Here is a 54,026-nt window from a genome sequence, read left to right on the forward strand (position 1 = left end):
GAAAGTTGAGGGTTCTCTTGTGTTTTCAGAAATTATGAGTATGTCAGTTTTCTGGTTGTGGCAGCTGACGTGTATTCATCGGGAGTAGCTGCGCTCATCTGTTGATGTGTGAGAAAGTTTCTGAAATAAAGGCGGTATTTGATCAGCCTGTAACTTTCCAGCTGTCGTTTAAAACGAGTGACGGAAAATATCAGTCCATACGCCATACCCCGGATGCGTTTCGAGTTGCAGAACATGGAGTAAAGTTTATTGAGTGTAAACGAGTAGAAGAGTTGCTGGAACTCAGTAAGAAATACCCTGACCGTTATATCTATGACGAAAAGGAACAATGCTTTCGTTCACCAGTGATGGAGAGGAAGCTCGACGGGACTGGTATTGGTTACGTTTATTTCACAGATGCTGATTGTAACCCTCGGTTTCTGGCTAATATCCGTCATCTGATGGATTACTTGCGAAATAGTAAACAGAAAGATATTCCAACTGAAATGGAACAACAGTGTATAAATTTTATTACCAATTCACCGGTCATGGAAATCGGTGAACTTCTGCGTCATCACCCGCAATTAAAGGCAGATAATATTCTGCAAATGGTTGCTGGTCGAAGGATATTTGTTGATTTGGAAAATGACTTACTTTCTGATCTGGAAACCTGCAAGTTATTTACTTCTGAAGCCAGTTGTCAGGTTTATTCATTGACCAGGGATGCCAAGCCTTCAAACAATTCTCAATTTTTGTCATCGATTAATATTCCCATTTCAAAGGGAATGATTTGTCGTCATGGGGAGCAACAGTGGTTGCTCCAGTCTATTGAGCCAGTGAAGCAAACTGTGTTGGTTGAAATTACTGGGGGAAAAAAGACTCAATTGAAACCATTTAAGTTAGAGGATGTCAGAGGTCTCATTCAATCCAGAGAGTTATCGGTTGTTCATTATGAGCAGGAAGAAGATGTGCATACATCGCTTATGCTGTCTGCTAGCGAGGATAATCAAAAAAGAGCTTTGAAACGACATGCTGCTCTGAATCAGTTGATTGCAGGAGATATCAATCGCCATCAGGCTGCACAATATTTAGGGTGCAGTACTCGGACTATTCGACGATATTTGCAACGTCATGGTGAAGGTGTTACTCGCAGAGGCAATGGTTTACCTGAGTTAGTTGATAAAAATCAGGAAAAGGGTAATAGCGAAAGAGTCATCGGTGGTAGGTCTCTGGAGCTAGCCAATGATGTAATTGATTCAGAATATCTCTCAGCAAAAAATAAGAATGTTGCAGCTATTCATCGAGATTATGTTCGTCTTTGTAAGGATGAACATATTGAATCAGGCTCTTATAGCTGGTTGAGACGTTTGATTAAATTGGTTGATCTTGGTAAACGAGTTCGTGAACGGGAAGGTCATAAAAAATTCAAAGCAATGATGCCTATCACCACAAGTGATGGAGTAATTGAGAGCAGACGGGGCGCCCGTGCATATGAATATGTCCATATTGATCACACACAACTTGATCAAGCGTTAAAGTTTCCAAATATGAAGCCAGCAAAGCCATGGTTAACGGTTGCTTCAGATTCTTATTCCCGGGATGTACTCGCTGTTTATCTCACAATGAATAGTCCGTCAATTTATTCTGTACTGATGGTTGTTCGGGAATTAATCCAACGGCATGGTCGGTTTCCAGAATCTTTTTGTGTTGATGGTGGAGCAGAGTTTGAAAGCGTCGTATTTGAGCAGTTGTGTGCTTTTTTTTCAGTGACGATTCATAGCCGAAAAAGTAATCCTCGTGGTGGTTCAGCTGTTGAGAGTGTATTCAAGCAGCTCAATGAAGCAGTCATACACGGCTTGACCGGAAATACAAAGCTTATGAAAAATCCACGACAATTAACGTCAAAAGTCAATCCTTTTCAAAATGCACTTTGGGATTTTCAATCTTTGAAGCAGTTACTGGAGGATTATTTTTATGAGCATTACAACAAAACAGAACATCCTGCTCATATGTTGATACCGGATGATGTCCTTGCAGAAAGTTTGATTCTTCACGGTGATCGGGATAATCGGAAAATTGATATTAATGATGAGCATTTACAAATCATGATGCTTCCATACGATAAACATAAACGAACCCGTATTATTCAGCCGGTAAAAGGTGTTGAAAGAAAAGGAAAGTACTATGGGCATGATTTATTCAGTAGCCCTGAATGGTTGGGGCGTGAAGTTGAGATACGTATCGATCCTGAAGATGATTCTTATGTGTATTGCAACCTGAATGGCTGGAAGCGTTGTAAACGAGTGGCTGTTGAGGATCGCTATTATCCGGGGATTGATCGATCAGTAATTACTGAAGCCAGCAGCTTCACCCGGTCTTTTCATTCACAGAAGGCAAGGGCTGAACGCGCTGTACCTATCAACAGGAAAATTGCTGACAAAGAACGGGAGCTTAAAGAACAGCAGGAAGATGAAATGGCAAAGCCATCAAAATCCAAAACTGGCAAAAGGGTTCCTTCGCTGCGTATTGAACCGGGTGTCAATGATATCGATGATTTTTAGTGGTTTTACCGTTCCTTGCAGGTGTGCTTTATCAGAGTTGGGCTTGGTAGTAGCTAAGATCAATCCAGTTTTCATCAAGAAACTATTTCACCTGAAATAGTCGCTTATTTCAAGTTAACAATTACAAGGATTAAGGAAGGTCTGAAATGGCAAAAACTTTACACCCTAACCGAAAATTCGGCGATGACATTCTTCAATTACCCATCACGGACAGGGTTGAATTTTTTGCGGATAAGCAGATTAAACATCAGATCTTGAGTCAAGCCTACGATGAGCTTCTGATGAAGGCTAAAAAAATAGGGGGCGTTGAATTTATCGAGATGGTTGGGCCAACAGGTGCTGGAAAAAGCTGTGCTGCCAGAAAGTTTGTTGAGGATAAATTGGCAGAAAGCCAGGAGTCTATGAAAAATGATCCTCGTATGGTGCCAGTTATTAGTGTGCAATGTCCTGCATCGATTGGCGGTAAATTTGCCTGGGATCCGTTGTTAAAGAGTATTTTAAGGACTGGTGGTGATGCTTTGATTGATAGCGGGAGCTACGCTCTGGAATTTTCGGAGGGAGTCAGCCAGAAAGAAATTTCGAAGTTGTTGCTGAAAGATAACAAGGTCTCTGACTTGGTGGAAGTCATCCAAAACTTTCTATTTCAGCGGCAAGTGAGGTACCTGATTATTGATGAAGCTCAGCATATTATTGATGCCTGCAGAACACCCTTGGAAGCGCTTCAATGTATGGAGCTGCTGAAGTCCCTGGCAAGTTTGAGTGGCTGTATTATTGTCTTGGTCGGAACTTACCGACTGTTGCGCTTTGGTGAAACCAGTGCGCAGCTCGGAAGGCGGTCGGAGATTATCGAGTTGGGGCCTTATCATAGAGGCTCTCAGAAAGACCTTGATCATTTTGCTTATGCCCTTGATGGATTGCTTGCGCGCTATCCCATACGCTTTTCTGATGCTTTGTTTGACAAAGTCAGTGAAATTCATTTGGGCTGCTGTGGCTGTATCGGCATTCTGAAGGACTGGTTGACCAAGACATTGTACAGAACGCTTGAATCTGGTGGGGATTATGTCAGCGTTAAAAGTCTGATGGATAATAGAATGGATCCCCGGGAATTGAACCGGGTTGCCGCAGAAATCAAGATGGGTAAAGATTATTTTTCCAGGGTTACGATGTTCGATGTCGAAGACATGCTGTTGGGTGGGGGAACACAAATTCATAAAAAATCGGGGTCAAGGGGTGTGCAGCGCAAACCCAGTCATGACCCAGTGGGGCCGCAACTATGATGGCAACCTTTCAACAATTACCACGCACTGTTCTGTTTGGTTTGGAGCCAGCTGATGCCGGTGATGGATACATGTTTGAGTCCGTGGGGAGTTATCTGGTTCGGCTGGCCTATGCTCATCGAAAAGCACCGCATCATTTTCTGAGACATTTTCTGAACCCTGTTCTCGGGCAGGGGCAGGTATCCAATGATCTGTTTATAAGTTATGGCTTTTCTGCAATGAACGGCTATCGGCCTAAGGCAGAGGTGTATGTGAGTGCTTTGGCAGTATTTACCGGGCAGCGGGGCGTAGAGTTATTATCCATGTCTCCCTGGAAAACATTGCTGGATTCTATGGGCAAAGGGCTCTTTCACTCTTCAAAAAAATGGTGCCCGGAGTGTCTGTATCAATGGCGTAGTGCGGGGGAGGTTTTGTATGAGCCGTTAATCTGGAGTTTGCAAAGTCTGGAAGCTTGCCCCATTCATCAATGTACTCTGAAAAGTAGCTGTTCAGATTGCGGTGCGAGACAGTATATGGTTCAGCGCGTTTTGCCCGTGGGGTATTGTCCTGAGTGCGGTTCATTTCTGGGTGAACCGAGTGGTGAGGATGACAGGCAGGCACTTTCACAAAAGGAGCTATATCTCTTGGACCTGGTGGCTAGTCGACACCTGGTAATAGAGGGTGTATCACTTCAACAGTTATTGAGAGATGGCATTCGGGTTGTGATGTCAAGGCTGGGTGTGACTTCGACAAAAAAGCTTGAGCAATTACTTTCTTTTTCGAAAGCAACAATCAGTCAGTGGTTTTCTGATGGTAAGCGTGGAACCAGACCGACATTGAGTACCTTGCTGAATTTTTGTGTTGCTGTGCAGGTTAGTCCGGCAGACCTGCTGTTTCACCATAAGCGGATTGACCCGGATGCGAAAATTGCAGAACTGGATGGGCGACAATCATACGATAATGCTGACAAGCTCGATTGGGTTGAGTGTCAGTTAACGAAAATTGTAAATGATCACAGCGAGATCATTTCGGTGAATCAGGTGGCAGAACAGCTCAAAGTTGGGGTGAGTTACCTGCGTTATCACTTTCCGGAAAAAACTGCCGAACTGGTTGCGAAAAATAATGAGCTTCGGGCAAAGCAGCGGAAGGCTCGAAATAAAAGAAAAATTTCGTTGGTTGAGGAAGCCTGTCAGCATTTATTAGATGGCGGTGTTTTTCCTTCCCATAATTATGTGCGGGCAGCCTTGAAAAATGAGTTGAAAAATTTTGGCTTTGGGGAGTTTACTGAAATATGGCGAGAGGTAACTGAAAAGCTGTAAAAATATCCATTCAAAGATTTCCTTTCTGAAATTCCTTTCTGTTTCTCTGTAAGAAAAATCCTGGATATTAACGTGGCTATGGCTTGCACATATTGTGCGGTCATGGGCTATGTCGTTTGGTAAGTTTACAGAATTTTCGTATTTTTCAGGCAGTTATTGGGGAAATTTATTTTGCCGAAACTTGTCCGGGAATTTTTCTGAGGAAGTGTCCGCTTTCCTAAGTATTATGAGGGAATCTGAGCAAGAAAATGTCCGCTTTTCTGGAAAGCGTATGTGCAGATAAAAGGATTTGTCGGAGAAGTTGTCCAAACGGACAATATCCGTGATCACGGACAGGAAGGAATAAAACATTAATCATTGGTACCAGTGGTCGGACTCGAACCGACACGCCCGTGAAGGCAACGGATTTTGAATCCGTCATGTCTACCAATTCCATCACACTGGCATTTGATGTTGCTGAGCTTATGTTATCTGTTCGCTGATTTCAAAACTTTTTCTCATCGAGTGAAGAGTTGAGTCTGGCTGGCGAAGTGGCGGTTGCTCAAGTGCGGCGAAGTATATCAAAGAGATTATTGAGATCAAGCAGTTATTGAACAGTGAGAGCAAAAAAGTAAGTTAAGTCCGTAACATGGCATGGGATAGCCCTCCTGACACTTCCTTCGTTTTGCAGTATCCTTCGGTGCTTTTTTAATATGACTGGTTTTTCTGTGCTTTTTTCCCATAAGTGGCGTGGGCTGCTTTTGGGAATGAAGACATTAACCACCGGATTGTCCATGCAAGTCAGTGATTTTGATTTTGATCTGCCCGATGAGCAGATTGCCCGGTTTCCTGCAGAGGATCGTACCGGCAGCCACCTTCTGTGCCTTGATGGTAATAGTGGTGAGGTTAGGCATCAACAGTTTTCTGATATAGAAAGTCTGCTTGAGCCCGGTGACCTGTTGGTGCTGAATAATACCCGGGTGATTCCGGCCCGTTTGTATGGTCAGAAAGAGACGGGTGGCAAAATTGAGGTGCTGATTGAGCGAGTGGAGGAGGATAATCTGGCGCTGGCCCAGGTAAGGGCCAGCAAGTCGCCAAAGCCGGGCGCTGTGTTATTGCTGGCAGATGGCGCGGTGCGTGTTGTTGTGGAAGGGCGTCGGGATTTTCTGTTTATTCTCCGGTTTGAAACATCGGTTTTACCGCTGCTGCTGGAACACGGCCACATGCCATTGCCGCCTTATATTGACCGTGAAGATGGTGATAGTGATCGTCTGCGTTATCAAACGGTGTTTGCGGCAAAGGATGGCGCGGTGGCGGCACCAACGGCAGGGCTTCATTTTGATGAAGCATTGCTGGCGCGTCTTGAGGCCAAAGGCGTTAAGAAAGTATTTGTGACGCTTCATGTGGGTTCAGGAACGTATCAGCCGGTTCGGGTTGAAAAGATTGAAGACCATGTGATGCATGCGGAGTATATCGAAGTTTCTGAGGCCGTCTGTCAGGCGGTGCGGGAAACCCGTGCCAGGGGTAATCGTGTTGTTGCGGTGGGTACCACGTCGGTGCGCAGCCTTGAGTCGGCCTCGGCATCCGGTGAGATTGCCCCGTTCCAGGGGGATTCCAGCATCTTTATTTATCCGGGTTATGAGTTTCGCAGTGTGGATTTGATGGTGACCAATTTTCATCTGCCGCAATCCACCTTGTTAATGTTGGTCAGTGCTTTTGCCGGTCGGGAAAATGTGCTGGCTGCCTATAAAGAAGCCGTTGAGCAAAAGTACCGCTTCTTCAGTTACGGCGATGCCATGTTGCTGACCCGTAAGGTGGACTGATTCAATGAGTTTGACGGGTTGTCGTGCCTCCGCACTCCGTTCGTCCTGAGTGCTGAGCTTGTCGAAGTATCGAAGGACCCATAGGGCCTAAAGGCGGAAACTCCGGACTCTGATAGATCGTGCCAAGCACCCTTCGTCCGTGCATCCTGAGCGGAGCCGAAGGGCGCTCAGGGTGAACGGAGATCGTACACGTCAAACTCATTGAAACCATGTACTAGACACTGTCGAGTTTAATAGAAGGCGTGTCTTTGTAGTTTAAGAGAAAGAGCTATACAAAATTCATGACAAGAGAATGCTTTATGCAGTTTGAGCAGCTGGCTACCGATGGCAAAGCCCGTCGTGGTCGGCTGACTTTTCCCCGTGGCACGGTTGAAACACCATGCTTTATGCCCGTGGGGACCTATGGCACGGTAAAAGGCATGTTGCCAAGGGACATTAAAGAGATTGGTGCAGAAATTATTCTGGGTAATACCTTTCATTTGATGCTGCGTCCGGGCACCGAAATTATTCAGAAGCATGGCGACCTGCACGACTTTAACCAGTGGCACGGTCCGATTCTGACAGACTCCGGTGGCTTTCAGGTTTTCAGCCTGGGCAAGTTGCGCAAAATTACCGAAGAGGGCGTTTCTTTCCAGTCTCCGGTGGATGGTTCCAGGGTGTTCCTGAACCCGGAGATTTCCATGCAGGTTCAGCGTGAGCTGGGTTCGGACATCGTGATGATTTTTGATGAGTGTACGCCGGGTGATGCTAATGAAGAGCAGGCGCGTACCTCTATGGAGCTTTCTCTGCGTTGGGCGGCTCGTTCCAAGGCCGCTCACGGTGAAAGTCCTTCTGCCCTGTTTGGCATTATCCAGGGGGGCATGTTTGAAGAGTTGCGTGATGTGTCCCTGGCAGGTCTGACCGAGATTGGCTTTGATGGTTATGCCATTGGCGGTCTTTCCGTGGGTGAAAGCAAAGAGGATATGATGCGTATTCTCTCCCATATCACCCATAAAATTCCCGAGAGCCATCCCCGTTACCTGATGGGTGTTGGCAAGCCGGAGGATATTGTTGAGGCGGTTCGTCGTGGTGTTGATATGTTCGACTGTGTCATGCCAACCCGTAACGCCCGCAATGGTCACCTGTTTGTCGATGAAGGGGTGATCAAGATCCGCAACTCGGCCCACAAGATGGATGAGCGTCCACTGGAAGAGCACTGTGATTGCTATACTTGCCAGAATTTCAGTCGCTCATACCTGCACCATCTGGATAAGTGTGGTGAGATTCTCGGCTCCATGCTGAACACCATCCATAACCTGCGCTATTACCAGCGGGTGATGGCCGGTCTGAGAGGTGCTATCGAAGAAGGTAAGCTGGAAGCGTTTGTTGCCGAGTTCTATCGCAAGCGTGGTCAGGATGTTCCTGACTGGGGTTGATATTTTCTGGATAGTCCCAACTAACAGTCTGTTCGTGTAAATACGGATAAGGTCCTGGGCTTGATGCTTTTGGAATTGGGCTCCGCCACCGCTTTTGCCCGCTTTCGGCGAAGGGGTGGGTTCCGGACTGGTTGTTTTTCAGGTAAATTGCTGCGTCAACGGTAATAATACGATTAGGAGTATTGGAATGATTCCTTTCATCAGTCAGGCACACGCTGCGGCAGAAGGTGGTGCGGCTGCTGCGGCAGCTGGACCGGGTATGATCGGTCAGCTGGTCATGCTGGGTGGTTTTGTGCTGATCTTCTGGCTGCTGATCTGGCGCCCCCAGAGCAAGCGTGCCAAAGAGCACAAAAACCTGATTGCCGGTCTGGCCAAGGGTGATGAGGTGGTCACCACTGGCGGTATTCTTGGCAAAGTCAGCAATGTAACGGATGAGTTTGTGACCCTGCAGGTTGCCGACAATATGGAACTGAACTTCCAGAAAGGTTCTGTGGCCGCTACCCTGCCCAAAGGTACCATCAAGGCCATCAAGTAAGTTTTAGAAAAGCAGCCTTGTTTGGCTGCTTTCTTTTACCAAATGGACTGTGCCATAGGCCTGAAGCCCGGAAAAGACTTTCCCGGTAAAGGCCGTATAACAATGCCGCTATTGCGCATCACTATTAAATCAGGAACCGGTGAGCCATGCTCAATCGCTATCCATTGTGGAAGTACCTGCTGATTCTGGTCATCGTAGGTCTCGGGTTTATTTATGCCCTTCCCAATCTTTACCCCGCAGACCCGGCAGTACAGGTGACGGGTGCCAGTTCGTCCAGAGTGATGGATGAGCGTGTTCAGCAGCGTGCTGAAAAGGCTCTGGCAGCGGCCAATGTTGATATCAAGTCTGTTGAACTTGACGACAAGGCATTGCTGATTCGTCTGAACCGTGCTGATCAGCAGCAGTTGTCAAAATCGCTGATCAAAGAAGCGCTTGGGGATGACTATATTGTCGCCATCAATCTGGCCCAGACGACGCCGGAATGGTTAACTGCTATCGGGGCCTACCCCATGAAGCTCGGGCTTGACCTGTCAGGGGGTGTTCACTTCCTGCTGGAGGTCGATACGGCGAAAGCCCTGCAGCTGAAAATGGATATTGCCACCTCAGAAATTCGAACGTCCCTGCGTAAAGAAAAGCTCCGCTATCGCACCATGCCTGAACGTGCCGATGGTGCACGACAGCTGGCATTTAATGACGTGTCATCCCGTGACCAGGCTGCCCGCCTGATCAACACAGATTTTCCTGATTTGACGGTTGAGAACGCTGACGTTAATGGTCGCCCTGTACTTTCCTATCGCTACTCTGAAACGGCCATTAAAGAGATTGAAGATTATGCGGTGCGTCAGAACCTGACCACGGTCCGTAACCGTGTCAATGAGCTGGGTGTGTCCGAGCCATTGGTTCAGCGTCAGGGTCGTAACGGCATCGTTGTTGAGTTGCCCGGCGTTCAGGATACGGCAGAAGCCAAGCGTATTCTGGGTAAGACTGCTAACCTGCAGTTCCGTCTGGAAGCGCTGCCCAATGCTTCCAGGGCCAGCACTGAGTCGTTCAGTTTCCGGGATGCCCGTCGTCCTGCGGTGGATCTTGAACGGGATATCATCATTACCGGCGACCAGGTGTCCAGCGCCCAGTCCAACTTTGATGCCCAGACCGGTCAGCCGCAGGTTAATATCAATCTGGACAGTCATGGCGGTGCTGTCATGAACCGCGCTACCCGTAATAACGTGGGGCGGGCCATGGCGGTTATCTTTATTGAGCAGAAGCCTGTGACCAAAGTGGTCACCAAAACAGTCGACGGTCAGCAGGTTAAGGAAACAATCCCGGGTTTTCAGCAGGAAGAGAGTATTATCAGCCTGGCCACCATTCAGAGTGCGTTGGGTAATCAGTTCCGTATTACCGGCCTGAACTCCACTGCCGAAGCTTCTGAGCTGGCGTTGTTGTTGAGAGCGGGTTCCCTGGCTGCTCCGATGTATTTCGCTGAGGAAAGAACGGTGGGGCCAAGCCTGGGTGCGGAGAATATCCAGATGGGTATTCATTCCACCGTTATCGGTCTGTTTCTGCTGCTGATCTTTATGGTTGTGGTTTACCGGGTGTTTGGCGTGCTGGCGAACCTTGCCCTGGCCATGAACCTGGTGCTGCTGGTGGCGGTGATGAGTCTGTTTGGTGCCACACTGACCATGCCGGGTATTGCCGGTATTGTGTTGACGCTGGGTATGGCGGTGGATGCCAATGTGCTGATTTTTTCCCGTATTCGGGAAGAGATTCGCGGTGGTCGGCCGGTGCAGCGGGCGATCCATGACGGTTTTGACCGGGCGTTTGTGTCCATTTTCGACGGTAATATCACCACCCTGTTGGTGGGTATCATCCTGTTTGCCGTGGGAACCGGGCCAATCAAAGGTTTTGCGGTCACCCTGTGTATCGGTATTCTGACGTCTATGTTCACAGCCATTGTTCTGACCCGTGGCCTGGTCAACCTGACCCATGGCGGTCGTAACCTGAAGAAACTGTATATTTGAGGTGGCAGTGGTGAATGATTTGAAAGTCATCAATTTCATGCGGCTACGCTCCTACGCTTCGGTGTTGTCGCTGTTGTTAATGCTGGGCTCTGTTGGTGCTCTTGCGGTTAAGGGGATTAACTGGGGGCTGGATTTTACCGGCGGCACGCTGATTGAGCTGGTGTATGATCAACCGGTGAAAACGGCTGATATCCGTGATCAGCTGGCAACCGCCGGTTATGACAACGTTGTCGTTCAGGAGTTTGGTTCGGCCGAGGATATTCTGGTTCGTATTCCCGGCGATGATCCGAAAATGGGGGCGTCAGTTGCCGGTCTTCTGGGGCAGAACTATGACGGCAATGTTGAGGCTGTGCGCGTTGAGTTTGTCGGGCCCCAGGTGGGTGAGAGGCTGAGGGAGCAGGGCGGCCTTGGTATGCTGTTCGCCATGTTGCTGATTACGCTCTACATTGCTTTCCGTTTCCAGTTCAAATTTTCCGTTGGTGCGATTCTGTCCCTGGCTCACGATGTGATTTTTACCCTGGGTCTGTTTGCCCTGTTAGGGTTGCAGTTTGACCTGACGGTGATGGCGGCGCTGCTTGCAGTGATTGGTTACTCACTGAACGACACCATTATTGTTTATGATCGTATCCGTGAGAATTTCCGCAAGCTGAGAAAAGGGGATGCCGATGAGGTGATCAATGTCTCATTGACCCAGACCCTGGGGCGTACCTTGGCCACTTCCGGTACCACCTTGATGGTGTTGCTGGCCTTGTTCCTGTTCGGTGGCGAAATGATCCATAACTTTGCCCTGGCATTGATTGTGGGTGTGGGTGTGGGTACTTATTCCTCCATCTATATCGCATCCAATATGCTGATCTACATGAGAATCAGCAGGGAGGATCTGATTGTTCCGGTGAAGGAAAATGAAGACTCTGAGCAGATGCCATAACACATCGGGTTGAAGAGGTTAAAAACCGGCAATTTTGCCGGTTTTTTTTTTGGTCTATAGTAAATTTCTTGCAAGGCAGGGCACCATAAATACCAATTAAAGAGGTTGCTATGTTTACGGGAAATAATTTTCATCCATGTGGTCATGATGTAACCGTTAGCCATCGCAGAACAGATTCGGGTGCCCGTGGAGGGGCAGATGGTTCTTTTGATAGCCGCTCTGTGAGACCTTCACAAGACTCTGCTTCGCAATATTCACAATACATGAAAGATCGGGAAACACTGTTTGGACGACCGCAGGCGCATTGTTCTGAGCATTGTCCTGGCGAGGGTGGTGATCGTCTCAGGCATCGTGACAGCATCATACCGATATTGTCGGATAGGTTTGAGGCAAAACTGAATGGTGGCACTGAGGCAGCAACAAAAGAAACCGGTGGCAGCAGATTTAACACCGACAAGTACAGGGACGAATGGCTTGCCGGGCCAGAACCGAACAGTGTGGTTGTGGCAAATGGAACACCACTTGATTCTACCTATGCGTGTTTGAATGGCAAAAATGGTTCCACCCAGGTGGTAAAAGTATTGAAACGAAATGATGTTGCGCCTGAAACAGCCTGTTTAACGCAGGTGATGAGAAGTAATTGCCAACTTCCTTCCTCTGAGATGACGATTGATTTAACGCCGGTGGTGGTCACTGATGACTGCTGGGATTCAGTGGCGCTCCATATTCAGCTTCTCACGACTGCCAAAAGTGCTCCCCGGGCCTCCGGTGGGCGCGAGCCAGTGACCAAGACCTGGCAAACTATTTCAGGGGCATTTCTGCAAATGTGTCACCGTTCCGGTTGTCCACTGCAAGACTCCCGATCCTATTTATTCAAGGATGGTGATCATTTTTTGGTGGCCAGTGTAACGCTCAGATCCACTGGCGATGTCCGGGAGTCGACTGTTGGCCTGCTGGCCAGGGATGCCCGGGTTTCAAGCATTACCGCCAATGCCAGTTTAAGAAAAAAACTGAACATTACTGATATTCCCGCGGCTATCAATATCGGGAAGCTTGCCGAAAAGTTTGACTACAATGGTGAAGCTTACGGTATAGGTGGTGCGAATGAGGCCATTCGACAGTTTATAGATGCGTTTATCAGTCCACGACTAGTGCCGGATAAGCTGAAAAATACCATGAAATGTCAACTGACCAGGGGTGGGATTCTTTCGGGGCCTCCGGGTACGGGTAAAACGCTGTTTATTCGGGTTATTGAGTCCTTACTCAAGGAAAATGGCTTTACCGTATCGACCCGGATTATTTCCGGGCCAGAGGTTTTTAACAAATATGTTGGTGAGTCGGAGCAGCGGGTCAGAGCGATTTTTTCGGATGACGACCCGGAAAATAAACAGAGTATTCGTCTGGTGTTAATTGATGAAATTGATTCGATGCTACCGGCCAGGGGGAGGGCGGGCGATAATGGCACCGGGGATAAAGTTGTTAATCAGTTTCTGACCTGCCTGGATGGAATTGAGGAGCAAAGTGGCCTGATTGTTTTCGGCACAACCAATCGGCCAGACCTGATTGATCCGGCCGTGATGCGCCCCGGGCGCATGGATATGCAGATGAAGTTTAATTTGCCAGAAGGCGACCAGCGTCTTCAGATTTTAAAGATCCAGACCAGGAATCTGTCGGATGGCGGGATGTTGAATCCGGATGTCTCTCTTGAAGAGCTGGCGAAAAATACCGCCGGCTTCAGTGGTGCTGAACTGGGATCCCTGGTGGAGAAGGCGATGCAATCGGCTCTGCGCAGGGGGCAGGGGCTGGCAGAGAGCGACACTTTTTTCTGTCCTCAGGCGCTCAGTCAATTAGCGACATTGGATGTCTGCATGGCTGATTTCAAATGGGCTTTTACCCGGGTTCAGCCACAGTTTGGGAAAAGTAATTTCATGTCCCTGGCGGGGAAAACCTTCAAGTACGATGGCTATTTACCAGAAATGGTCAGTCAGCTTAAGACGACACTGGCTGATTTTAAGCGGGATGATTCCCGCTCTACCCTGCGTATTCTTATTACAGGTCCTCAGGGTAGTGGTAAATCAACACTGGCTGCCCTGGCGAACCATGAGTTTGGTTCTTTTTGCAGCTATGTGTCGGCCACCGATGTGGTCAAATCCAGGGATCGCACCAGACCGTTGAATGATGTATTTGCACAGCGGCGTAATCATCAGACCAATCCTGACTGTCATTATGTCGTGATTATTGACGATTTTGATACCATGATTAACTACGATGGTGCTTTCTATGACCGTGCCATGGTGTCTGTGCTGGATGCTCATACCAAGCAGTCTTTGCAGGGGCTGGAGGGAGGGAAATTACTCACGCTCGTTACCGCGACAGCACATGAAGAGGGTGGTGCTGATTTTCTTTCCCGCCTGTTTCCCGATGATCTGGTGTTCAAAACGATCGGTAAGGAGAAACTGCAAAATATATTGCCTGCTGATCATGGGCAGGGAAGGTCTGGCTGAGGTAAGGGATGAAGTGAGGCGGAAAATAGCCTCACTCTAAATGGGGTTAGTAGCGGAACATACCTTCGGTAACGAAAGGCCTGATGCGCTTCAGTACTTCTTTGAAGCAGCCGCTGTTACCGGCAACGATCTGGTTGTTCTTCATGTAGGTATGACCACCTTTGAAGTCACCAACCAGTCCGCCCGCTTCCTGAATCATCAGTACGCCTGCTGCCATATCGTAGTCCTGCAGGCCGATTTCCCAGAATGCATCCAGACGACCGGCAGCCACATAGGCCAGGTCGAGAGCGGCAGAGCCAGCGCGACGGATACCAGCAGTATCCCCCAGCAGGGTTCTCATCATATTCAGGTAGCTGTCCAGGTGGTTGATGCCCGGGTGCATGAATGGGATGCCGGTACCGATCAGTGCGCCGTCCAGATTTCTCCGGTTGCCAACGCGAATGCGTTTGCTGTTCAGGGTGGCACCGTGGCCACGGCTGGCGCAGTACTCTTCCTCTTTGAGCGGGTCGAGAATAACGGCGTGCTCAAGGCGTCCGCGGTATTGAACCGCAATGGAAACCGCAAAATGAGGGATGCCATTGATGAAGTTGGTGGTGCCGTCAAGCGGGTCGATGATCCAGAGGTAATCTTTGCCTTCACCCTTGCCTTCACGGTGTCCGCTTTCTTCACCGTAGAAGCCATGGTCAGGGTAGGTTTTGCTCAGAGAGGCGATAATGGCCTTCTCAGCAGCCTTGTCCACCTCAGTTACAAAGTCGTTACGGCTTTTGAATTCGATATTAACGTGGTCGAGATCTTTGTAGGCGCGGGCTATGATTTCGCCAGCCTGGCGTGCTGCACGCAGCGCCATATTAACCATCGGTTGCATAGGCTTAGTTACATCTGAAATGTGAAAGATCGTATGGGGATGGAATTGTACCGGATTCAACGATCCGATTGTATCCTGGACTGTGAAAATGACTGTCGTTCAGAGGGTAGCAACATTTTCACGAAAAAGTGGGGGCGCATTCTGACAGGATGCCCTTTAACTTGCAATGGAGTATGTGCGTCTGCCGGTCGGTAGTTTTACTATAAGCTTGGCATTGGCCGTAATTTGAGTACACTGACTGGCTGATACTACATGAAGCTAGAGATTCCTGCGGTGCTCGACAATTTTTCCGAGAACATTTCCATAGTACTGGTCAATCCTTCCCATCCCGGTAACATCGGGGCTGCTGCCCGTGCCATGAAAACCATGGGGTTAAGCCAGTTATGTCTGGTCGCGCCGGATGAGTTTCCATCCGGCACCGCAACAGCCCTGGCTTCTGGCGCTGACGATATCCTGAGAAATGCCAGGGTTTGTGCAACATTGGATGAGGCCCTGGCGGATTGTCAGTTTGTGGTGGGTACCAGCGCCCGGGTAAGAGGTGTTTCTCTCCCGCTGGTGGACCCCCGAGCATGTGCCCGGAGTATTATTGACGAAGCAGTGACCCATAAGGTCGCCCTGATTTTTGGCCGGGAAGATAAAGGCCTGACCAATGATCAGTTGCGACGCTGTCATCTGCAGGTTCATATCCCAACCAATGAAGAATTCAGCTCTCTCAATCTGGGGGCGGCGGTACAGGTACTCTGTTATGAGTTGCGGATGATGCAGTTGCTCAGTGCTGATACCCTTGAGATGCCCGAGCCCCGCAGTCATGAGTTGGCAAATATGGAGGATATGGAGCGTTACTATGACCATCTGTACCAGGTGTTGCTGGAGATTGGTTTTCTCGATCACAGCAGCCACGAGAAGATTATGGCCAAATTGCGTCGCCTTTATGGGCGGGTTCGTCCGGATCGTGTTGAGCTGAGTATTCTTCGGGGGGTTCTGTCAGAAACCCAGCGATGTCTTGCCACGAAAGAAACAGAATGAGCAGGACATGGATAATAACAGACAGGCGCAGACCATGTTTGAGCGAATAAAAGAAGATATTAAAACAGTAATGGACCGGGATCCGGCGGCACGGAACACCTTCGAGGTGGTTACCAACTACCCCGGGCTGCACGCGTTATTGCTGCACAGGGTGTCGCACAAACTCTGGACGTCGGGGTTTTTCTGGCTGGGGCGCATGCTGTCAACATTTAATCGCTGGTTAACCGGTATTGAGATACATCCGGGCGCTACCATTGGTCGACGCTTTTTTATCGATCATGGTATGGGGGTTGTTATTGGAGAAACGGCGGTCATACACGATGATGTCACTCTTTATCATGGTGTGACGCTGGGAGGTACTTCTCCCAATAAGGGCAAGGAGCATCCGGCGAACCAGGGTAAGCGGCACCCGACGTTGGCTAATGGCGTCGTTGTGGGAGCTGGCGCAAAAGTGCTTGGACCATTTGTGGTAGGAGAAGGAGCGAGAGTTGGGTCAAATGCGGTGGTTGTGCGTGCAGTTCCGCCGGGGGCAACCGTTGTTGGTATTCCCGGCAGGATTGTGAAGAAGTCGGAGGTGACCGATAGCAATGGTGAACGCCGTCATGCCAATGCGGAAAAGATGGCGGAGAAAATGGGTTTTGATGCCTATGCCGTCACATCTGAAATGCCTGACCCTACCGCCCATGCCATCTCGGCTATGCTGGATCATCTCCATGAAGTGGATTCCCGCTTTGATACTTTGTGCCAGGTGTTAAAAGACCATGGTCTTGAGTGCAAGGTGCGGCCATTGCCAGAGTTAAAGAAAGAAGACTTTGCACCTGTGAAAGAGGAGATTACCAAATCTGCGTAAAGCATCGCCCAATGCGGGCGGTGATATAAGCAACAAGCCCGTAGAGGGCTTGCAGAACCGGAAATTATAGTTATTTACAGGTATTTAGCGTTTCTGTGATATTCTCTGTATGAAAACAAAACGTGCCAACAAAGAACGATTCTATCCAACACTTGGGCAGGAAAAGCTACTGGCTCAATCGTTTGGTTGCTCCCGTTTTGTCTATAACAACACGCTCCGGTTCCGTACTGATGCCTACTACCAAGATGAGAAATCTATCTCTCATTCCGAGGCAGAAAAACGGCTTGTGTCGCTCAAGAAAGAGTTCCCATTTCTGGCTGACGTTTCCAGCGTGATCCTGCAACAAACACTCAGGGATCAGCAAGAAGCCTTCAAGAACTTCTGGGCTGGCAGGGCTAAATACCCTAAATTCAAAAGAAGACAATCAAGGCAAAGTATGCGGCTGACAAAGGCTGCTTTCAGCATGAAAAACGGCCAACTGTTCATCGCCAAAAGTAAAGAGCCGTTAAATATCCGCTGGAGCCGACCACTGGCTTCTGAGCCTTCCAGTATCACCATCAGCAAAGATCGGGCAGGCCGGTACTTTGTCTCTATGCTTTGTGAGTTTGAAGCTAAACCAATGCCTATCAGCAACAAGACAGTAGGCATTGATTTAGGTTTAACCGATCTGTTCATCACATCGGACGGTAAAAAATCCGGCAATCCCCGTCACTCCCGACGCTATGAGCAAAGGCTCGCCTACCTTCAGCGTCAACTGGCTAAAAAGCAGAAAGGCAGCAACAACCGAGCTAAAGCAAAACTCAAGGTTGCCCGTCTTCATGCAAAAATAGCCGACTGCCGGATGGATGCTACCCACAAGGCATCCCGTACACTCATTAACGAGAACCAAGTTGTGTGCGTTGAATCGTTGAATGTGAAGGGCATGATCAAAAATCCAAAGCTGGCAAAACACATCGCTGATGCCAACTGGGGAGAGTTTGTCCGACAACTGAAGTACAAGTCTGATTGGGCCGGTCGTGCTCTGGTTGAGATAGACCAATTCTTTCCCAGTTCCAAGCGATGCTCCTGCTGTGGGTTTGTCCATGAAAGTCTGCCGTTGTCTATCCGTGAATGGGATTGCCCTGAGTGCAAAACCCATCACGACAGGGATATAAACGCAGCAAAGAATATCAAAACCGCTGGACTGGCGGGGTTGGCCTGTGGAGCGACTGGAACGGGGGTAGCAGCTTAAAACCCGCTATCTAGGGAAGGCGTGTTGAAGCAGGAAGGTTCTTGGAGCGATCTAAGAACCCTCGCCCGATAGGGCGGGGAGTGTCAGTTCATCGCTACCGTAGCTGTGAGTTAATTTAAACTGACTGGCTTTCAGGTGATGATCGGGCTTTTTTCCTGGTTTGCGCGAGTGGCAAGTGGTATGTGGTGCTTTGTTCCAGAATAATTGTTCCGGTCCCGTGAGCAGTTCCTGAAACATTGCCGCAGCATTTTCTGCTGAAATTGTTGCGGCAAAGGTATTGCATTTTTTAGAAGTATTGATAATATGCGCGGCACTTCAGTCGGTTAGCTCAGTTGGTAGAGCACCACCTTGACATGGTGGGGGTCGCTGGTTCAAGTCCAGTACCGACTACCAGATTTTTATCTTTCCTCAGTAATATCCCTGCATAGCCAGCGATAGCCATTTTGACGATTGGCATTGTTAATCTTAACTTCGCGTTGTCTATTCTCAATTCTTTTGGATTCGTATTCCAAATTTGCAGTCTGGGTCCATGAAGTACGCAATCATCGCTTGCACATTTGGAAATCTTTTTGAGTTGACACAACTGTCACTGAGTTCGGCTATTGATCCATCGGTTCGTTTTACCAGTGTGCAGAAATGTTTAGCATTCTGGTCGACACAGACAGCCGTCCAATTCTGTTGCAATACCTTTGCCATTGATGATTTGGGAATGATGTCATAATTTACGTGTAGCTCATTTGGAATACCAAATAACCATGAAGGGAAAGTGTTTCCACGATCAATGGGATTATTAAATTTCTCTGGAAGGTGTCTGGTGCGATTGTCTGTTTGTTTTGTTGATAGTTGGTATTTATAGAAGCTGCTCCAGTCCTTGGCCAGGTTAATAGCTTTTGCGCGTTCTTTGCTTTCTATATCTTTTATTCTTTCTTTCTCACGATGCAGTTTATCTTCCAGCTTGGCTAAATCTTTTTCATGTCCCGGTAGGAGTAGTTCATTAAGAAAAATAGACTCTGCTTTTTCATCTATCTTTTTTTTATGGGCTACTGGGTCTTTCTTTTTTAGGTCTTCAATAGTGGCACGTTTTTCTTTATTGTCGATAGCTGTTTGTTTTATTAGACTTTCAAGATCTGCCCGTTCCTTACGAAGATTTCTAAGGCTCTTTTGAATTTTACGTTTTTCTTTAATCTCTTCGTTCGGTATAGGGTGTGTTTCCGGGCAAAGAGCATCCTCGCCAATAAGCTGGTAGGCAGTGACGAAAAAGAGATAATTCTGGTTATGTATTTCACACTGATTTTGTGAGATTGGCAGGCAATCATAGTCTCTGTTTTTAATGCCTTTCAGGGGAAGGTCTTCTGGTTTTGCGTCGGGTGATCTGGCTGCATGGTACATGCTTCTTTGCATTTCTTTTAATTTGTCTAAATCATTCTGCAGTTTTTGAGTGGTATTGCACCATTGACCGCTTTTGAATTGCTCGCGGTAGAGAGCAAATGTATTTTTGAGTGCGCTGCGAATACGTGATTTTGTCTCGGGGTCCCAGCGAGAAGCATTATCAGGGCCGGGAATGTTTATCAGATCAATTTCAGCATCGATATTGTCCAGGAATTGTTGGATTTGCCATTGCACCTTCCCTGAAGGGGGTTGTGCAGCAGTCATTGTCGGTCGTGTCAGTTTTTTTTCGCTTTGATATTCACGCGGTTCAAGGGGCTTTTGTTTGATGGGTGAGCTTTTGGGTTTTGTTGCAGGAGATTTTGTGTAGGGCGTGGGTGGCAGAGATGCTTTTAATAAACCAGGTGTTGCCTTGGTATGTTTCTTGGGAAAGGTCTTATCTTTGCCCCGTAACGCAGATTTGTCCCATTGGGCGGCAGATGTTGCTGTTGCCCATTCAGTGTAATGTTCTTTTATGGCCCTGTAATTTGGTAGTTTGGCGCAGGTTAAATCTATTTTGAACTTACCGTTTTTTCCGGGCATGTAGTGAATTTGCCCATCCAGCGATGTGATGGCTGCGGCATCATCGTTAAAGTATGCACTATCTGTCTGGTTTTCCAGAAGACTTTTAAGTCTTTTGTAGTGTTCATCCGTCAGCAGGTTTTCAGATCTGGATGATGCATTGGCTGATGCCGTTCGTGGGCCTGGAGTCGGGTATTTTTCTTTTAGTGTTGCATCATTGGCTGGCCTGACCAGGGATTTGCTGGCGTTGTGCGGTGCAACCCTGAGTTGCGCGAGGCTTTTAATCTGTGGAGGGAGTTTGTCGTAAAATGCCTTCGCAAGCGCTAGATTGAGTGGGCTGTTTTTGTGTTCGCCAATCTCTTCGTTGACAATGCAGATAACCTTTCTTCTATTGCTTATCAGGCATGTGTTTTCTGTGTCCAGTCGATATGTATCGTCTAAAAGGTGTTGCTCGAGTTGTGCAGAAAAGCTTTGGATCAGGGCTGTGTAGAGTTGAGTATCCATTGTTGCAATCCTTGGGTAAATAATGATTCTCGGTTGATTCCTTTGTGGGGGAGTCTCAATTTCAGACAGGTATTTTCTCTAAAAGATCCCCGGTTAACGCTGTTGTCAGTGAAACTAACTCAGCAGGAGGGGCGTTTGCTGGTCAATTGTGGTGTGCCAGCTACTGGGAAAAGTGTCTTTGAAAGTTGGAACTGCTTTCTATAAAATGCCGAAAAAATATATGAATCTGCTTTTTAACATCTTTTTTATCTACGATTTATTTGACAATTTGTTTAAGTTTTATCGCTAATAGTTGACTGTTTTGCTAAGGTATTTCATAATGCCTCGCAAGTGCCTTGAGTCTGTAAATATTCTGCTGTCCGGGGAGTCACAGTTAAGAAACATGGGCTTAAGGTGATCATGAACGGATAAAGAGTGATAACTCTGCCTGAATAGCAAGAGAGATGCTGTATGAGATTGACGACCAAAGGACGTTATGCGGTGACCGCCATGCTGGATCTGGCACTTCATTCCGATCAGGGGCCGGTTTCTCTCGCAGACATATCGGATCGTCAGGAAATCTCTCTCTCTTACCTGGAACAGCTGTTCTCCAAGCTCCGTCGTGGTGATCTGGTTTGCAGTGTGCGGGGGCCCGGGGGAGGCTACCGACTCAGTCGTGGTACTGAAGCTATTTATGTTGCCCAGGTGATCGATGCTGTTAATGAGTCCGTAGACGCTACAAAGTGCAAGGGAGCAGGCGGTTGCCAGAAAGGTGTAACCTGTCTGACCCATCACTTGTGGCAGGACCTGAGTGAGCAGATTCATTCGTTTCTTGGAGGGATCAGCCTCGCTGATCTTGTTGCGCGCAGGGAAGTGCAAAGTGTTGCTATTCGTCAGGATGAGCAGCAAGACAACAAAATTGCCGCTGACACCATCCTGTAAGGCATCTTTATTACAGAGCTTTAAAGATGCGTGTGTAGTGGCATGATGATTTTAACCCTTTGCGAATCAAGGGTATTGAGCGTACTGACCGCCTGGAGATGTACCAGATGAAATTACCTATTTATCTCGATTATTCCGCAACAACGCCGGTTGACCCGCGAGTGGCTGAGAAGATGATTCAGTGCCTCTCTCTTGAAGGTAATTTCGGTAACCCGGCTTCCCGCTCCCATGTCTTTGGCTGGCGTGCTGAAGAGGTTGTTGAAGATGCCCGTCGTCAGGTTGCCGATCTTATTCATGCTGATCCAAGAGAGATTGTCTGGACGTCCGGTGCTACTGAGTCCGATAATCTGGCCATTAAAGGTGTTGCTCATTTTTACAGCAAAAAGGGCAAGCACATTGTCACCTCCCGAATTGAACATAAGGCAGTATTGGACCCTTGCCGTCAGCTGGAGCGGGAAGGGTTTGAAGTCACCTACCTGGAGCCTGACAGCGATGGCCTGATCACGCCTGAAATGGTGGAAAATGCCCTGCGTGATGACACCATTCTGGTGAGTTTGATGCACGTCAATAATGAGATTGGTGTGATCAACGATATTGAAGCCATCGGCGAGCTGACCCGTTCACGCAAGATTGTCTTTCATGTGGATGCGGCACAAAGCGTCGGCAAAATTCCGCTGAATATGGCAACGATGAAAGTTGATCTGCTGTCCATTTCTGCCCATAAACTCTATGGCCCTAAAGGCATTGGTGTTCTTTATGTGCGCCGCAAGCCCCGAATTCGTCTGGAAGCCCAGATGCACGGTGGCGGTCATGAGCGGGGTATGCGCTCCGGTACTCTGGCCACTCACCAGATCGTTGGTATGGGTGAGGCATGCCGTATTGCTGCGGCGGAGATGGATTCAGAAAGAGCGCGTCTGGCGGTGTTGAAAGATCGAGTGCTTTCCCAGCTGTCCGACCTGGAAGAAGTCCATGTGAATGGCTCTCTTGAACAGCGGGTTCCGGGGATTTTGAATATCAGCTTTGCCTTTGTTGAAGGGGAGTCTCTGATGATGTCCCTGAAGGACCTTGCTATCTCCTCTGGCTCAGCATGTACCTCCGCCAGCCTTGAGCCATCTTATGTGCTGAGGGCCCTGGGCTTGAGTGATGAGCTGGCCCATAGCTCCCTGAGGATCAGTCTGGGTCGCTTTACTTCAGAGGCTGAAGTGGATCATGCCGTAGCAGAGATCAGAGAAGCGGTTGCAAAACTGAGAGAGCTGTCACCGCTATGGGATATGTACAAAGATGGCGTTGACCTCAGTCAGGTTGAATGGGTCGCACACTGATTTTTTATGAAGTTTTGCCAAAAACAAAACTTCAGAGGAGAGAAAAATGGCATACAGCGAAAAGGTTATCGATCACTACGAGAATCCACGCAACGTAGGTAAGCTTGACCAGGATTCTCAAAGCGTGGGTACTGGCATGGTCGGTGCTCCAGCCTGTGGAGATGTTATGCGTCTTCAGATTCAGGTTAATGATGAAGGCGTTATTGAAGACGCACGCTTCAAAACCTATGGTTGTGGCTCTGCTATTGCTTCCAGTTCTCTGGCAACCGAGTGGATGAAGGGCAAGACGCTGGATGAAGCGGCAACCATCAAGAATACCGATATTGCCGAAGAGCTGGCACTGCCACCGGTTAAAATTCACTGTTCGGTACTTGCTGAAGATGCCATCAAGGCGGCAATCGATGATTATCGGGCCAAGCAGAAGCATGATGATGCAGCTCCAGCTGCCTGATGCGGTTCCGGGTATTCATGTGCAGAAGTGCTGTCTTTAAATAGTGCAGGAATATAGCCGGTGGAATCGTTTGGTTTCCCGGAAGTGGATGGAGTTTTAAATGGCAATTACCGTAACCATTGCGGCTGCCCGTCACATTAAAGGGCAGCTTTCCCGCAGGGGCAAGGGACTCGGCATAAGGCTGGGTGTACGTACTTCGGGATGCTCTGGTATGGCCTATGTCCTTGAATTTGTGGATGTAGTTGATGAAAATGATCTGGTTTTTGAAGATCACGAAGTCAAAGTGTTTGTTGACCCGAAAAGTCTGGTTTACCTGGATGGCACAGAGCTGGACCTGGTAAAGGAAGGGCTCAACGAAGGTTTGCAGTTTAACAATCCGAATGCTGCCAGTGAGTGTGGTTGTGGTGAAAGCTTTAATGTTGCTGATGCTGGCTGACGGTAATTTTGAAGCTTTCCGGCTTCGTTAATACTGTTAAAGAAGTTGGCTGACACTTTTGATCTGCCTTCCGGCCCGGCTGGTTCTCACTGGTCGGGCCTTATTTGTTTAAGGGGTGTTCCTTTTTGCTGTTGAATGCTCCGGGTTTGTCATTTCTGACTTGGGAATAGATTGCATTGTGGTTGATTTAACCAAAAACTATTTTGAGCTTTTTGAGTTGCCTGTTTCCTGCCAGGTTGACTTGCAACGCCTGTCCAGTCAGTACCGTGCGTTGCAACGGGCAGTTCATCCTGACCGGTTTGCCGGGGATGATGAGCGTCAGCAGCGTATCTCTATCCAGTATGCTTCCCATGTTAATGAGGCCTTTGACACGCTGAAACAGCCATTGCCAAGGGTGATCTATTTGCTGAAGATGGCAAGCCGTGATGTTGATATGGAGCGCAACACCATTATGGATCCCGGATTTCTGATGGAGCAGATGGAGTTGCGTGAGGCTGTCGCGGATATCAGGTCTGCATCAAATCCTGAGCAGGAAATTGAGAGGCTGGCCAGTCAGGTGGATGCTGATATTCTTCGATATCTTCAGCGGTTTGAAGGCTTCTGGTCATCTGGAACAGAGCAGGATCTTGAACAGGCAGAAACGGTTGTCAGAAAGATGCAGTTCATGGTAAAGCTGGCGGCTGAACTGGAACAGCTGGAATCCGAGTTGTTGGACGATTAATCAGGAAGAGAAGAGGCAGATATGGCGTTACTGCAGATTTCCGAGCCGGGACAGGCTCCGGAACCTCATCAATACAAGCGTGCTGTAGGCATTGACCTGGGAACCACCAACTCCCTGGTTGCAGCTGTTCGATCAGGTGCTGCTGAGACGCTTCCTGATATCGATGGCCATCATACCTTGCCTTCTGTTGTTCACTACGGCGAGCAGGGAATTGATGTTGGCAACAGCGCAAAAGCCAGTGCGCTGATTGACCCGGGCAATACCATTGTCTCTGTCAAGCGCATGATGGGGCGCGGGCTTGAGGATGTTGATGCCCTTGGCGGTGTGCTGCCTTACCAGTTTGTAACCGACGCTTCGGGAAAAAGCGAAGGAATGCCGTTTATCAAAACCCGCAGTGGTGACGTCAGCCCGGTTGAAGTGTCTGCCGAGATTCTCCGTTCCCTGGTTGGTCGTGCAGAAGAGACGCTGGGTGGTGATCTGGATGGTGCCGTGATTACTGTACCGGCGTACTTTGATGATGCCCAGCGACAGGCAACCAAAGATGCTGCCAGGCTTGCAGGGCTGAAGGTCTATCGTCTGCTGAATGAGCCTACTGCGGCAGCCGTTGCCTATGGTCTGGATCAGGGTGGTGAAGGCATTATCGCTGTCTACGATCTTGGCGGTGGTACTTTTGATATCTCAATTTTGCGGCTGGAGAAGGGCGTATTTGAAGTAATGGCCACCGGCGGGGACACTGCCCTGGGTGGTGATGACTTTGACCGGCTGGTGGCACGCTGGATGCTTCGTGAAGCGGGGGTTGATGAGTCCTCAATTAACCCATTGCAGCTTCGGGAAGCGATGGTTGAGGCTTGTCGGGTTAAGGAAGGGTTGACCGACGGATCTGAAGTGGAAGTCAACTTTGGTGAGTGGCGTGGTACGCTTTCCCGCGCGCAGTTTAACGAACTGGTAGACCCCTTGATTGATCGTACCATTCGGGCATTCAAGCGATCCCTTCGGGATGCCGGGCTGAAGGCGAATGAGATTGATGAAGTGGTTATGGTGGGTGGCTCTACCCGCATGCCAAGGGTTCGTGAACGGGTTAAGGAATTTTCCGGCAGGCAACCGTTGACCTCCATTGACCCTGATCGGGTCGTGGCCGTTGGTGCAGCTCTTCAGGCTAATGTTCTGGCTGGTAATAAATCGGCAGAAGATATGCTGCTGCTGGATGTGATTCCACTCTCCCTGGGGCTGGAAACCATGGGCGGCCTGATGGAAAAGGTGATTCATCGCAATACCACCATTCCGGTCAGTCGGGCTCAGGAATTTACCACCTGCAAGGATGGTCAGACGGCCATGGCTATTCATGTCTTCCAGGGGGAGCGAGAATTGATTCGTGATAATCGCTCCCTTGCCCGGTTTGAGTTGCGTGGAATTCCTGCCATGCCTGCGGGCGGTGCTAAAATCCGTGTGACCTTTCAGGTGGATGCGGATGGTTTGCTGGGTGTTGCTGCGGAGGAATTGTCCACCGGGGTTAAGAGCAGCATTCAGGTGAAGCCTTCTTATGGTCTCAGTGATTCTGATATCTCCCGAATGCTGAAAGATTCGTTTGCCCATGCCGGTGATGATCGTGATGCCAGGGCGCTGCTTGAGCAGCAGGTTGAGGCTGATCGGGTTGTTGAAGCGCTGGTAGTTGCGTTGGATAAGGATGGCCAGACACTGCTCGATAAAGATGAATACGGTGCATTGCTGGCAGATGTTGAATCGCTGAAACAGTGCCGTGAAACCGGTGATGCCAAGTCCATTGCCCGTGAAATTGAACGTATTGCCAAGTCCAGTGAAGAATTTGCTGCCCGTCGAATGAACCAGGGTATTCGTCAGGCTCTTTCCGGACAGAAGTTAGATGATTTGGAGGAGTTCTGAATGACTCGTATCGTTTTTCTACCTCACGATGAATTGTGCCCGGAAGGTGCTGTTCTCGAAGTTGAGCCCGGAGTCACAGTGTGCGACGCAGCTTTGCAGAATGGTATTGAAATTGAACACGCCTGTGAAAAGTCCTGTGCCTGCACCACCTGTCATGTCATTGTCAGGGAAGGCTTCGACAGCATGGAAGAGCCGGATGAGCTCGAAGAAGATATGCTGGACAAGGCCTGGGGGCTTGAGCCTGAGTCCCGGCTGAGCTGTCAGGCTGTGGTGGGTGATGAGGAGCTGGTGGTAGAGATTCCCAGGTACACCATTAACCAGGTTTCTGAACGTCGTTGATGTCGGTTGCTGGTCTGTTTGGGGGTTTCCCGAACAGAGCAGCGCAATGATCATGGAGTGGGGCAATGAGTTTAAAGTGGGCAGATGTTTATGATATTGCCATTGAGCTTTATGAGGCTTATCCGGATGTGGATCCCCGGTATGTCAATTTTGTCGATCTGAGAAGCTGGGTTCTGGCGCTGGACAGTTTTGAAGATGATCCTGAGCGTTGTGGTGAAAAGGTGCTTGAGGCCATTCAGATGGCCTGGATTGAAGAGTCTGAAGAGTGATTTTTTGGCGTTGAGGCTGAAAGAACTGACACTATCGACTCTATTGTATACAATGCTGCCAGAACTCCTGCTACGGACAGCCTGAGCCAGGGAGCCTGTCGGACTTAAGACTGTCCTACTGCGGTTGCGATAAATTGGTCTAAAAATTCCTGCTTCTTCGTCAAATAGCCCCGCTATTCTCCTCAGAAACAGAAATTTTTATCCTCAATTTCTCGCAATCCTCGCTACGGACGCTTAAGTCCGACAGGCTCCAAGACATGGAAAGCTGAGAGAGTCGTACGTTTTTAATAAGTAATAACAATCCCGAAAGGGCTCGAAAATGACAATCTGGAGATCGTAATGGCGGTAGAGCGCACTTTATCCATTATAAAACCTGATGCAGTAGCCAAGAGTGTCATCGGTAAAATTCTTGCTCGTTTTGAGCAGGCTGGTTTGCAGGTTGTAGCGACCAGGATGATCCATCTTTCTGACGAGCAGGCGGGTGGTTTCTACGCTGAGCACAAAGAGCGTCCATTTTATCAGGACCTGGTTGCGTTTATGACGTCAGGGCCTGTTGTGGTATCCGTCCTTGAGGGCGAGAATGCCGTAGCCCTGAATCGTGAGCTGATGGGCGCTACTAACCCGAAGGAAGCTGCTGAAGGCACCATTCGGGCTGATTTTGCAGAGACCATCGATGAAAATGCGGTTCATGGATCGGACTCAGTAGCTTCTGCTGAGCGTGAAGTGGCCTACTTCTTCGAAGGTTCGGAGATTTGCCCCAGAACACGTTAACGGAATCAGCCCGCTGACAAATTGTCAGTTTGCCCTGGCCTGACCGTGTTCGGGGTAAACATGAGAATATAAGCCATCAGGAGGCAGGCCTTCTGATGGCTTTGAGGTATTAATAAGATGTCAGAATTGATCGAGCCATCTATTATCGATCAGGCCAGTGAACTGGCTGGCGAGCTGGCCACTCAGGCAGCCAAAGTCAATTTGCTGGGGCTTTCACGGAAAAAAATGGAAGCCTTCTTTCTTACTATTGGTGAGAAAAAATTCCGTGCTGAGCAGGTTTTGAAGTGGATTCATCATCATCGGGTTGATAATTTCGATGAGATGACCAATATCAGTAAATCCCTTCGTGAGCGGCTTAAGGCCAATGCTGAAATTCGCGGTCCAGAGGTGGTCAGCAGCCATTTTTCTGAGGATGGGACCTGCAAGTGGGTTGTGCGGGTGGCCAGTGGCAGTTGTGTTGAAACGGTATTTATTCCTGAAAATGGACGCGGAACGCTGTGCGTCTCCTCCCAGGCAGGCTGTTCCCTGGATTGCAGTTTCTGTTCTACGGGCAAGCAGGGTTTTAACTCTGACCTGACGGTGGCGGAAATCATTGGCCAGGTATGGGTTGCAGCCCGTCATTTTGGCAATGTACCGGCCAGGATGGATCGATCCATTACCAATGTGGTTATGATGGGGATGGGCGAGCCATTGATGAACTTCGATAATGTCGTTGATGCCATGGACCTGATGATGGATGACCTTGGCTATGGACTTTCCAAACGTCGGGTGACGTTAAGTACATCCGGTGTTGTGCCTGCGCTGAGAAAGTTAAGTGAGGTATCTAATGTCTCCCTGGCAGTGTCACTGCATGCGCCAAATGATGAGCTGAGAAACCAGCTGGTCCCGATCAACCGGAAGTATCCGCTGGATCAGCTGCTGGATGCGATCCATCATTACATGAACAGTTTGACGGACAGTAAGCGGGTCGTTACGATCGAGTATACGTTGCTTGCCGGTGTGAATGATCAACCTGAACAGGCACAGCAGCTGATTGCTTTGCTGAAAGATCTGCCCTGTAAGATAAACCTCATTCCGTTCAATCCATTTCCTCATTCAGGGTATGAAAGACCCAGCAATAATGCAGTGAGGCGGTTTCAGGAGAGTTTGCAGCTGGCTGGTTTTAATGTCACCGTAAGAAAGACAAGAGGTGATGATATTGACGCTGCCTGCGGTCAGTTAGTGGGCAATGTAATGGATAAGACCCGGCGCAGTGAGCGCTACATAGCAGCCAGACAGGTATAAGCTGTCCGGGATGCATCTGTTATCCGACAGGCTCCCGCAGGTTGCTACTCTCAACGGCGTCCCGGATATATTTATAAATTGCAAATGTGGGGATCAGCATGGGAGTCAAATTGAGGCCCATTGCACTACTGTTTTCTGTATCTCTGGCACTGACAGGCTGTGTCACCACGGACAGTCGGCCTGTTAATGAGAACAGGGCAGTGGTGGACTATATGAATCTGGCCAGGGGTTATCTTCAGGAAGGTTACTCGGAAAAAGCGGTAAGGCCGCTGGAAAGAGCGCTTGAGATTGAGCCCTATTCGGCCAGTGTCCATGGCATGCTGGGTATGGCTTATCAGCGTCAGGGGGAGGATCAGCTTGCCGAGCAGGCGTTCAACAAGGCGCTGGCCATTGACCCTGATGCCGCGGACATACGCAATAACTTTGGTGCTTTCCTGTTCTCCAGAAACCGGCTTCAGGACGCTTATCGTCAGTTTCAACTGGCTTCCGGGGATGTTGCATATTCCCAGCGCAGCCGAACCTTTGAAAACCTCGGGATTGTTGCTTTGCGGATGGGCCGGTCTTCCCTGGCGGTTGATCACTTTACCCGGGCTCTTCGTCTGAACAGTAACTTGCCAAGGGCCAATCTGGAGCTTGCCGCTATCTACAAAGAGCAAGGCAATCTCTACACAGGGTGGCAGCACTACCAGGCCTTTGCCGGTTCGGCGGAGCAGAGTCCTCGCAGTTTGCTACTGGGTATTGAGCTGGCAAGGGCAAACCGGGCTCAGGATAAAGCGGCAGGTTATGCTTTGAAGCTGGAAAGGTTGTATCCCGGCTCTGTGGAGCTGAAGCATTATCGGAGTCGATTGGGTCATGAGTGAACAGGATACTCAGCAGGAAGAAGTTATTCAGACGTTTGCTCCCGGTGCTGTGCTTGCCCGGGCCCGTGACAGTCAGGGGCTATCTATCCTTGAAGTGGCTGAAAGCCTGAAGATTACCGAAAGTTATGTTAAGGCCATTGAGGAGAGCACGTTTGATATCCTGCCACAGGCGGCATTTGTCCGTGGCTATATTCGTAATTATGCGAAACTGGTGGGGCTTAATGGCGAAGATCTGGTCAGGGACTTTGACCATTTTATGGGTGTCGATGGGCTGGAATCTCCGCGTTTACAGGGTTCTAAGAAGTTGAAGCCGCTGCGAGCTCACAGTGCACCTTCTCCGGTATATGCGCTTGCGCTTTTGCTGCTTGTGTCGCTGGGAGGGTTTGGTTATTACCTTTGGAATAGCTTGCTGGGTATCGAACCAGTGGTCGAGGTGGCCATTATCGAAGACGTATCTGAGGATGTGCCTGAGCCTCTGGTGACTGATGTCAGTGTTGTCTCTGTCCCCTCTGCTGCGGAAATTAGCGAGAGCGTGGAGGAAGAGGCTGTTCCAGCTGATGACACCACAATTTTAAAAGAAGACCCAAGCCTGGAAAAGGATCAGCCTGTTCTGAAAGAGACCATTTCAGAGGTTCTCCCAATTGCCATGGCCGGTTCCGAGGTTGTTGATACGACAGATGAGCCCAATTCACCAATTGTTGATCTGATTCAGCCTCTTGTTATTAATTTCTCAGAAGATTGCTGGGTTGAAATCAAGGATGCCACCGGTGAAGTGCTGATTTCAACCGTGCAGAGAGCCGGGTCTTCCATTAATCTAGATGTTTTTCCCCCAGTGAATTTGCGGTTCGGTAATACCTCTGGCGTGGACAGTATCCTGCTGGATGGCGAGCCGGTAGCCAAACCAAGCTCGAATACCCGGGTGGCCAGTGTCCTGTTAACAGGCAGTGGTCAGGGGTAAATCAATAGTCCTTAAAACTATGTCCTTTCAGTGAAGAAACTCCCGACAGCGATGGGCATTCTTTAATGGAAGGGCTGTGGGATTGTCACACAAAGGCGTTAACGGTTATAGTTGCCTACTTTTTATTGCGAACCGCCAAATCGCCTGTTCCTGACGAACCGGGTGAAGTTATGTGGTGTTTTTGGTAGAGGACATTTGAACTTGGGCAAGCAGCTTCAAGCCATCCGTGGGATGAATGATATTCTTCCTGAACAGACCCCTGTCTGGCAGTACCTTGAGCAGCAGGTACGCTCTGTCCTGAGCACTTATGGTTATCAGGAAATCCGGGTTCCGATTGTGGAAAGCTCTGCCCTGTTCAGCCGGGGTATTGGCTCTGGTACGGATATTGTTGAGAAAGAGATGTACACCTTTGAAGATCGCAATGGTGACAAGCTCTCCCTTCGTCCTGAGGCCACTGCCGGGGTTGTTCGCGCAGGTATTCAGCAGGGCCTGTTTTACAACCAGATTCAGCGGTTGTGGACTTCTGGCCCGATGTTCCGCTATGAGCGTCCGCAAAAAGGCCGTTATCGCCAGTTTCACCAGATCAGTGTTGAAGCCTATGGCATGACAGGTCCGGATATTGATGCGGAAATCATCATGATGACGGCACGGTTCTGGCAGAAGCTTGGTCTGACAAAGCATGTCACGCTGGAGCTGAATACTCTGGGGACTCTGGAAGCCCGCATCCGTTATCGTGAAGCTCTGGTGACTTATCTCAGGGATTATGAGTCAGAGCTGGATGACGACAGCCGTCGTCGCCTGACCATCAACCCGCTGAGAATTCTCGATAGTAAAGATCAAAACACACAGAAAATTGTTGCCGGTGCACCCGAGCTGTTCGACTATCTGGACGAAGAGTCACAGGAACACTTTGCGCAGTTAAAGCAGATTCTGGATGAGGTGGGTGTTGCTTATCGCGTGAATCCAAGACTGGTGCGTGGCCTTGATTATTATGGCAGAACCGTTTTTGAATGGGTGACAGAAAGCCTGGGTGCCCAGGGAACTGTGTGTGCTGGCGGTCGTTATGATGCGCTGGTTGAGATGTTGGGTGGCAAGCCGACACCTGCCGTGGGCTTTGCCATGGGTATTGAGCGTCTGGTGTTGATGCTGGAAACGCTGCAGTTACTGCCGGAATCCGTTTCTAATCGGGTGGATGTGGCGGTGGTTGCTGTCGGTGAGGGTGTTGGCCACCGGGCGCTTCCGTTAGTGGAAAGACTGCGTGATGGATTGCCGGAGCTGAAGATTCTGATGAATTGCGGCGGTGGCAGCTTTAAAGCACAAATGAAGCGTGCAGATCGTAGCGGTGCTGCCTATGCTCTCATTCTGGGCGAAGATGAGTTGGGTGCGGGGATGGTTACTGTGAAATCCCTGAGGACGGATGAAGCCCAGCAGCAGCTGCCAATCGCCGATGTGGCCGGACATTTGCAAAAAGTACTATAGAATACTGCTGTTCAGTAAACTGCTCGTTGATGCGATCGTACTGTTAACGGCTTCAGGAAAGAAGTCAGGAGTAAAGGGTGAGTTACCAATCTGATGAAGAGCAGGTCCAACTGCTCAAGAATCTATGGAAAGACTATGGTCAGCCAGTTGTGCTGGGTGTTGCCATGACACTGGCAGCGGTTTCCGGTTATCAGTACTGGCAGAAGACGCAGCAGCAGGAAATTGCTGAAGCTTCATCGCTTTATCAGAACTTGCTGGATACTATTTCCAATGGATCCTCTCTGGAGCAACAGGCCCAGTTATCAGCGCCGCTGACTGAGGAGCAAAAAGCAACGGTAAGTCACGTTGTATCTTCATTGCAAAAGGATCATGGCAGCAGTCAGTATGCCGCCTTTGCAACGCTTTTTCTGGCTCAGCAGCAGGTGCAAGATAACCAGTTAAGTGCCGCCCGGGCTTCCCTGGAGTGGGTTCTGGCTCAGAAACCCGCAGTTGAAATTCAGACAATGGCCAGTGTCCGGCTGGCAAGGGTACTGATCAGTGAGTCTTCCGGGAATGGTCAGCAGGCGCTGGATATCCTGACCCGACTGAATGCTGGCAAGTCCTATGAGGCGACAGTTGAGTCAGCAAAAGGCGATGCTTACCTCGCCCTTGGTGATCGTAAGCAGGCCGAGACGGCTTACCGCAAAGCGGTCGATGCCGCACAGGACAACGGCCTGAACCGTCCGTTGTTGCAACTCAAGCTGGACGATCTGGCCGCAATGGCACCTCAGGAGGGGTAACGCAATGGAGAGGTTATTTAAAGGCTCTTTGATTCTTCTGCTGATGCTGGGACTCTCTGCATGCAGTCTTTTTTCATCGGATGAAGAGGAGGTGAGAACGGCCAAACCTCTCCAGACGATTGCTGAGGAAAAGGTCAGGCTGGTTGAAGTGTGGTCCAGGGGTGTTGGCAAAGGGGTTGGCAAGCGATTTGAAAGCCTGAAGCCCGCGTTGGATGGCGATAAAGTCTTTGTTTCTGGTGCAGAAGGTACGGTTTTTGCTCTTCAGCGTGATACCGGAAAGGAAGTCTGGAAGAAAAAACTCAATACCCGTGTTGGTGGTGGGGTCAGTGCCTCAGCGGGTATGGTGTTGCTGGGGACGCTGGATGGTGAAGTGATTGCCCTGAACCAGGAAAATGGCAATGAACTCTGGCGAGAGCGAGTCAGTAGCGAGATTCTCAGTGCGCCGATAACTGATGGTTTCTATGTCGCTGTGCAGAGTATTGATGACCGTCTGACCGTGCTTGATGCTGAGAGCGGACAGTACCTCTGGCGTCAGGAAGCGCTGCAGCCGGCGCTGACGTTAAGAGGTTCAGCTGCTCCACTGATCTTCAGCGAAGCGGTGTTTGCCGGGTTTGCCAGCGGCGAAGCAAAAGCCTTCCGTCTGAAAAACGGTGCGCCATTGTGGAGTTCCCGGGTTGCCGCCCCCAAGGGTAGTACTGAGCTGGAGCGGATGGTTGATATCAAGGGGGCTCCGCTGATCCTTGGAGATTCCATTTTCTTTGTCAGCTTCCAGGGCAATGTTGCCGGGCTGGACCTTTACAGTGGCCGGGTGCGCTGGGCAAAAGAGCTGTCCAGTTATGAATCCATGACAGAAGGGTTTGGTGCTATCTACCTGACCAGTGAAGAGAGTTATGTCAGCTCCATTGATCAGAGAACCGGTGCTGCTAACTGGCGACAGGAGGATTTTGAGTTCCGTCAGCTGTCTGCACCCGCAGCGTTCAGCAGTTATGTTGTGGTCGGCGATGGTGAGGGTTATGTGCACCTGTTGTCGCAGGTTGATGGCAGTCAGGCTGGACGTTTCAAGGCTGACTCTTCTGCAATTAAAGCCCAGCCCCTGGTGGCTGGTGACTTGATCCTGGTCTTGTCAGCTGATGGTGAGCTGGTTGCTTTGAAGGAAAAAGCTTCCGGGTAGAGGAAGCTGTTTCTGACTCTTAAGAATGTTGTCGGGCTGAATCTTTACAAGGATTCAGCCCGTTTCAATTTCGGTCTGATGACCGATGCGCTGGGAAAGTGTGTTCTGAATGATTTCCCCGCTGCGTAATTTGTAATTTTGGTAAATCTTATGGTTCCTGTAATTGCCCTGGTGGGTCGGCCAAATGTTGGCAAGTCCACCCTTTTTAACCGTCTGACCCGCTCCCGGGATGCTTTGGTAGCCAATGTGGCCGGGTTAACCCGCGACCGGAAATACGGTGAGGGCAAAATTGGTTCGCATCCCTATATTGTCGTGGATACCGGCGGTATTTCCGGTGATGAAGAGGGGATTGACTCTGCCATGGCAGAACAGTCGCTGGCGGCCATCAATGAGGCGGATGTTGTCCTGTTTCTGGTGGATGCCAAAGCCGGGTTGACAGCTGCTGATGAAATGATTGCTTTGCACCTTCGCAAACAGGGCAAAAAGTATCACCTGGTGCTGAATAAGGTAGACAGGGTGGATGCTGAGCAGGCCGAGGCGGATTTTGCTTCCCTGGGTATCGGCGAAGCCTATCATATTGCTGCCGTGCATGGTCGGGGTGTCAGCAACATGATCAATGACGTGCTGCTGGAGTGTACTGACGGTGAGGCAGAAGAGTCTGATGAGCTGTCAACCAGGCCCAGAGGTATCAAGATTGGTATCGTTGGTCGCCCTAACGTGGGTAAATCTACCCTGGTTAACCGCCTGTTAGGCGAGGAACGAGTGGTTGTTTACGATCAGGCGGGAACGACCCGTGACAGTGTTTACATTCCTTATGAGCGTTTTGGTCAGGACTATACGCTGATTGATACGGCAGGTGTCCGCAGAAGAGGCAAGGTGTCCGAATCCATCGAAAAGTTTTCGGTCATCAAGACGCTGCAGGCGATTGAAGATGCCAATGTGGTGGTTCTTGTGCTGGATGCCCGTGAAGGTATTGTGGAGCAGGATCTGCATCTGCTGGGCTTTGTTCTGGACGCGGGGCGTGCTGTGGTCATTGCACTGAACAAGTGGGATGGCATGGAAGAAGAGCAGAAAACCCAGGTAAAGACAGAGCTGAAGCGTCGACTCGGGTTTATCAATTATGCCCGCATTCACATGATTTCGGCAAAACACGGTACCGGTGTTGGCAATTTGTATGACTCTATTGAAGAGGCGTATGAAGCGGCGACGAGTAAACTGTCCACCAATCGTCTGACGCGAATTCTGGAAGATGCTGTTAAGGAGCATCAGCCGCCCATGGTCAATCATCGCCGTATTAAGCTGCGTTACTGCCATGCTGGAGCCATGAATCCGCCAACGATTATTATTCATGGTAACCAGACTGAGCGGGTGCCCGCAGCTTATCGACGTTATCTGGAAAATACCTTCCGTAAAGTGCTGAAGATTATGGGAACGCCTATTCGAATTGAGTTCCGCTCAGGTGATAACCCTTATGCGGAAACCAAAGAGGTTGATCAGAGGCAGGCTCACCGTAAGCGCAGAGTTGAAAAATCGGCGCAGTTTGCCAAAGAGAAGCGTAAGACAAAGCGTTCCTGACTGGTTCAGGTGAGTAATCAATGAAAAACAATCTGTTCGAACACATACCTGACGAATTACCTGAAGAGTTGTTTGAGACTCTGCAGGAATCCGGGGGCGTGAAAATAGAGCGGATTGTTTCCCGTGGTCATACGACGCCGATAGGAGAGTGGTATGACCAGTCCCGGGATGAGTGGGTGGTGTTGTTAAGGGGTTCAGCTGTACTGGAGTTTGATGGGGAAAGAGCCTCTGTCACTCTCCATGCCGGTGATTATATCATGCTGCCTGCCGGGTGCAGGCATCGGGTTGCGTGGACTCAACCCGATGTTGATACCATCTGGTTAGCGGTTCATATTAATTTGTGATTTTTTCCACTTTGCAGATTGCCTCGCCCTTGAAGAATCGTGTGGTTACCTGATCGCCTTCCCGGAGCTGCTGGCTGCTTCGGATAATGGCATCGCCAGCCATGGTGATGGCATAGCCCCTTGAAAGTGTTGCCAGAGGGCTCACGGCGTTCAATTCTCCAGACACTTTCTCCAGTTTCAGGTGACGTCTTTCCAGGCTGCTGGATATGAGCTGAATCAGCTTTTGCCCCATATATTCATTACGGCTTTTCAGCAGCTCCAATTTACGTTGGGGGTTCTGTTGATTTGCCCGGTCTCTGAGCCGACCCAGGCTTGATTGAGCCCGTTCCAGTTTCAGGGTGATGGCCTGTTTTAACCGGATTTCCAGATCATCCAGCCGCTGGCTGTTGTCTCTCAGACGATCCCCGGGGTGTCTTAACCGTTTTTGCAGGTTATCAAGCTCTCGCTGGCTTAACTGCAGCTTATGACGAGTCAGTGTCGTGAGCTTTCTGCTGATCAGGTTAAGCTGATTTAACAGGGCCTGGCGATCCGGGCTGAGGATTTCTGCCGCTGCTGATGGGGTTGCGGCCCGGTGATCAGCCACAAAGTCGGCAATGGTAAAGTCAATTTCATGACCAACGGCACTGACTATGGGGATAGGGCAGTCTGCTATGGCCCTGGCCACCAACTCTTCATTGAATGGCCACAAATCTTCCAGTGAACCACCGCCGCGACCAATAATCAGTACATCAAACCGGTTGGCACTTGTTGCCAGTTTTAGCGCATTGACCAGTTCGTGTTTTGCCTGCTCTCCCTGAACCGAGCTGGGAATAATGGTGACCGGTATGGCAGGAAAGCGTCTCTTCAGTACGGTGAGGATATCCCGAATGGCTGCGCCGGTGGGTGAGGTGATCACCCCGATATGCTTTGGGTGAGCGGGCAGGGGTTGTTTGCGCGTGATGTCGAACAGGCCTTCAGCGGCCAGTTTTGCCTTGAGAACCTCAAAGGCTTTTTGCAGGTCACCGGTGCCGGCATTATCCATGTGTTCAACAATCAGTTGATAGTCGCCTCTTCCTTCATACAGGCTTACGCGCCCCCTGACCATCAGCAGCATGCCTTCAGTCGGGACAAACTTAAGCGCCTGGTTACGGTTGCGGAACATGGCGCAGCGGATCTGTGACTGTTTGTCCTTCAGGGTGAAATACCAATGCCCGGAGCTGGGACGGGCCAGTCCGGATATTTCGCCCTCAACACGGACATTATTGAAGTTCATCTCCAGCAATCGCCTGGCTTTACCATTTAACTCCGTAACAGAGAGGGCTTTTGCGGATGCCTCAGCGTTTTGCGTCGGTTTGTCTGTAAAGTGGTGCATGGATCAAGCCTGGCAGGGGGATTGTCGGTTTTTTTGGTATTCTGCCTGAATAAGTGGTTTAGCTGAAGTTGAAATATAGGGTATACTTGTCCGAATTTTTTTCCCATAAAATAAACTCTTGGTAACAGGCAATGCTGAGAATTGCACAAGATGCACTCACCTTCGATGATGTCCTCCTCCTGCCCGGCTACTCCGAAGTCCTCCCCAAAGATGTCTCCCTGAAAACCAAACTGACCCGCGGTATTGAGCTGAATATTCCGCTGATTTCTGCGGCGATGGATACCGTTACCGAAGCGTCTCTGGCTATTGCCATGGCCCAGGAAGGCGGAATCGGGATTATTCACAAGAATATGACGCCGGAGCAGCAGGCCGCTGAGGTGCGCAAGGTTAAGAAGCACGAAAGTGGTGTGGTCAAAGACCCGATTACCATTGATGCCAGTGCCACTGTCAGAGATCTTCTGGAGCTGACCTCCAGACATAATATCTCCGGTGTTCCCGTGCTTTCTGGCAGCGATCTGGTGGGTATTGTTACCAGTCGTGACGTCCGCTTTGTTTCTAATCTGGATAAAGCCGTTTCCGAGATCATGACCCGGAAAGAGCGTCTGGTGACGGTTCAGGAAGGTACTGATCCGGAGACCGTTCGCAAGCTTCTGCACAAGCATCGTATTGAAAAAGTGCTGGTGGTGGATGATCAGTTCAATCTCACCGGTATGATGACCGTTAAGGACATTAAAAAGGCCCAGCAGTACCCGAATGCATCGAAAGACAGTCAGGGACAGTTGCGCGTCGGGGCAGCGGTGGGTACCGGGGCGGAAACGCCTGATCGTGTCGCTGCCCTGGTGGCTGCTGGCGTTGATGTCATTATCGTCGACACTGCTCATGGCCATTCCCGTGGTGTGATTGAGCGAGTGAAGTGGGTAAAGGAAAACTACCCGCAGGTTCAGGTGATCGGTGGAAATATAGCCACCGCCGAGGCTGGCAAAGCTCTGGTCGAAGCGGGTGCTGATGGTGTTAAAGTGGGTATCGGTCCGGGCTCTATCTGTACTACCCGTATTGTGACCGGTATTGGTGTGCCTCAGATCACTGCGGTAGCCAATGTGGTTGAAGCGCTGAAAGGCACCGGAGTGCCTGTTATTGCTGATGGCGGTATCCGTTTTTCCGGTGATATGGCAAAAGCGATTGTTGCCGGTGCCAGTACCGTCATGCTGGGCAGTATGCTGGCGGGTACTGAAGAAGCGCCGGGTGAAGTGGAGCTTTACCAGGGGCGTAGCTACAAGGCTTATCGTGGCATGGGTTCTCTGGGGGCAATGTCCCAGGCTTCCGGTTCCAGTGACCGTTATTTCCAGAGTGCCGAAGCGGGTGCTGAAAAGCTGGTTCCAGAAGGTATTGAAGGGCGTGTACCTTACAAGGGGCCTCTCCATGCCATTATCCATCAGATGGTGGGTGGCTTGCGTGCCGCGATGGGGTATACCGGTTCTGCTGATATGGAAACCATGCGCACCCGGCCACAGTTTGTTCGCGTGACCAATGCCGGTATGGCCGAATCCCATGTTCACGATGTAACGATTACCAAGGAAGCGCCTAACTACCGTGTTGGTTAAGACTGCTTCACAGCGTTGTTCATGTTGACACCTGCAGCCGGACAGAAATGAGATAGCTTCTGACCGGCTGTTTACTTTCAGTAAGGGTAAGCCTCCCGGCCTTGCTGATCACAGGACTTAGAGATTAATCATGTCCCAGGATATCCATTCAGACCGCATTCTGATTCTTGATTTTGGTTCCCAGTACACCCAACTCATTGCCCGAAGAGTGCGTGAGATCGGTGTTTATTGTGAACTGCATCCCTATGATATGGATGCTGCCGCTATTCGGGAGTTCAGCCCGAAAGCGATCATTTTGTCCGGCGGCCCTGAATCCGTTACCGGTGACAACTCTCCAAAAGCCGCAGATATTGTTTTTGAACTCGGTGTGCCTGTGCTGGGTATCTGCTATGGCATGCAGACCATGGCAGAGCAGATGGGTGGCAAGGTCAGTACCTCTGATCTGCGTGAGTTTGGCTATGCCCAGGTTCAGCTGGAAGAGAAAGTGCGCCTTTTTGATGGCATTGAAGACCATGTCTGTGAAGGTGGTCGTCTGACTCTGGATGTCTGGATGAGCCATGGAGATAAAGTGACCGCCATACCTGAAGGCTTTGTGGTTGCTGCTTCCACTGGCTCCTGCCCGATTGCTGCCATGGCTTGCGAAGAAAAGCAGTATTACGGTGTCCAGTTCCACCCTGAAGTGACACATACCACCCAAGGATTACGAATTCTAGAGCGTTTTGTGGTTGATATTGCCGGGTGTCAGAAACTGTGGACGCCAGGCAAGATCATCGATGACGCTATTGCCCGTATTCGTGAGCAGGTGGGTGAACAGAAGGTGTTGCTGGGACTGTCCGGTGGTGTTGATTCCAGTGTCGTAGCGGCGCTGCTGCATAAGGCTATTGGTGATCAGCTGGTCTGCGTTTTTGTTGATAATGGTCTGCTCCGCCTTCATGAAGGCGATCAGGTGATGGCCATGTTTGCAGAAAATATGGGGGTTCGGGTTATTCGTGCGGACTCTGAAGCGCTGTTTCTGGGTCGCCTGAACGGTGTTCAGGATCCTGAAGACAAGCGCAAGATTATTGGCAATACCTTTATCGAAGTGTTTGATGAACATGCCAGTGCCCTGGACAACATCACTTTTCTGGCCCAGGGCACCATCTATCCGGATGTTATTGAGTCTGCTGGTTCAACAACCGGTAAGGCCCATGTCATCAAGTCCCATCATAATGTGGGCGGGCTGCCGGAAGAGATGAAGATGGAGTTGGTTGAGCCGCTGCGTGAGCTGTTCAAGGATGAGGTTCGAACCATAGGTCTGGAGCTGGGTCTGCCTTATGACATGGTATACCGTCACCCATTCCCGGGGCCGGGCCTCGGTGTTCGCATCCTGGGCGAGGTCAAAAAGGAATATGCGGATATTCTCCGCCAGGCGGATGCTATTTTCATTGAAGAACTGCGTAAGGCCGACTGGTATCAAAAGACCAGCCAGGCTTTTGCTGTTTTCCTGCCGGTGAAATCCGTTGGCGTGGTGGGTGATGGTCGCCGCTATGAGTATGTGATTGCCCTGCGAGCAGTGGAAACCATAGACTTTATGACCGCTCGCTGTGCCCACCTGCCCTATGATCTGCTGGAAAAAGTCTCTAATCGGATCATCAATGAAATTGAGCATGTTTCCAGGGTGACCTATGATGTATCCAGTAAGCCACCGGCTACGATTGAGTGGGAGTGATACAGTTATTACTAAATGTAATATCTGATTCCTTTACTTATACTTGCTTTGGGTATTTATATCGGGAGCAATGGTGCATAATGCGCCCATTCAGGGGTGATGTAGTGAGTATCCTCTTGCTACATTCCTGCCTGTGATCCTCTTTCCCTAGTTAGAGGCGCGCTGTTTATCAGTAAATCGGAATAGGGTGACGTCCGTAGTCCGATTGAAAGGAAATGGTGCCGAAGTGAGCCTGGTGGTCAACCAGTCTCACTGGTAGTGCATCGAACAGGTGTACTACTGTCACAGTTTTTACTGTGGAGAGCTAACGGGTACCAGAGAGCGCTGATGAGGTTTTCTTTATTCGCGCTTCCTCCATGTACGCTTGCCTCCTGATCTAATTACAACTGGTTCACTCATCCTGATAAGCATTGGAATAACGGGCATGGGTGATCAATAAACGAGATCAGTTTTTATGGAATTAACCAGTTTCAGTGATTCGTCGTTATCGTTATTGGCCCCAGCCGTCGCAATTATTCTGGCAGTCATAACCCGGAAAGTATTGTGGTCTCTGGGCGCTGGTATTGTCACCGGTGCGTTACTGCTGACCGGCTTGAACCCGCTTATCACCGTTCATCGTATTTTTGATGGGTTTGTTGGTGTGTTTTGGGATGAAGGCCTTAATTTTAGCAATCTCTATATTCTGTTGTTTTTGCTGGTTCTGGGTGTGATCACCAGCCTGATCACTATTTCTGGAGGAGCCAGGGCCTTTGGTGAGTGGGCTCGTGAGCGTGTCAAGACACGTCAGGGATCGCAGGTACTGACGGTCTTTCTCGGTGTTATCATTTTTATTGATGATTATTTCAACAGCCTTGCCGTGGGGAGTATCAGTAAGCCACTCACTGACCGGCACAAAGTCTCAAGAGCCAAGCTCGCTTATTTGATTGATTCGACCGCTGCTCCAATCTGCGTAATTATGCCAATTTCAAGCTGGGGTGCTTATATCATTGCTCTGGTGGGTACTATTATGGCGACCCACGGTGTTGTTGGCGATAGCCCGGTCTTTTCATTCCTGGCCATGGTTCCCATGAACCTTTATGCAATTTTTGCGCTGGCGCTGGTTTTCTTTACTGCAGCCATGGATCTTAATGTTGGCCCCATGGCCAGACACGAGAGTGCAGCGCTTGCTGGCAATCTGTTTGATGCCAATAAGGGTAACCCTCCGGGTGCTCCAGCTCTGGAAGAAGATGAAAATGGCCGTGTGGCGGATCTGGTGTCACCGATTCTGGTACTGGTGCTGGCAACGATCGCTGCCATGATCTGGACGGGGTATACCGCTCTTGCTGGTGATGATCAGGCATTTTCCATTCTGGGTGCCTTTGAGAATACCGATGTTACGTTATCACTGATCAGTGGCGGTATGATTGGTCTTCTGTTTGCGATGGCCCGGTTGTTGGGTCGAAATATTTCCGGAAACACCTGGAAGAAGGCGATCGCTGAGGGCAGCAGGTCAATGTTGCCAGCTATTTATATTCTTGTGTTTGCCTGGATTCTGACTGGAATAATTGGCCAGCTGGAGACCGGTAAGTATCTGGCTGGTCTGGTTGGTGGGAATATTTCTCCCAGCTTTCTGCCAATGATGCTTTTTATTGTCTCTGGTGTGATGGCTTTTGCTACCGGAACCAGTTGGGGCACCTTTGGTATTATGCTGCCCATTGCCGGAGATATGGCGGCAGCAGCGGACATAGCCATGATGCTGCCCATGTTGGCCTCTGTGCTGGCAGGTGCTGTGTTTGGTGATCACTGCTCCCCGATTTCTGATACCACAATTCTTTCGTCCACCGGGGCATCCTGTCACCACATGGATCACGTCAATACTCAGCTTCCTTACGCGCTTGGCATAGCGGCTGTAGCCATGTTCGGGTATCTGGTCATGGGGATTACTCACTCGATTTCCTTAGGCTTTGCTGCATCACTCGTGGCGTTTACAGGTCTTATTATTCTGTTCAGAAGGATTTCTTTGAAATCTCGCTTTTTGGCACCCGCTTCCGGTCATCTGGCCAAGTAATTAAGCTGCACTATGCTTAAGGAGAGGCAGGGACGCCTTTTTGAACTTATTTAAATCAAGGGCATGGATGCTATGAGCTTTGAACAATTGATGAATTCATACGCTGCTCGTCAGCAGATAGATGAGCTGGAGTATGAAAACGACAGATATTCTCTGTTGGTTAATGGTCGGATAGAGGTTGCCTGTTTTCAGGCCAATGGTCGCTTTTATGCTTATAGCATCATTGCCAGGCTGCCCGGGGATAATAGTAAGCGTGAAGAATTGTTGATCAGGCTGCTGGGAAAAAACCTGGCTCTGGTTGCCCATGAGCGTGTTTCATTGTGTATCGACCCTGATGTCGATGCTTTGGCTCTATATGCTTCTGCTCCGATAAAGAGCCTGAATGTTGATGGTATTGAAGAGGTCATTGCAGCATTGGCCAATAATCATGCACTTTTTGTCAATTGGGTTGAGCAAAGTGCCCCCCCTGGCCCAGCCATGATGTTCATGTCCTAATAGAAGCTGCTGTCAGTTCGATATATAAGGTATGTCAATGATTAGAGTTGTTCGATATGCCTTTGAAAAAGCAGCAATCCACTGGTTCCTCAATATTTGGTTGCCTGGTTGCCAGTACTGAAGCTGCCTATTTCAATGGACTCCGGCGTGCCAATGACGGATTTCTGAAAGCCATCATTCGTTACAGTCGATTCAAAGAGATACATATATTTTCCCCTCAGTCGTTATTGCCGGAGTTGAGAACCGGCTGGGAATCTTTTCTTCAGCATTATGGCAGTGATAAAGCCATCCATTTCTTGCCGGCTCATGAGTTAAACCGGTATTTTTCCAGGGTCAGGTACCAGGTTTTTCATCAGGGTGATCCCTGGGTTGGTCATCTCGCAGCGCTTCGTGATGCGTACTGTGTGGAACCATTTCCTATTACGGGTCGGGCTCATACGCTGAGTACAGACTCAAATATGTCAAATACCCGTGATTTATTGTTGTCACCGCTAAAAAGCTGTGACGCAATTTTATGCAGCAGCGCAGCGCAGAAAAAAGTGATGATGCGTCTGTTGTCTGCTGCAAGTTCCAGTATTTCAGATCATATTGGTGTGGCTATACCTTACAAGGGGAGTGTTGCAAAGCTGCCCCTGGGGATAGATCCTGATGAGCGTTATGCAGGAAGTAAAGAGGAAGCCAGAGAGGTATTGGGTGTTGCTCAGGAATCTTTTGTCATTTTAACCCTTGGCCGGATTGCTCCTTCAAACAAGATGGACCTCCATCCGGTATTGCTGGTAATGAATGATCTGGTGGAGGGTTATGGGCACCGAAATATCAAATGGATTATTGCGGGTGCAGGAGATGCTGGCAATCCAACGGTGCAGTCCCTGTTAAAACAAGCTTATGATTTAAACCTTGAAGGCAGTGTCCGCTTTGAGCTGGAAATTGCAGATGACCGTAAACATCAATGGCTGTCAGCCTGTGATCTGGTTCTGACGCTTTCGGATAATATTCAGGAAAGTTTTGGCATCGTACCTCTGGAAGCAATGGTTAATGGCAAGGCTGTTGTTTTATCCGACTGGAATGGCTATTCGGAATTGGTTGATGATGGGGTCAGTGGCTGTTTGATTGAAACCGTATCGACAGATTTGGATGATCTCGCCCGTCCACTTGGTTCATTATTGACGGACCATGCCCATATGCTGCAAGCCCAGGGGACAGCGGTTAATTTAAGCCAATGTTCAGAGAAAATTCATCAGTTGATTCAGGAGCCTGAACTTCTGTCTGGCATGGGAGAGCAGGGAAGGCAGAGAGTATTTGAGAATTATCGATGGGAAGCCGTTGTTGATGAGTATCATCAGTTGGTGAGTGGTCTGAATAAAGACGCTGATCAGATTTCCCGATTAAATAAAAGGCCAGTTGGGCTTCCTTATCATCAGATATTTGAGCATTACCCAGCCAGTCAGTTGACAGATGACCAGTTCCTTACGACAACGGATCGAGGTGTTAGATTGCTGCTGAGATCCGAGCAGTTTGTTCACTATACCGAAATGGACTCATTGTTAAAAACGGACCTGATTGACCAGGTAGCCCGTCTTTGTCTATCCGGTTGCCATGTGACGGACCTGAAGGCGAAGTTTCCTCAGGAACCGGCACTTCTGTTGAATATTATGTGGATGTGTAAATATCAACTGCTGGCTCTGACCGATAAACCGTCAATAAATCAGGCTGACCATCAAAAAAGATGGTGGCCTGAAGAGCAAAGGCTCCCGGCTGAGGTGATGCTGCATCTGGATTGTGTCGAGCCTCATCGGTTCAGGCTTCTGGAGCCTTTGCTTTGCTGGCTGGATGTGCAGCTGGCGTTCTACCATAACCAGTCAGAAAGCCCTGAATTTCGAGCGAGCCTGCTCAAGCCCTTTGCTGCAAAGCTGGATGGTCAGTTGTTGCAGGCAATTGGCTGGGTTGCTGAGATGAAAGGGACTGTGCAATATACCGATGTGTTGGACTCTGTCGTTGAGCAGGGCGGGCTGGTATTCCTGAGTGCTGAATTTCCTTTGTGGTATCGTTTGAATCGCTTATGGATTATCCGTGCACTGAAAGACTTTAAACAATTATTTGCCCGGTTTTACAGAGATCTTGGGGGTGTCAATCAGCTATTTTCTGATCGCTGGCAACAGCCAGCGCAGAGTATTGCCCGCCTTGATTTTCCGTTAAGTACTTCGTCTTCTTGCATGATTGCCATTATCGTTTGCGATAATGGCGAGAAGCTGGTTTATAAAAACAGGGATCTGGCTGTCGAGCGGCAGATTATCGGGCATACTGCTGATAACAGTAATATCGCCGGTAAGCTTAACCAGTGGCTGGGTGAGCAACCTGGGCTGGCGACCATAAGGATATTGTCAGGATCTTTTCAAGGCGCTTACGGTTATAGTGAATTTGTTGATAGAGGTCTCAATGAGGTGCTGGATGATCAGCAGATAAACGATTATTACCAGCGCCTGGGAGTTATTGCTGGTTTATCGATCCTGTTGGGAATGGGGGATGTTCATAATCGGAATGTCGTATCCAGAAATGGCATACCTCATCTTGTGGATGTTAAAGCTGCTTTCTGCCCTGGTGTTATAAAAGCGTTCGAGTCTGAGTTGAATGATCCCCGGGGAGCCTTCTGTGGCACGGATAACAGCTTTATGCTCACGTCTCTCTGGAGCGTTGTTGAACAGTTCCACTTTAATGGTTATCGGGATTGCCTCTTCCAGTTGGTTAATGGTGAATTGATTGAGATGCCGCCGGTGAAAGAGAGTCTGGTGACCAATAATTTGGTCCGGACCGCTGCGAGTGACACGTTATCGAACATCAAGCCTTTCCTTTGCAGTCAATATGCCAGTGCTTTTGAAAAAGGCCTCGATGCTACGTTCAGGGTTGTTGTGGATCATCACGATGACTGGTGTGCGCTTCTGGAGCGTTGTAAAGGAATGACTGTTTGTCACTTACCGCGTTTAGATCAGGAGTTCTATTGGCAACAGAAAGTGAATCTATGGACCTTTCATGGCTTTCAGGCATTCTCAGGAAAGCGTCTCAAGGGGTATTTTGACAGGGTGGTAAGTCGATTATGTCAGGGGGCAGAAGAGATTCAACGCTGGGGTGAACCTGAGTGGTTTGAACCTGCAACAACGCTGTCAGATGAGTTGGTGAAGAATTTGCTTTCTGGCTCAATTACTGAGTTCAGGCGTGAAGTTGGAGGGAAGGGAGTATTCAGTGAGTCTGGTTCCGGGCTATCTGAAAGGGTAATTTCTGACCATTATTTTTCAGTTGATACGTTAAGCAAGTCTGTCCGTCTGGTGCAGACTATGGCTGAGAACCCTCAGCAACTGGAGCAATTTCTAATCTTTCTTACGGCGGTGGTCAAGCAGTGGATGATTGAGAAAGCGGTGCCGGGGAAAAACTTCCCGGAAGCTTTGCGAGGTAAGCTTCCGGAATAAGCTATTGGCCGTGGATGTTGGCAAGAAGTTCTCTGGCCATTTCAGCGGGTTCTGCCTCTTTTGAAGACAGCAGTGGTTTAAGATAGTCTTCACTTTCTTTATTACGTCCCTCAAACATCAAAGCTAATCCCAGAAAGGCCTTGATAGTAGGATCTTCAGGGTGCTTTGCCAGACCTTCCTTATGCAACAGGTCAATAGCTTCCTGATGACGTTTTCGATTCATAAACTCAAGGGCAAAGCCGATGGTGCTAAGCGGGCTGTCAGGCCTGGCGGCTTCAATACCGTTGAAAATGCCAAAAGCATGTTTTGGCAGCCCGGTTCCGCTGGCCATAAAGCCAATATCCGCCAGAGTTTTTAAAAGTTTGTCATCAATCATTGCTGACTATCTCCATCCATAAAATTAGTTTAGAGCTTCTGAATAATACTCTGTATCGTATCCTTGATGGATTTGACGATACTTGAACGAAGACCTTCAACAATCATGTACTTGTTGAACTCTACCTGGAACTCAACCATATCCTTGGTACTGTTAGGATCCATATTGGCGACACGGGTTTTCAGTGCTGTATCGAGCGCTTCTGCCTGGCTTCCGAATGTTTCAGATACTTTGTCAAAGCTGAAACCGGCGCTTCCTGGCTGATTGTAATTCGGGTTGTAGGTATCCTGGTATGCCATGGCTGAGTTCCCTCTCAGGCTTTTGATTGACCGTGATGCTGTTTCCAGCTCTTATCAACGACCTCCATAGCCGCAACTACAGCGGTGAGCAGGCTGTCGATTTTTGAAAAATCTTCCGGAGCTGCGCCTTTATCTTTTAATCCTTTCAGGCGAGTCGCTTCAGAGAGTAAATGGTTAAGGATCTGATCCCGGTAGGAGCCGTCCTTATCTTGAATCAACTGTTCTTCAGTTGTTGAGAGAAGAATATTCTCTTCATTTTTCGGTTTGTCCGTCACGGTTCCCTCCAAGACGGTATTTGATTCTGTCAGTTCCGTTAGCTAATAAAAGATACTCAAGGTTGATATCTTCAATTATATACCCATTAGAAAGTTTTGCTCCTATGAGGTACTTGGAACCATCGATCAGTATCACGTAAGGCACTTTGCCCATACTGATACCGCGTATATTTAACGATAAAGGTGATTGACTGTCCGTTATTGTACCTCCTGCATACTTGGTGGCTAATTCAATGGATGGTTTGTTGGCGTATTTTTTCTGAAATTTGGCTACTACCGTTTGCAGGTCATAAACTTGTCCTTCATCCAGCAGGTGCCCTTTCAGGATCACCGTTTGATCCCGGGTGACGACATGAATTCTTGGTATCAACCCTTTTTCCCGCAGCATGGATTTGAGGGTATTGACCCGGCTAATCTGGTTCTCAACCTGATCAACAACTGACGTAAGCCCATAAATCTCCTGTTTGAGCATGCTGATAATGTTATCAAGCTCATCAGAAGTTGAAACATATCCGGTTATCACCAGAGATCCGGGCGTGTTATCCAGCTCCAGCTCAAGTTTGTCATAACCACGGTCTCTGAGAAGCAGTTCAGCGTTATCACGCATTTCATTCATAACAATGATCTGCAAATTAAAAGGAATGCCCTGCTTTCTGAGAAATTTTTGCAGTTCAAGTCTGTCCTGAAGCGTTGGTGTATAACCCGACACGAGTAATGATTTATCGGGCAGCTGTTTGAACTTTACCTCTTTAAGTCCAAGCTGGTCCCTGGCCTTTGCCGAGATTTCGAGAACTCCCGGGATGCTTGTTACTTTTTGTACTTCGGTATCCGTGTTGGAAATCATCAGACTCACGCCGGCTATCATAATCAGCAGTATGACTGGAATGGCGGCAAGCCATCTTTTATCAATACTTGCTAAAAAGGATGTATCATCAAAATCGTCCTCATCTTCTTCGTCATCCTCTTCATCCTCATCTGACAGTGGCTGCTGAAAGTCAGATCCAGATAGATCCAGCTCATCTGGGTCAGGGGATGGCAGCTCTTCCTCGCTGACAGTCAGTTCCTGTGTTGGGGGAGGGGCTATGTTCGGCAGTGCCAGAGGTGGCCACTCTGCATCAGCGGGGCCGATAGCTATAAACAGGCTGCTTGAGGTAACAATATCAAAGTGGCGGTACTGAATACTCGAGCCTGCGGGCTCGCCATTTACATATAAAGGCGTATCCGCTGTGCTTGATTGGATTTTGATCTGGCCATCATTGGAAATCTCAATAATGAGCTCGATATCATTCAGGTTGTCGTCGGTTAATACCAGGTCACAACCATCATCTTTACCCAGGGAGTACCTGCCCGGCTCGATGGGGATCTCGGCACCAATATGGTTGCCGGAGAGTATTTTCAGGTAAAATTCAGTCATCAATGACCTCCTGCCATGGTAAAGCAGAAAATGATCTGACTGGGCTCGTAGACGGTTTTATGGTCAACATCCTGTTGATTCTGTCCGTAGTTAGTACTGGTGTCTTTACGTGCTCTGACTATCTGCGTAAATTGTGTCTTAAAAAATAGATTAAGGTAAAAAAAACGTCATTGCCAGAGATTACATGATAATTATTCGGCAAATTCGTCACTAATTAGATGCCTGTCGTTAAAATATTGGGTAAAATTCCCTGAAAAGGTTAAATAGCCCTGATAACAATAACCATAAAATAAGAGGCGCAGTGTTATGGATGCATCATTCTGGAATGGTAAAAGGCCTGCTGGGGTTGGTGATTCTGTTAACCCTGATGAGTATTCCAGTGCTTTATCTGTGATCAATGCTTTTTTAAATGAGAATGGCTCGCTCCCCGCATTTACAGGCATAGGACATACACTGACTTATGCTGACATTGATCTTTACAGTCAGCGGTTTGCAGCATACATCCAAAGAAATACTGATCTGCAACCGGGGGATCGAATTGCGATTCAGATGCCCAATCTTCTACAGTACCCGATTGTCGTTTATGGCGCGTTGCGAGCCGGATTGGTTATCGTAAATACCAACCCGCTTTATACTGCCCGGGAAATGTTGCACCAGTTCAAGGACTCGGGAGCAAAGGCGTTAGTATTTTTTGAAAACTTTGGTGATCTCGTTGAAGAGGTGGTTGGTCAGACAGAAATCAAGCATCTTTTTGTGACCCGGCTTGCTGATATGGTCCCGGCTCCGAAACGGCAGGTGGTTAATTTCCTGGTCAAATATGTTAAGAAGATGGTGCCACGGTATTCCTTACCCCAAGCAGTTCCGCTGCTTGACTCCTTCAGGGCTGCAAAAGCCTCTGACTATCAACCGATTCCGGAGGGTAAGCTCTCTGATCCCCTGGTACTTCAATACACTGGTGGTACTACCGGGGTGGCCAAAGGTGCCATTTTGACTAACAGGAATTTGATAGCAAATATGCTTCAGTCCAAAGAGATGCTGTCTCAAGTGGATGAACAGGGGCAGAAAATTTTAAAAACAGGGCACGAAACGCTTATCGCACCCTTACCGCTTTATCACATATATGCCTTCACAGTGCATTTAATGTGTATGCCGTTTATGGGGAATCACAGTATTCTGATAGCTAATCCGAGAGATACAGATACATTTATTAAGTTTATTAAACCGTGGCGTTTTACTGCTTTTATTGGCCTGAATACCCTATTTGCCAGCTTGCTGAATCATCCCAAATTTAAAGAATGTGATCTCTCAGGTTTAAAGGTAACTTTATCCGGAGGGACAGCGCTGCAGGAGGCAACGGCTCAAAGGTGGCATAAAGAGACCGGGTGTATTATTTCTGAAGCTTATGGGTTAACAGAGTGTTCTCCCGCCGTTTGTATGAATCCAGCCGGTGATTTGTCACAGCCAGGTACAGCGGGCCTGCCAATACCTTCCACAGAGCTGAAAACCATAGACGAGAATGGTGGTGAGACTGCGATAGGTGAGCCTGGGGAGCTTTGTGTCAGGGGGCCGCAGGTTATGTCCGGATACTGGCAGAGAGCTGAAGCAACAGCCGAAGTACTCAGTACGGATGGTTGGCTGAAAACCGGTGATGTCGCTGTGATCCAGGAAGATGGGTTTGTCAGAATTGTTGACCGCATCAAGGATATGATTCTGGTTTCCGGTTTTAATGTCTATCCGAATGAAATTGAGGATGTTGTTTCCGGCCATCCGAAGGTGGCAAACTGTGCAGCCATTGGAGTGCCCGATGAGAATACCGGGGAGAAGGTCAAGTTGTTTGTTATCAAGTCAGATGACAGTCTTACAGCTGACGAGTTACTAAACTGGTGTCGTGATTATCTGACGGCCTATAAAGTGCCCAAAGTGTGTGAATTTCGTGATGAATTGCCGATGACACCGGTTGGCAAGATTTTGCGCAAAGACCTTCGGTAGTCATAGGTTGTGAGTTAACCTGTTATGCTTTGGTGGGATCCATTCGGAAGGGTGGTCTCTTTATCACAAGTCCTGTAATCCCTGGTAATCAGGGTTACAGGATATTTTTTATCTGTCGTTTATATGTCAAGGCGTTTCTGGCAGTCAGTTATGCTGATTGCTGGTCATGGTTTGAGAAGTAACGGTGCAGTATTTCAGGGTCGTCTTTCAAGGCGTTAAATGCGTCTTTGGCATCGGTGGGGGTAATGCTGGTGCGATCCAGTTTCATGCGATGTATAGAGGCATCAAACCAGAACCAGTGATTGTCTTCGGTAAGGCATAAGGCTCTTACTGAATAGCTGGTCGCTGGAATGAAGGGCAGGGGCATTCCACTGGTTAGTTGCTTTCTGACAATGGTGGAATTTTGACAAGAGTAGGTGGTGTTGTGGTAGATCCGCTCGAAACGGTTGAATTCGTGACCAAACATCTTGTTTGCCATAATGTCCTGTTTTTGACTCAGGTAATACAGTGCAAAAATGCCAGCCACAATCAGGATAAAGCTTTCCATTTTTCATACCTCGTGGGTTAATGCACTGGGCTTCCCTGCGGCTTCGGAAAACCCTTATATGTATTCTATACGCATTTGTACAACTACGTTCAATTAACATCGCTGATGAGGTTGGGGTTTTTACTGGAGAAGGATCACAAGGCCCAGTCAGCAATCATCTGTTTGGCTATCGGCCGAAAAGCATCTTTTCCATAGAGTGCATCAACTAATTTAAATGAAAATCCCATGGCATTGCCCGGGCCCTGGGCTGTTATAACCCGTTTCTTTTCATCCACGACTACGGTGTTTCCGGGATGTGTCAGGGCACCTTCCATTTGCTCCATGAAGCTGGGGTAGCAAGTCGCGTGGACGTTATCCAGTAAACCGTGATGAGCAAGAACAACCGCAGGCGAGGCGCATATAGCGGCATACCATTTTCCGGCTTTTTGCTGGTCATGCAGCAGTGTTATCAGCGTTTTGCAGTTCTTCAGGTTGTCGGCACCGGGCATGCCACCAGGAAGGGCGATCAGGTGAAACGGCTTGCCTGTGCAGGCTTCTATATGCACATCTGCTGTGATCTGTGTTTTGTGTGAGGTGGTGATGGTCTGTTTGCCATCAGGAAGGCAGCTGGCTACAGTGACTTGTGCGCCCGCTCTCCTGAGTGTATCTATGATGGACACAGCTTCAATGTCTTCAGAGCCATCAGCAATTGGGATGAGAACCTGTCTTGGCATGGTAGACCCTATTTAGAAGGTGGGGTGTTAAGTAAATGTCTGCAGCTTAAGGCCGTATGGGATCTTGTGCGGGTAGTTAAAACTGAGAGATAAAGCTTCTGTATATTGGCTCTCTTCTGCACAGAATCAGACTACAAAATGAGAAAAAATGAATAACAGGATTGTTTTATCGTCGCTTTCAGTTCGCATTAAGATATTTAAACAGGCTCTTATGCCGACAGAATTTTAATCTAGCAGATAGTTAGGGCTGGTGAGATAAATTTGATAATGAATTGGTATTATGCCAGTTGCCCGGCAAGGTTATAGCCGAGGGTGTAGCCACTGTGGTAATCAGACACAAGGTGGTTTCTGTGTCTTGTTCCTCTGGAGGTGTTCAGTGGCTTCAGTGGCGAGATATGAACCAGATGTACGCTTGAGTCTTGTGCAACTGATTCCGCAAGATCTGCCGCCTGGTTGTAAATGATGTTCTGATCTTTTATCAGCGTTGACACGGCTGGCATTTGACGATTTTGCCAGGCATAAATTTTTGACCCGGTCGCTGAGCTTTTACGAAAGTTTGCTTGCCTGGTTCTAAGTACAACAATCTGATTATGGCCGTCATCAATCGCTTTTTGTATTGGCAAGGGGTCTGATAAACTGCCATCGGTCAGGGCGTGGTCATTAACCAATACCGGCTTTCGATAAATCATGGGTAAGGCGCTGCTTGCCTTCAATGTGTCGTTGATGACCTCATTTGGTGTGTTGCTGTCAATGCTGTGATAAACGGGTTTTCCACTTTCAATACATGTGCTGACAACGGTAAAGCGTTGAGTGTTCAGCCTCTTTCTGAAACGGTCAAAGTTTAAAGCGTTTTGTTGTGAAAGCTTTTGGAAAAACCAGTCAAGATCAAACAGATCCCCACCCCTGATGTGGCGCAGAATACTGATAAACTCAGAGTCAAGGCATAGCTTGGTATAGATATCAAGATTGCGTCCACGTTGACCCGCAATAAATGAACTGAGATTCAGCGCGCCAGACGAGACGCCATAGTAACCATCGAAAGCTTGGACTCGTTTATCAAGAAAAGCGTCCAGAATACCAGCGGTGAAAATGCCACGCATACCTCCACCTTCAACAACCAGCGCTCTTTTTATGGATGAGGAGGGGGCGATGTGTTGCATGGTTGGAGTGATGAGGTTCTTAATTGAGATAAGATGGTTGCGGGAGCTGGATTCGAACCAACGACCTTCGGGTTATGAGCCCGACGAGCTACCAGACTGCTCCATCCCGCGACAAAACTGCTCAGCTGATTCTTTAAAAAATAAAGAAACATCAACTGCTTTATGAAAGTGGTTGCGGGAGCTGGATTCGAACCAACGACCTTCGGGTTATGAGCCCGACGAGCTACCAGACTGCTCCATCCCGCGACAAAACTGTTCAGCTGATTCTTTAAAA

General features: G+C 48.9%; 45 protein-coding genes, 4 tRNA genes and 1 riboswitch. Of the genes, 36 read left to right on the forward strand and 13 right to left on the reverse strand.

Going from position 1 to position 54,026, the window contains the following annotated elements:
* Positions 1-104: 104 nt before the first annotated feature.
* From ACO6UY_RS15400 to ACO6UY_RS15410, 3 genes are all read left to right on the forward strand, one after another.
* The gene (locus tag ACO6UY_RS15400; RefSeq protein WP_422490528.1) at positions 105-2,540 is read left to right on the forward strand and encodes a hypothetical protein; all 2,436 of its coding nucleotides are present in this window, start codon (positions 105-107) and stop codon (positions 2,538-2,540) included.
* A 146-nt stretch (positions 2,541-2,686) separates the two neighbouring features.
* On the forward strand, positions 2,687-3,817 hold the full coding sequence (locus tag ACO6UY_RS15405; RefSeq protein WP_422462255.1) for a TniB family NTP-binding protein: 1,131 nt from the start codon (positions 2,687-2,689) through the stop codon (positions 3,815-3,817).
* Positions 3,814-5,115, forward strand: coding sequence for a TniQ family protein (locus ACO6UY_RS15410; RefSeq protein WP_422462253.1), 1,302 nt, complete (start codon positions 3,814-3,816; stop codon positions 5,113-5,115). The genes ACO6UY_RS15405 and ACO6UY_RS15410 overlap by 4 nt, the downstream gene beginning before the upstream one ends.
* 358 nt (positions 5,116-5,473) lie before the next feature.
* Here the strand turns inward: ACO6UY_RS15410 and ACO6UY_RS15415 are convergent.
* Positions 5,474-5,560 (reverse strand) — tRNA-Leu (locus ACO6UY_RS15415).
* Between the two features lie 328 nt (positions 5,561-5,888).
* Between ACO6UY_RS15415 and queA the strand changes: the two genes are divergently transcribed.
* The 6 genes from queA to ACO6UY_RS15445 all read left to right on the forward strand — a co-directional run bounded on the left by queA (position 5,889) and on the right by ACO6UY_RS15445 (position 14,314).
* A complete protein-coding gene (gene queA, locus ACO6UY_RS15420; RefSeq protein WP_422449557.1) occupies positions 5,889-6,917 on the forward strand; it encodes a tRNA preQ1(34) S-adenosylmethionine ribosyltransferase-isomerase QueA in 1,029 nt (342 codons plus the stop codon).
* Between the two features lie 281 nt (positions 6,918-7,198).
* Complete coding sequence (gene tgt, locus ACO6UY_RS15425) at positions 7,199-8,332, forward strand: tRNA guanosine(34) transglycosylase Tgt (RefSeq protein ID WP_194246433.1); 1,134 nt, start codon at positions 7,199-7,201, stop codon at positions 8,330-8,332.
* Between the two features lie 187 nt (positions 8,333-8,519).
* On the forward strand, positions 8,520-8,867 hold the full coding sequence (yajC, locus tag ACO6UY_RS15430; protein ID WP_101746272.1) for a preprotein translocase subunit YajC: 348 nt from the start codon (positions 8,520-8,522) through the stop codon (positions 8,865-8,867).
* 146 nt (positions 8,868-9,013) lie between these two features.
* Positions 9,014-10,882 (forward strand): protein translocase subunit SecD, encoded by a 1,869-nt coding sequence (gene secD, locus ACO6UY_RS15435; RefSeq protein ID WP_422448477.1) that lies wholly within the window; start codon positions 9,014-9,016, stop codon positions 10,880-10,882.
* 10 nt (positions 10,883-10,892) lie between these two features.
* On the forward strand, positions 10,893-11,810 hold the full coding sequence (gene secF, locus ACO6UY_RS15440) for a protein translocase subunit SecF (RefSeq protein WP_101746270.1): 918 nt from the start codon (positions 10,893-10,895) through the stop codon (positions 11,808-11,810).
* Positions 11,811-11,920: 110 nt separating this feature from the next.
* Complete coding sequence (locus ACO6UY_RS15445; protein WP_422448473.1) at positions 11,921-14,314, forward strand: AAA family ATPase; 2,394 nt, start codon at positions 11,921-11,923, stop codon at positions 14,312-14,314.
* Positions 14,315-14,360: 46 nt separating this feature from the next.
* Here ACO6UY_RS15445 and ACO6UY_RS15450 read toward each other — a convergent pair whose 3' ends face one another.
* Positions 14,361-15,179, reverse strand: coding sequence for an inositol monophosphatase family protein (locus ACO6UY_RS15450; protein WP_101746268.1), 819 nt, complete (start codon positions 15,177-15,179; stop codon positions 14,361-14,363).
* Positions 15,180-15,431: 252 nt separating this feature from the next.
* On the opposite strand from ACO6UY_RS15450, the gene ACO6UY_RS15455 reads away from it, so the two are divergent.
* The 4 genes from ACO6UY_RS15455 to ACO6UY_RS15470 all read left to right on the forward strand — a co-directional run bounded on the left by ACO6UY_RS15455 (position 15,432) and on the right by ACO6UY_RS15470 (position 18,679).
* Positions 15,432-16,205 (forward strand): RNA methyltransferase, encoded by a 774-nt coding sequence (locus tag ACO6UY_RS15455; RefSeq protein ID WP_422465553.1) that lies wholly within the window; start codon positions 15,432-15,434, stop codon positions 16,203-16,205.
* Positions 16,206-16,212: 7 nt separating this feature from the next.
* Entirely contained in the window at positions 16,213-17,055 is an 843-nt protein-coding gene (cysE, locus tag ACO6UY_RS15460) for a serine O-acetyltransferase (RefSeq protein WP_422490529.1), read from the forward strand.
* A 109-nt stretch (positions 17,056-17,164) separates the two neighbouring features.
* Positions 17,165-18,286, forward strand: a complete 1,122-nt coding sequence (locus tag ACO6UY_RS15465) for an RNA-guided endonuclease InsQ/TnpB family protein (RefSeq protein WP_422462245.1) — start codon at positions 17,165-17,167, stop codon at positions 18,284-18,286.
* 317 nt (positions 18,287-18,603) lie between these two features.
* Positions 18,604-18,679 (forward strand) — tRNA-Val (locus ACO6UY_RS15470).
* Between the two features lie 93 nt (positions 18,680-18,772).
* On the opposite strand, the gene ACO6UY_RS15475 is transcribed toward ACO6UY_RS15470, so the two are convergent.
* Positions 18,773-20,737: a hypothetical protein gene (locus ACO6UY_RS15475; RefSeq protein WP_422490530.1), complete on the reverse strand. Its 1,965-nt coding sequence runs from the start codon at positions 20,735-20,737 to the stop codon at positions 18,773-18,775.
* Between the two features lie 450 nt (positions 20,738-21,187).
* On the opposite strand from ACO6UY_RS15475, the gene iscR reads away from it, so the two are divergent.
* The 17 genes from iscR to ACO6UY_RS15560 all read left to right on the forward strand — a co-directional run bounded on the left by iscR (position 21,188) and on the right by ACO6UY_RS15560 (position 36,316).
* Positions 21,188-21,658: a Fe-S cluster assembly transcriptional regulator IscR gene (gene iscR / locus ACO6UY_RS15480; protein WP_269673865.1), complete on the forward strand. Its 471-nt coding sequence runs from the start codon at positions 21,188-21,190 to the stop codon at positions 21,656-21,658.
* A 107-nt stretch (positions 21,659-21,765) separates the two neighbouring features.
* Positions 21,766-22,980 carry an IscS subfamily cysteine desulfurase gene (locus tag ACO6UY_RS15485; RefSeq protein WP_422490532.1) on the forward strand — a complete coding sequence of 405 codons (1,215 nt, stop codon included), beginning with the start codon at positions 21,766-21,768 and terminating at the stop codon, positions 22,978-22,980.
* Between the two features lie 46 nt (positions 22,981-23,026).
* Positions 23,027-23,431: a Fe-S cluster assembly scaffold IscU gene (iscU, locus tag ACO6UY_RS15490; protein WP_066016291.1), complete on the forward strand. Its 405-nt coding sequence runs from the start codon at positions 23,027-23,029 to the stop codon at positions 23,429-23,431.
* Between the two features lie 100 nt (positions 23,432-23,531).
* Positions 23,532-23,867, forward strand: coding sequence for an iron-sulfur cluster assembly protein IscA (iscA, locus tag ACO6UY_RS15495; protein WP_422448461.1), 336 nt, complete (start codon positions 23,532-23,534; stop codon positions 23,865-23,867).
* Between the two features lie 178 nt (positions 23,868-24,045).
* Positions 24,046-24,588: a Fe-S protein assembly co-chaperone HscB gene (gene hscB, locus ACO6UY_RS15500; RefSeq protein WP_422490534.1), complete on the forward strand. Its 543-nt coding sequence runs from the start codon at positions 24,046-24,048 to the stop codon at positions 24,586-24,588.
* Positions 24,589-24,609: 21 nt separating this feature from the next.
* The gene (hscA, locus tag ACO6UY_RS15505) at positions 24,610-26,487 is read left to right on the forward strand and encodes a Fe-S protein assembly chaperone HscA (RefSeq protein WP_422490535.1); all 1,878 of its coding nucleotides are present in this window, start codon (positions 24,610-24,612) and stop codon (positions 26,485-26,487) included.
* Positions 26,488-26,826: an ISC system 2Fe-2S type ferredoxin gene (gene fdx / locus ACO6UY_RS15510; RefSeq protein WP_101746260.1), complete on the forward strand. Its 339-nt coding sequence runs from the start codon at positions 26,488-26,490 to the stop codon at positions 26,824-26,826.
* Between the two features lie 65 nt (positions 26,827-26,891).
* The gene (gene iscX / locus ACO6UY_RS15515) at positions 26,892-27,095 is read left to right on the forward strand and encodes a Fe-S cluster assembly protein IscX (RefSeq protein WP_209199592.1); all 204 of its coding nucleotides are present in this window, start codon (positions 26,892-26,894) and stop codon (positions 27,093-27,095) included.
* A 339-nt stretch (positions 27,096-27,434) separates the two neighbouring features.
* The gene (gene ndk / locus ACO6UY_RS15520) at positions 27,435-27,866 is read left to right on the forward strand and encodes a nucleoside-diphosphate kinase (protein ID WP_101746258.1); all 432 of its coding nucleotides are present in this window, start codon (positions 27,435-27,437) and stop codon (positions 27,864-27,866) included.
* A 117-nt stretch (positions 27,867-27,983) separates the two neighbouring features.
* On the forward strand, positions 27,984-29,150 hold the full coding sequence (gene rlmN, locus ACO6UY_RS15525; RefSeq protein WP_422448454.1) for a 23S rRNA (adenine(2503)-C(2))-methyltransferase RlmN: 1,167 nt from the start codon (positions 27,984-27,986) through the stop codon (positions 29,148-29,150).
* 98 nt (positions 29,151-29,248) lie between these two features.
* Complete coding sequence (pilW, locus tag ACO6UY_RS15530) at positions 29,249-30,010, forward strand: type IV pilus biogenesis/stability protein PilW (RefSeq protein WP_163371854.1); 762 nt, start codon at positions 29,249-29,251, stop codon at positions 30,008-30,010.
* Positions 30,003-30,968: a helix-turn-helix domain-containing protein gene (locus ACO6UY_RS15535; RefSeq protein WP_422448451.1), complete on the forward strand. Its 966-nt coding sequence runs from the start codon at positions 30,003-30,005 to the stop codon at positions 30,966-30,968. Before pilW ends, ACO6UY_RS15535 begins: the two co-directional genes overlap by 8 nt.
* Before the next feature lie 201 nt (positions 30,969-31,169).
* Positions 31,170-32,447 (forward strand): histidine--tRNA ligase, encoded by a 1,278-nt coding sequence (hisS, locus tag ACO6UY_RS15540; RefSeq protein ID WP_422448449.1) that lies wholly within the window; start codon positions 31,170-31,172, stop codon positions 32,445-32,447.
* 77 nt (positions 32,448-32,524) lie between these two features.
* A complete protein-coding gene (locus tag ACO6UY_RS15545) occupies positions 32,525-33,226 on the forward strand; it encodes a YfgM family protein (RefSeq protein WP_422448447.1) in 702 nt (233 codons plus the stop codon).
* Positions 33,227-33,230: 4 nt separating this feature from the next.
* Positions 33,231-34,397 (forward strand): outer membrane protein assembly factor BamB, encoded by a 1,167-nt coding sequence (bamB, locus tag ACO6UY_RS15550; protein ID WP_422490537.1) that lies wholly within the window; start codon positions 33,231-33,233, stop codon positions 34,395-34,397.
* Between the two features lie 150 nt (positions 34,398-34,547).
* Complete coding sequence (gene der / locus ACO6UY_RS15555) at positions 34,548-35,972, forward strand: ribosome biogenesis GTPase Der (protein ID WP_422448443.1); 1,425 nt, start codon at positions 34,548-34,550, stop codon at positions 35,970-35,972.
* A 20-nt stretch (positions 35,973-35,992) separates the two neighbouring features.
* The gene (locus ACO6UY_RS15560) at positions 35,993-36,316 is read left to right on the forward strand and encodes a cupin domain-containing protein (RefSeq protein ID WP_422448441.1); all 324 of its coding nucleotides are present in this window, start codon (positions 35,993-35,995) and stop codon (positions 36,314-36,316) included.
* On the opposite strand, the gene xseA is transcribed toward ACO6UY_RS15560, so the two are convergent.
* Positions 36,306-37,667, reverse strand: coding sequence for an exodeoxyribonuclease VII large subunit (xseA, locus tag ACO6UY_RS15565; protein ID WP_422465567.1), 1,362 nt, complete (start codon positions 37,665-37,667; stop codon positions 36,306-36,308). The genes ACO6UY_RS15560 and xseA overlap by 11 nt on opposite strands.
* Positions 37,668-37,798: 131 nt before the next feature.
* Here xseA and guaB point away from each other — a divergent pair, with 131 nt between their 5' ends.
* The 5 genes from guaB (at position 37,799) to ACO6UY_RS15590 (ending at position 46,979) form a co-directional block, all read left to right on the forward strand.
* Positions 37,799-39,268 carry an IMP dehydrogenase gene (gene guaB, locus ACO6UY_RS15570; protein WP_422448437.1) on the forward strand — a complete coding sequence of 490 codons (1,470 nt, stop codon included), beginning with the start codon at positions 37,799-37,801 and terminating at the stop codon, positions 39,266-39,268.
* A gap of 130 nt (positions 39,269-39,398) precedes the next feature.
* On the forward strand, positions 39,399-40,976 hold the full coding sequence (gene guaA / locus ACO6UY_RS15575; RefSeq protein WP_422448435.1) for a glutamine-hydrolyzing GMP synthase: 1,578 nt from the start codon (positions 39,399-39,401) through the stop codon (positions 40,974-40,976).
* A 144-nt stretch (positions 40,977-41,120) separates the two neighbouring features.
* Positions 41,121-41,291, forward strand: a riboswitch (Lysine riboswitch).
* 139 nt (positions 41,292-41,430) lie between these two features.
* A complete protein-coding gene (locus ACO6UY_RS15580) occupies positions 41,431-43,023 on the forward strand; it encodes a Na+/H+ antiporter NhaC family protein (RefSeq protein ID WP_422448433.1) in 1,593 nt (530 codons plus the stop codon).
* Positions 43,024-43,095: 72 nt separating this feature from the next.
* A complete protein-coding gene (locus tag ACO6UY_RS15585; protein WP_180966426.1) occupies positions 43,096-43,518 on the forward strand; it encodes a CesT family type III secretion system chaperone in 423 nt (140 codons plus the stop codon).
* 56 nt (positions 43,519-43,574) lie between these two features.
* Entirely contained in the window at positions 43,575-46,979 is a 3,405-nt protein-coding gene (locus ACO6UY_RS15590; protein ID WP_422448429.1) for a glycosyltransferase, read from the forward strand.
* 1 nt (position 46,980) lies between these two features.
* On the opposite strand, the gene ACO6UY_RS15595 is transcribed toward ACO6UY_RS15590, so the two are convergent.
* The 4 genes from ACO6UY_RS15595 to sctD are packed head-to-tail and all read right to left on the reverse strand — an operon-like array spanning position 46,981 to position 49,343.
* The gene (locus ACO6UY_RS15595) at positions 46,981-47,355 is read right to left on the reverse strand and encodes a tetratricopeptide repeat protein (RefSeq protein ID WP_101746243.1); all 375 of its coding nucleotides are present in this window, start codon (positions 47,353-47,355) and stop codon (positions 46,981-46,983) included.
* Between the two features lie 29 nt (positions 47,356-47,384).
* A complete protein-coding gene (locus ACO6UY_RS15600) occupies positions 47,385-47,654 on the reverse strand; it encodes an EscF/YscF/HrpA family type III secretion system needle major subunit (protein ID WP_101746242.1) in 270 nt (89 codons plus the stop codon).
* A 14-nt stretch (positions 47,655-47,668) separates the two neighbouring features.
* The gene (locus ACO6UY_RS15605; protein ID WP_163371874.1) at positions 47,669-47,941 is read right to left on the reverse strand and encodes a hypothetical protein; all 273 of its coding nucleotides are present in this window, start codon (positions 47,939-47,941) and stop codon (positions 47,669-47,671) included.
* On the reverse strand, positions 47,907-49,343 hold the full coding sequence (sctD, locus tag ACO6UY_RS15610) for a type III secretion system inner membrane ring subunit SctD (protein ID WP_422462220.1): 1,437 nt from the start codon (positions 49,341-49,343) through the stop codon (positions 47,907-47,909). The genes ACO6UY_RS15605 and sctD overlap by 35 nt, the downstream gene beginning before the upstream one ends.
* 306 nt (positions 49,344-49,649) lie before the next feature.
* Here sctD and ACO6UY_RS15615 point away from each other — a divergent pair, with 306 nt between their 5' ends.
* Positions 49,650-51,332, forward strand: a complete 1,683-nt coding sequence (locus tag ACO6UY_RS15615) for an AMP-binding protein (protein ID WP_422448425.1) — start codon at positions 49,650-49,652, stop codon at positions 51,330-51,332.
* Between the two features lie 148 nt (positions 51,333-51,480).
* Here the strand turns inward: ACO6UY_RS15615 and ACO6UY_RS15620 are convergent, their stop codons facing one another.
* The 5 genes from ACO6UY_RS15620 to ACO6UY_RS15640 all read right to left on the reverse strand — a co-directional run bounded on the left by ACO6UY_RS15620 (position 51,481) and on the right by ACO6UY_RS15640 (position 53,998).
* A complete protein-coding gene (locus tag ACO6UY_RS15620) occupies positions 51,481-51,879 on the reverse strand; it encodes a hypothetical protein (RefSeq protein ID WP_209275073.1) in 399 nt (132 codons plus the stop codon).
* Between the two features lie 134 nt (positions 51,880-52,013).
* Complete coding sequence (locus ACO6UY_RS15625) at positions 52,014-52,592, reverse strand: DJ-1 family glyoxalase III (RefSeq protein ID WP_422462218.1); 579 nt, start codon at positions 52,590-52,592, stop codon at positions 52,014-52,016.
* A gap of 278 nt (positions 52,593-52,870) precedes the next feature.
* Entirely contained in the window at positions 52,871-53,752 is an 882-nt protein-coding gene (locus tag ACO6UY_RS15630) for a patatin-like phospholipase family protein (protein WP_422448420.1), read from the reverse strand.
* Positions 53,753-53,786: 34 nt separating this feature from the next.
* Positions 53,787-53,863, reverse strand: a tRNA-Met gene (locus ACO6UY_RS15635).
* A 58-nt stretch (positions 53,864-53,921) separates the two neighbouring features.
* Positions 53,922-53,998 (reverse strand) — tRNA-Met (locus tag ACO6UY_RS15640).
* Between the last annotated feature and the right edge of the window lie 28 nt (positions 53,999-54,026).

It is taken from the genome of Endozoicomonas sp. ALE010, from assembly GCF_049310165.1.
Lineage (GTDB): Bacteria > Pseudomonadota > Gammaproteobacteria > Pseudomonadales > Endozoicomonadaceae > Endozoicomonas.

Bases quoted from the DNA above. Each gene is read 5' to 3' on its own strand.
- iscA (WP_422448461.1), top strand. From the start codon at position 23,532: ATGGCAATTACCGTAACCATTGCGGCTGCCCGTCACATTAAAGGGCAG.
- iscR (WP_269673865.1), top strand. From the start codon at position 21,188: ATGAGATTGACGACCAAAGGACGTTATGCGGTGACCGCCATGCTGGAT.
- ACO6UY_RS15595 (WP_101746243.1), bottom strand. From the start codon at position 47,355: ATGATTGATGACAAACTTTTAAAAACTCTGGCGGATATTGGCTTTATG.
- der (WP_422448443.1), top strand. From the start codon at position 34,548: ATGGTTCCTGTAATTGCCCTGGTGGGTCGGCCAAATGTTGGCAAGTCC.
- ACO6UY_RS15535 (WP_422448451.1), top strand. From the start codon at position 30,003: ATGAGTGAACAGGATACTCAGCAGGAAGAAGTTATTCAGACGTTTGCT.
- tgt (WP_194246433.1), top strand. From the start codon at position 7,199: ATGACAAGAGAATGCTTTATGCAGTTTGAGCAGCTGGCTACCGATGGC.
- ACO6UY_RS15400 (WP_422490528.1), top strand. From the start codon at position 105: ATGTGTGAGAAAGTTTCTGAAATAAAGGCGGTATTTGATCAGCCTGTA.
- hscA (WP_422490535.1), top strand. From the start codon at position 24,610: ATGGCGTTACTGCAGATTTCCGAGCCGGGACAGGCTCCGGAACCTCAT.
- rlmN (WP_422448454.1), top strand. From the start codon at position 27,984: ATGTCAGAATTGATCGAGCCATCTATTATCGATCAGGCCAGTGAACTG.
- sctD (WP_422462220.1), bottom strand. From the start codon at position 49,343: ATGACTGAATTTTACCTGAAAATACTCTCCGGCAACCATATTGGTGCC.
- ACO6UY_RS15450 (WP_101746268.1), bottom strand. From the start codon at position 15,179: ATGCAACCGATGGTTAATATGGCGCTGCGTGCAGCACGCCAGGCTGGC.
- iscX (WP_209199592.1), top strand. From the start codon at position 26,892: ATGAGTTTAAAGTGGGCAGATGTTTATGATATTGCCATTGAGCTTTAT.
- ndk (WP_101746258.1), top strand. From the start codon at position 27,435: ATGGCGGTAGAGCGCACTTTATCCATTATAAAACCTGATGCAGTAGCC.
- ACO6UY_RS15445 (WP_422448473.1), top strand. From the start codon at position 11,921: ATGTTTACGGGAAATAATTTTCATCCATGTGGTCATGATGTAACCGTT.
- ACO6UY_RS15625 (WP_422462218.1), bottom strand. From the start codon at position 52,592: ATGCCAAGACAGGTTCTCATCCCAATTGCTGATGGCTCTGAAGACATT.
- queA (WP_422449557.1), top strand. From the start codon at position 5,889: ATGCAAGTCAGTGATTTTGATTTTGATCTGCCCGATGAGCAGATTGCC.
- ACO6UY_RS15620 (WP_209275073.1), bottom strand. From the start codon at position 51,879: ATGGAAAGCTTTATCCTGATTGTGGCTGGCATTTTTGCACTGTATTAC.
- ACO6UY_RS15475 (WP_422490530.1), bottom strand. From the start codon at position 20,737: ATGGATACTCAACTCTACACAGCCCTGATCCAAAGCTTTTCTGCACAA.
- guaA (WP_422448435.1), top strand. From the start codon at position 39,399: ATGTCCCAGGATATCCATTCAGACCGCATTCTGATTCTTGATTTTGGT.
- ACO6UY_RS15405 (WP_422462255.1), top strand. From the start codon at position 2,687: ATGGCAAAAACTTTACACCCTAACCGAAAATTCGGCGATGACATTCTT.
- ACO6UY_RS15410 (WP_422462253.1), top strand. From the start codon at position 3,814: ATGATGGCAACCTTTCAACAATTACCACGCACTGTTCTGTTTGGTTTG.
- xseA (WP_422465567.1), bottom strand. From the start codon at position 37,667: ATGCACCACTTTACAGACAAACCGACGCAAAACGCTGAGGCATCCGCA.
- ACO6UY_RS15485 (WP_422490532.1), top strand. From the start codon at position 21,766: ATGAAATTACCTATTTATCTCGATTATTCCGCAACAACGCCGGTTGAC.
- pilW (WP_163371854.1), top strand. From the start codon at position 29,249: ATGGGAGTCAAATTGAGGCCCATTGCACTACTGTTTTCTGTATCTCTG.
- ACO6UY_RS15615 (WP_422448425.1), top strand. From the start codon at position 49,650: ATGGATGCATCATTCTGGAATGGTAAAAGGCCTGCTGGGGTTGGTGAT.
- ACO6UY_RS15580 (WP_422448433.1), top strand. From the start codon at position 41,431: ATGGAATTAACCAGTTTCAGTGATTCGTCGTTATCGTTATTGGCCCCA.
- fdx (WP_101746260.1), top strand. From the start codon at position 26,488: ATGACTCGTATCGTTTTTCTACCTCACGATGAATTGTGCCCGGAAGGT.
- ACO6UY_RS15585 (WP_180966426.1), top strand. From the start codon at position 43,096: ATGAGCTTTGAACAATTGATGAATTCATACGCTGCTCGTCAGCAGATA.
- ACO6UY_RS15560 (WP_422448441.1), top strand. From the start codon at position 35,993: ATGAAAAACAATCTGTTCGAACACATACCTGACGAATTACCTGAAGAG.
- yajC (WP_101746272.1), top strand. From the start codon at position 8,520: ATGATTCCTTTCATCAGTCAGGCACACGCTGCGGCAGAAGGTGGTGCG.
- ACO6UY_RS15465 (WP_422462245.1), top strand. From the start codon at position 17,165: ATGAAAACAAAACGTGCCAACAAAGAACGATTCTATCCAACACTTGGG.
- bamB (WP_422490537.1), top strand. From the start codon at position 33,231: ATGGAGAGGTTATTTAAAGGCTCTTTGATTCTTCTGCTGATGCTGGGA.
- secD (WP_422448477.1), top strand. From the start codon at position 9,014: ATGCTCAATCGCTATCCATTGTGGAAGTACCTGCTGATTCTGGTCATC.
- iscU (WP_066016291.1), top strand. From the start codon at position 23,027: ATGGCATACAGCGAAAAGGTTATCGATCACTACGAGAATCCACGCAAC.
- guaB (WP_422448437.1), top strand. From the start codon at position 37,799: ATGCTGAGAATTGCACAAGATGCACTCACCTTCGATGATGTCCTCCTC.
- ACO6UY_RS15455 (WP_422465553.1), top strand. From the start codon at position 15,432: ATGAAGCTAGAGATTCCTGCGGTGCTCGACAATTTTTCCGAGAACATT.
- cysE (WP_422490529.1), top strand. From the start codon at position 16,213: ATGGATAATAACAGACAGGCGCAGACCATGTTTGAGCGAATAAAAGAA.
- ACO6UY_RS15630 (WP_422448420.1), bottom strand. From the start codon at position 53,752: ATGCAACACATCGCCCCCTCCTCATCCATAAAAAGAGCGCTGGTTGTT.
- ACO6UY_RS15600 (WP_101746242.1), bottom strand. From the start codon at position 47,654: ATGGCATACCAGGATACCTACAACCCGAATTACAATCAGCCAGGAAGC.
- ACO6UY_RS15590 (WP_422448429.1), top strand. From the start codon at position 43,575: ATGCCTTTGAAAAAGCAGCAATCCACTGGTTCCTCAATATTTGGTTGC.